We start from the raw sequence: 55,030 nt of genomic DNA on the forward strand, positions 1-55,030 counted from the left end.
GTGCTCATGGGACATCATGTTACGTTTCAAGCTCATCCCTCATGCAGAGTGAACCTGAAACGCTAATGCCGGATCAGCAAAACTTCTCGCGTCCGCATATCTTAAAAATGCCGACGGGACGCAAACAGCCCGCAGTCACTCTGGCCCTTTCTCACCCAATCTCCGCTCGATCGCTTCCCAAATCAACGCTGCCGCATTGATCCCATCAAAGCGCTCCAGCTCTTGAATGCCGGTAGGAGAGGTCACGTTGATTTCGGTCAGCCAGCCATCAATAACGTCGATGCCAGTGAAAATCAGTCCCTTCTCGCGCAGAACCGGACCAATCCGGGTACAAATTTCATGCTCACGTTCCGTTAGTCCGATCTTTTCAGGACGACCGCCCACATGCATGTTTGACCGCGCCTCACCCGCTGCCGGAACGCGATTGATGGCTCCGACCGGCTCTCCGTCGACTAGAATGATACGCTTGTCCCCCTTGACCACGGCGGGCAGATATTTCTGCGCAATGATCGGCTCGCGGCTGTTGGCAAGGAAGGTCTCGACCAGAGAAGAAAGGTTCGGGTCATCCGGGCGCATATGAAAGATGCCGACCCCGCCGTTGCCATAGAGAGGCTTCAGGATGAAGTCCCCATGCCGCTCGCGGAAGGCGCGGATCTGCTCAAGATCGCGGGTAATTAGAGTGGGGGGTGTCAGGTCAGGGAAATCAAGAACGAGCAGCTTTTCAGGGCAGTTGCGTACCCAGAACGGATCGTTGACTACATAGGTATCTGGATGCACACGTTCGAGAAGATGGGTTGTGGTGATATAACCCATATCGAAAGGCGGGTCCTGACGCAGCCAGACCACATCGAATTCCGCTAGATCGACATCGACCCAGTCGCCGAAAGTAACATGGTTCCCTAGCTCACGCCGCAGCGTGATGTGACGGCCGCGGGCCATGATCCGGCCTTCGCTATAGCTCAGCCGATCAGCGGTATATTGAAACAACCGGTGACCACGGACTTCAGCTTCAAGCCCGAGCCGGAAGGTGCTGTCGCCATTAATCGAGACATCCTCGATCGGGTCCATCTGCAGAGCCACATAGAGACTCATCTTATCAACTCCCGCCTGTTACGTGCAGGGTTGTCGCGCGCAAAGCAGAGCTTTGCAAGTCAATGCAGATCAGTTGGCACCAAAGGCGTTCTCGATTATCTCGACACGCCCGAACTGATCGACAAGCGCGGCATCAAACCTCATGGCGGTCAACAGCCCGGCAGGAAGGCGGCCGCAATATTCCAGCGCAGCATTACAGATGCGCGCGATCTGTCTGGCACTAAGCCTGAGCGCCGCCCAATCATGGCTGCGCGACTTCTTGACCTCGACAAAGATGTATTCGTCACCCTTGCTCAGGATCAGGTCGATTTCGCCACTACGCCCGCGCCAGCGTTCAGACATGACCTGATAGCCGCTCTGAGAGTATTCCCGAGCCACCGCCTCTTCTGCAAGCCGGCCAGCGGAGCAGGAAACAGCACCGCGATGGGCATTCCAGCTCATCACCGCGGGGGCGGCCGTTTCAACCTTCTTCCTCATTCCCACTTTCGCCTTCCTTTCTCATTTCCACGGCCAGCGCATAAACCTCGCGCCGGGGCAGACCAAATCGGGTTGCCACCTCTGCAGCGGCCTGCTTGACTGGCAGTTTATCCAGAAGAGCACCCAAGGCGGAACGCAGGCTCGGTTCATCAGCTGCGACCGGCTCTGGCCGCCCGAACAGCACGACGACCTCACCGCGCAGCCCCTCATCAGGGATTCGCGCAAGCAGTTCCGCCGCAGTGCCGTGCATCACCTCTTCGAACTTCTTTGTCAGCTCTCTGCAAATCACCGTAGGACGATTCGCCTCACTCTCGCACAAGTTTTCCAACAATTGCTTAACGCGTCTGGGGCTTTCAAAGACGATCACGGTGGCATCGACCCCTTGCCAGCTTTCGATCCATTTGCGCCGCGCTCCTGCCGCCGCCGGAGGGAACCCGACAAAGAGAAACCTGTCGCTTGGCAGCCCCGACACCGAAAGCGCCGCGAGCGCGGCCGAAGGTCCGGGCAGCGCGCGGACCACAAAACCCGCATCGGCGGCATCCCGCGCAAGGCGGTAGCCGGGATCAGCCACCAGCGGCGTGCCCGCATCCGAGGCATAGGCGACCGACTTTCCCTCGCCCAAGGCGGCAAGAATAGCTGGGCGCTGACGATCAGCGTTGTGATCGTGATAGGCGACAAGCCGGCGCCCGCGCAAAGGAATGCCGTGAATATCCAGCAAATGTCGTAGGTTACGCGTATCTTCTGCGGCAAGAACATCTGCCGCATTCAGCACATCGAGCGCCCTTAGCGTGATGTCCCGCGCCGCCCCGATGGGGGTGGCGACAAGATAAAGCCCGGGCCCGGGGCTTGCCGACGAGACGGTCAGGGACAGCGACCTCGCGCCCGTTCCTGCTGCATTGGCGCTGTATTCCATCGCCGCTTCCTTTCTCATTGCCGGGGCAAGTTGCCATGCCCGGAATATGGCAATAACCTGCCCGCAGCAAACCCCCAGCCTCGATCCAACAGGGAATCACGCCATGACCGTCCTGAAAACGATCCGCGGCGCCTTCGGCCTGCGCCGTCCGCTCGTGCGCATCGGAGCCGTCCTTTCCGCCCTGGTCCTAGCCGCTTGCGAACCGGTCGAGATGGGGGCCTCGGGCCCTCAGACCGGACAAGCCATTGATCCGTCACAACCCGTCCCGGTTGCGCTGCTGGTGCCCGGCGGTACGGGCAGCGCAGATCTGGACTGGCTTGCCCGCTCGCTGACGAATTCGGCGAAAATGGCTGCGGCCGATGCGCGCGGGGCCACCATCGACCTGCGCATCTATAATGCAGGGTCCGAACCCGGAACCGCAGTTGCGCAAGCCAATAAGGCCGTGGCCGAAGGGGCCAAGATCATCCTTGGCCCGTTGTTCGCCGACAGCGCCAATGCGGTTGGCAATGCCATGGCTCCACAGGGCATCAACGTGCTGTCTTTTTCCAACAACACCGACATTGCCGGCGGCAACGTCTTTGTGCTGGGCAATACCTTCGACAACGTCGCCGACCGCTTGGTCAAATACGGCGTTCGCAATGGCAAGCGCCGCATCCTGATGGTGGCCGAGGATGACGCCGCTGGTCAGGTCGGCGCCCGCGCCATCGAGCGCGCGATCCAACGAAACCGCGCGACGCTGGTCGGAACCGCCGTCCACCCGCTGTCAAAGCAGGGTATTGACGGCATCGTGCCGAACGTGGCCCAGGCGGCGCTGTCGGGCAATGTCGATGCGGTCTTTCTGACCGCAAACCAGGGCGCAGTCCTGCCCTATCTGACCGATAAGCTTGCCGATGCCGGCGTGACCTCGGCCAGCGTGCAGATGATGGGGCTGACGCGCTGGGATCAGCCTTCGGCCCGGCTGCAGCTGCGCGGCGTGCAGGGCGGCTGGTTCGCCATCCCCGATACGACGATGAAGGCGCAGTTCGACCAGCGTTACCGTGCCGCCTATGGTGAAACCCCGCATGAGCTGGGCTCGCTGGCCTATGACGGCGTTTCGGCCATCGCCGCGCTGGTACGGGCAGGCAAGCGCAATGCGCTGACCACCTCGGGCCTGACGCAAAACGCAGGTTTTGCCGGGGTTTCGGGCGCATTCCGCCTGCGGCGCGATGGCACCAACGAGCGTGCATTGGCAGTCGCCACCGTCCGCGGCGGGCAGGTCGTCGTGCTGGATCCCGCTCCGCGCAGCTTTGGCGGCTTCGGGTTCTGATCTTGAACGCCAAGGATAGCGAGAATTTGCCGCAAAGCGCCCCGGCTCTGCCCGGGGCGCATTCACTGTTTGCGCCCGAGGTCTTTCTGCCCACGCTGGCCGGGGCGCTGCAGCACCTCTCGGAACCGCGCGAGATCAGGGCACGTACAGTTGCCATTCTGGCCGAGGCCCGCGCTGCGGCTCTGGCCGATATCGCCGCAGGCTTTATGTCCCACCCGCGTGCCGCACGGGAAACCGTGCGCGCCATCGCCAGCCTGACCGACGCCACGGTCACGGCGATCCATCACGTCGCCACCACCATCCTGCACCCTTCGCAGAACCCCACCGATGCCGAGCGGTTGGCGATCCTTGCCATCGGCGGCTACGGCCGTGCCGAAATGGCCCCGCAATCCGATGTCGATCTGCTGTTTCTGACCCCGTGGAAAGTCAGCGGCTGGGCGGAAAGCGTCGTTGAATCGATGCTGTACATGCTGTGGGATCTGAAGCTGAAAATCGGCCAGTCCACGCGGTCGATCGACGATTGCCTGCGGTTGGGTGCAGGCGACATCACCATCCGCACCAGCCTGCTGGAACACCGGCTGATCTGCGGTCACGCCCCCGCCGCCGAGACCCTGCGCGACCGGCTGTGGTCCGAGCTTTTCGACAAGACCGTCCCTCAGTTCATCGAGGCCAAGCTGGCCGAGCGGGCCGAACGCCACCGCCGTCAGGGTGGCCAGCGCTACGTGCTTGAGCCGAACGTCAAAGAAGGCAAAGGCGGCCTGCGCGACCTGCAGACCCTGTACTGGATCGCCAAATACATCCACCGGGTCGACCGTGCGGTCGAACTGGTCGATCTGGGCTTTTTCACCCGTGAAGAGCATCTGACCTTCTGGCAGGCCGAGGATTTCCTTTGGGCCGTGCGCTGCCATCTGCATCTGATCGCCGGGCGTCCTCAGGATCAGCTGACCTTTGACATGCAGGTCGAGATTGCCAGGCGCATGGGCTATCGCGACCTCGGCGGGCGCCGCGCGGTCGAGATCTTTATGCAGGACTATTTCCTGCACGCGACCAGGGTGGGTGAGCTGACACGGGTGTTCCTCGTCGCGCTGGAGGCACGCCACCTCTACAAAGCGCCGATCATGAACATGCTGTTTCAGCGTCGGCGCCGTGTCCGCACGGGCTTTCGCGTTGATCGCGGCCGGCTGACCTATGCCGATGAAAAGCAGTTCCTGTCCGATCCGCTGAATATTCTGCGGCTGTTTGAAGAGGCGTTAAGAACCGGCATCCTGATCCACCCCGACGCCATGCGCGCCGTGACCGCCAACCTGGACCGTATCGACGACAGTATGCGTTCGGACCCCGAGGCGGTGCGCATCTTCCTTGATCTCTTGCTGAAACATGGCAACCCCGAACGCTCGCTCAGGCGGATGAATGAACTGGGCGTACTGGCCGCCTTTATCCCCGAGTTCGCTCCGGTGGTGGCGATGATGCAGTTCAACGTCTATCACCATTACACGGTGGACGAGCACCTGATCCAATGCGTTGCCGCCCTTGCCGCCATCGAGCGCGGCGATGATGCCGAGGACCTGCCCGTGGTCAGCAAGATCATGAAGGGCAAGGTGAACCGGCGGGTAATCTATCTGGCGGTGCTGTTGCATGACATCGGCAAGGGCCGGACCGAGGATCACTCGATCCTTGGCGCACGCCTTGCCCGGCGTGTCTGCACCCGTTTCGGCCTGCCTGCGGATGAGATCGAGACCATCGAATGGCTGATCCGCAACCACTTGCTGATGTCGGATGTGGCGCAGAAACGCGACATTGCCGATCCGCGTACGCTGCGGGACTTTGCCAAGGCGGTCAAGACCACCAAGCGGCTGGATATGCTGCTGGTGCTGACGGTTTGCGATATCCGCGGCGTCGGCCCCGGCACCTGGAATAACTGGAAAGCGATGCTGCTGCGCAAGCTGCATCAGGAAACCGAACGCGGGCTGGAAAACGGCCTCGAAGAGCTGAACCGCGACAAGCGCATCGGCGAGGCCAAACGCTCGCTGCGCCATCTGCTGGCCGCCAAGGGGTGGGAGCCGAAAGAGATCAAGGCAGAGCTGGCCCGCCATTACGACAACTACTGGCCCGGGCTGCCGACCGATACGCATTACGTCTTTGCCGAGATGCTCAAGGATCTGGGCGATGACGAGATCCGCACCGACCTGCATCCCGACACCGACCGCGACGCAACCCGGGCCGCATTTGTGCTGGCCGACCATCCGGGGATCTTTTCGCGTATGGCCGGGGCTCTGGCGCTGGTTGGCGCGAATATTGTCGACGCGCGCACCTATACCACCAAGGACGGTTTTGCGACGGCGGTGTTCTGGCTGCAGGACGCGGACGGCCATCCCTATGCGTCCGACCGCCTGCCCCGCCTGCGCGCCATGATCCAGCGCACGCTGAAGGGCGAGATCGTCGCGCGTGAGGCGCTGGCCGACCGCGACAAGCCGAAAAAGCGCGAATCCGCATTTCGCTTCCCGACCCATATCACCTTCGATAACGAGGCATCGGACGTCTATACGGTGATCGAGGTCGATACCCGCGACCGTCCCGGCCTGCTATACGACCTGACCCGGACGCTGGCCGACAATCACATCCAGATCGCCAGCGCGGTTATCGCGACCTTTGGGGCGCAGGTGGTAGACACCTTCTATGTCAAGGACATGTTCGGACTGAAACTGCATCAGCAGAACCGCCGCGAGGCGCTGGAGAAAAAGCTGCGTCAGGCGATCAAGGACGGGGCCGAGCGCGCCGAACGGGCCGAGCGCCCCCTGGGCCGGACGTTCTAAGGGACAAGGGATGCAACCGATCAGACTTATTCGCGGCTTTCTCTCGGTCGGCGCGTGGACGCTGGCAAGCCGCATCGTCGGCTTTGTCCGCGATGTGATGATCGCCGCCTATCTGGGCACCGGCCCGATAGCGCAGGCCTATATCGTCGCCTTCACCCTGCCCAATATGTTCCGCCGCTTTTTCGCCGAGGGCGCATTTAACACCGCTTTCGTGCCTATGTTCGCCAAGCGGCTGGAAAGCAACGACAACCCGCGCGGCTTTGCCGAAGAGGCGTTCTCGGGGCTCTTTACAGTCGTGCTGGCGGTGTCGCTGATCGCGCATCTGGTGATGCCGTGGCTTGTACTTATGCAGGCAGCAGGCTTTCAGGGGGACGAGCGGTTCGAACTTGCGGTAATCTATGGCCGCATCTGCTTTCCCTATATTCTGTTTATCTCGCTGACGGCGCTGCTGTCGGGGTTGCTGAATGCGGGAGGGCGCTTCATGGCCGCCGCCGCCGCGCCGGTGCTGATGAACCTGATCCTGATTGCGGCGATGCTTCTGGCCGACTGGCGCGGCTGGGATATGGGGCTGGCGATGGCATGGTCAACGCCGGTCTCGGGGCTGGCGCAGCTTTTCACCGTCTGGTGGGCGGCCAGGCACATGGGCTTTCCGCTGCGCCTGCGCAGGCCAAGGCTTTCGCCCGATATGCGCCGCCTGCTGGCTATCGCCGCACCCGCCGTCCTTGCGGGGGGGGTGGTGCAGGTCAACCTGCTTGTCGGGCGGCAGGTGGGTTCATTCTTTGACGGGGCGATTGCCTGGCTGACCAATGCCGACCGGCTGTATCAACTGCCGTTGGGGGTGGTCGGTATCGCTATCGGGATCGTGCTGCTGCCCGATATCTCGCGACGGCTAAAGGCCGGGGACACGGATGGTGGCCGTCATGCCTATAACCGCGCCGCCGAATTCGCGCTGTTTCTGACCGTGCCCGCCGCCGTGGCGCTGGTGGTCGCGGCCGAGCCGCTGATCTCGGTCCTGTTCCAGCGCGGCGCCTTTCTTGCCGCTGATGTCGGGCCGACAGCGCTGGCGCTGGCAATCTATGGGCTGGGTCTGCCTGCGTTTGTCCTGCAAAAAGTGCTGCAGCCGCTGTATTTCGCGCGAGAAGATACGCGCACGCCCTTTCGCTTTGCCATCTGGTCGATGATCGTCAATGCGGTGGCGGCGCTGGGGCTTGCCCCTTTTATCGGCTTTTCTGCAGCCGCGCTTGGCACGACTATCGCTGGCTGGACCATGGCCGCACAGCTTTGGCGCGGGACCAGAGCCTTTGGCGAGGCGACCCAGCTTGACGCGCGCTTTCGCCATCGCCTGCCCCGCATCTGCGCCGCCTCTGTGGTGATGGGCGCGGTGATCTGGGGGCTGATGCTGGTGTTCGAAGAGGCGTTGCATACCCCCGGCACGCGCTATCTGGCGCTGGCCGCGCTGGTCTTTGGCGGAATAGCAACCTATGGCGCTGCGGCGATGGCCCTTGGGGCCTTCCGTCCCTCGGACCTGCGCGCAGGCTTCCGGCGTCAGCGTTGACGGATCTGGCGCATCACGCGCCCGATCCCGCCCGGGATCAGCACAAAGGACAGCAGGAACCCGCAGCCAAAGCCCGCGATCTCGGCGATCCAGGTCATGCTGCCGTCCTGAAACAGGATGGCAAAGACCAGCTGAAAGGCCAGCAGCATCCCGATCAGCGTAAAGGCACGCAACCGGTTCGCGTTCTCTTGCCCAAGCCGGGTCCAAAGCAGAAAGGTGAATGCACCGACAAAGCCATAGACCGCCGGATAGCCCCCGATCAGCGCCTGAAAGCGGAACTGCGGCAAAAGCGCATCCGCCAGCGTATAGACCAGTGCTCCACCAATCGCCGAGCCAAAGAACAGCGCCAGAACCGCCCATGCGCGGAACTGATGCGCGATCAGGTTCCCCAGCGCGAGTGTAAAGACGATCACAAACAGCGCATGCGTCAGTGACAGATGCACAAAGGGATAAGTGACGATGCGCCAGCTTTCATCAAGGAAAAAGGTCCGCAGCTGCCACTGGCGCACCAGCAGGTCGGGAATAAAGGCAACGCGTTCGACTGCCAGCTGGCGCATGGCCAATCCCATGCCTTGCGCGCCCCCTCCGACAAAGCCAAGCTTTGCCAGACCGAACACAGCCTCGCAGGCGATCATCGGCAGGGCAAGTACCCAGACCACGGCGGGCACGGGATTCAGGGGCGATTCATCGTAACCGGGGCGCATCGTGGTTCCTCTGTGGTGGGCGGTTGCGCCCGGACTGGTCAAGGGGTAAGCCAGCGACCGGGAATTTCCAAGCAGGTAGTGCCATGACCACGAGCTTCGCTCCGCGCATCTTTTCCGGCATCCAGCCCTCGGGCGGATTGACGCTGGGCAATTACCTTGGCGCGCTGAAACGCTTTGCCGATTATCAGGGCCAAGGGGCCGAGACGATCTATTGCGTCGTCGACCTGCATGCGATCACCGTCTGGCAAGACCCCGAAAAGCTGCGCCACAACACCCGCGAGGTCGCGGCGGCCTTTATGGCTGCAGGTGTCGATCCTTCGGTGTCGGTCCTGTTCAACCAGAGCCAGGTCAGCCAGCATGCCGAGCTTGCCTGGCTTTTCAACTGCGTCGCGCGCATCGGCTGGATGTACCGGATGACGCAGTTCAAGGACAAAGCCGGCAAGAACAGCGAAAACTCCAGCCTTGGGTTGCTTGCCTATCCTTCGTTGATGGCCGCCGACATTCTGGCCTATCACGCGACCGCCGTCCCGGTGGGCGAGGATCAGAAGCAGCATCTTGAGCTGACCCGCGATATCGCCGCCAAGTTCAACCATGACTATGGCGTGAACTTTTTCCCGATCACCGAACCGCTGATCGAAGGAACCGCGACCCGGGTGATGAGCCTGCGCGACGGCAGCAGGAAAATGTCGAAATCCGATCCTTCGGACGCAAGCCGCATCAACCTGACAGACGATGCCGACGCCATCGCGCAAAAGATCCGCAAGGCGCGGACCGATGCCGACCCCCTGCCCGGCTCGATGGAAGGGCTCAAGGACCGGCCCGAGGCCCGCAACCTCGTCAATATCTATGCCGCACTGACTGGCGAAACCGGCGATCAGGTGCTGGCACGGTTCGAGGGTCAGGGCTTTGGTGCGTTCAAACCGGCGCTCGCCGACGTGGCGGTGACCGCTCTCGCGCCTATCACCAGGCGGATGACCGAGTTCATGGCAGACCCGGCCGAGATCGACCGCATCCTTGGCCGCGGCTCGGAAAAGGCTGCCGCAATCTCCGCCCCGATCATTGAGCGTACCAAGGAAATCATGGGTATGATCCGCTCACGCTGAGCGGGTCCCGGCGCTCGACGAATGGACCAATGACTTCCCGGCAGGATGGGCTATGCTTCCCCAACCTGCCGCAGAATGGGAAAGACCATGCCTGACCAGCTGTCGCGGATGCTTGGTGAACGCTCCTGGCTACTGGCCGACGGGGCGACCGGCACCAATCTCTATAATATGGGGTTGGCACCGGGACAGGCGCCCGATCTCTGGTGCGAAACCCATCCCGACAAGGTGCGTGAACTGCACCGCCAGATGATCGCCTCGGGTGCGGATATCATCCTGACAAACAGCTTCGGCGCCAATGCCAGCCGCCTGCGGCTGGCCCGTGCCGAGTCGCGGGTCACCGAACTGAACCGCGCCGCCGCCCGCCTTGCCCGCGAAGCAGCAGCCGAGGTCGGTCGCGCCGTGATCGTCGCCGGCTCGATCGGCCCGATTGGTGAGATCATGACCCCCATGGGCCGGCTGACCGAGGCAGAGGCGACGACGATGTTCACCGAACAGGCGCAGGCGCTGAAAGAGGGCGGCGCCGATGTGCTGTGGATCGAAACCGTTAGCGCCGCCGAGGAAATGCGCGCCGCAGCAAGGGCCGCGCAGACCGTCAGCATGCCCTGGTGCGGGATGATGAGCTTTGAGCCCGGCGGACGCAGCATGATGGGGGTGACGCCTCCACAGCTTGCCTCGCTGATCGACCGGCTGCCTCATCCACCTCTGGCCTATGGTGCCAATTGCGGCACCGGCCCGGCCGAGCTTTTGCTGGCCGTGGCAGGCTTTGCCGCCTCGGGCAATGAACGGCCGCTGATCGCCAAGCCTAACGCCGGTGTGCCGCGCTATCAGGATGGCGGGCTGATCTATGATGCGACGCCTGAGGTGATGGCCGAATTCGCCATTCTGGCACGCGATCTGGGCGTGCGCATCATCGGCGGCTGCTGTGGCACCACGCCCGGCCACCTGAAGGCGATGCGCGATGCGCTGGTCAGCGCGCCGCGCGGCCCGCGCCCCACCCCAGAACGGATATCGGCCCGCATCGCCGAAGTCATGGGACCGGGCGAGTAATCAAAACAACGAAAGCTGGTCCCCCGCCCGCGGCGGAGGCCCGAACCGGCTGCAATCCAGCATCTCTGCCTCACGCTGCAGGCCCAGCCGTTTGCGCGCCAGGCGAAAGCGTTGGTGCAGCAGATCGGCCCCATGCCCCTCGCCGCGCATACGGCTGCCAAAGCGCGGATCATTGTCGCGCCCACCCCGCATCGCCTGCACCCGCGACATGACATGCGCAGCCTTGCCGGGATGGTGGCGCTGAAGCCAGTCCCGAAAAAGCGGTGCCACCTCAAGCGGCAGACGCAAGGGGATCATGCTGGCAGCGGTCGCCCCGGCATCAAGGGCAGCCTGCATGATATGTTCAAGCTCATGTTCAGTCAGCACAGGGATTACCGGGGCGACCATGACCCGCACCGGCACCCCCGCCTGAGCAAGCTCTCGGATCATGCGCAAACGGGTCTGGGGCGTGGGCGCGCGCGGCTCCATCTGTCGGGCCAGGTCAGGGTCAAGCGTTGTCAGGGATACCCCGACCATAACCTGCTTTCTGGCCGCCATCCCTGAAAGCACGTCCAGATCACGCAGAACCGTGGCCGCGGGTCACAAGGCTGAACGGATGGTTCCAGTCATGCAGAACCTGCAGGCAGCCGCGCATGATGCCAAGCCGTGCCTCGATCGGCTGATAAGGGTCGGTATTGGTGCCAAAACCGATGGGTGCGACAGCGTAGCCCCGCCGCCCGATCTCGGCTTGCAGAAGTTCGGGCGCATTGGGCTTGGCGACGATCTTTGTTTCAAAATCCAACCCCGGAGACAGGCCAAGATAGGCGTGGCTCGGGCGGGCAAAGCAATAGATGCAGCCATGTTCGCAACCGCGGTATGGGTTAACCGAGCGATCAAAGGGAATATCGGGCGAGTTGTTGCGATTGAGGATCGAGCGTGCCCGTTCATGCTCAATCTCGGTGCGCAAAAGGCCCTGCTCTTCGCCGATATCCCAGCCGTCATGCTCGCGCACACGCTGATAGGGCTCGAACCGCGCAGCAGGGCGCGAGTCAGCGCCGCGGGCGCGCAGAATCTCGTCAGGGTTCCGGGGTGGCAGACTCATGCTCCAAGAATGGAACATTTAGAGAACATTTTCCAGAACGAAGCCGTCAGAGATCAAAATTTGTGCAATTGCCCGGGCTTTACCAGCAAGAAAGCCAGCAATGCATGAACTGGGGCTTTTCGCCGGATACCGCGCGGCCCATATTGAAGGGAATGGAGGATATCATGCCCTTGCCGCATTTCCTGATCATGATCCTTGCAGTCATCCTGACCGGAGGGCTGACGATCTGGGCGGCAAGCGCAGCGGGTGTTCCGCTATTTGCACTGGGTCTGCTGGTTTTGCTGGCGGCGGCCATCGCCCATCTTTCAACGCACGATCACCGCAGCTGATCGGCACCGGGTATTTCAGTCCGGCGCATCTCCCCCGCCCTTGCAGCGGATCGGGGGGAGAAGGCAGCGGATGCCGCTGCCCCGATCTCACGTCATGCAGCGGCGCAGCCCTGCTTTTCGGCGCAGTCCTTGACCGAGGCAAGGGCCGCTTCTTCGGTCCAGGCACGTCCACCTGCAGCCGGATCATCCAGCATCGTCCAGACCCAGGCAGCAACGCCGGGCTCTTGCGGATTGTGGCTGATACGTCCCACGGGCACATCATTGCGGCAGATCGTCCAGTCACCAGAAACGGGCTTTCCGTCAACCACGGTTTGAATACGTGTCCACATGCGAGATCCCTCTCTTGTCTTTGGTTGATCGCCCTGCATGGCCGCAAAAAGCGGAAGATCCATGCGCGCGGACGACAGTCGCTGCGCCGCGCATTAGCGAGCGGCGCAAGACAGGTCTGGATGTCATCACGCAAACCTGACGGGCCGTTTTAACCGGCGTAGCCCGGAACTGCAATCTCCAGACCGCTAAAATGCCGGGTAAATAGGGCATCCGGCCCGTGTGACCGCGACAGATGTGCAGATGAAATCCGCATAAAGACAGGGCGTTGCACCGCCCCGCCCTATTCCGAGAGCAGCTCGGTATCCCAGTAAAGAAAATCCATCCAGCTTTCGTGCAGATGGTTCGGCGGGAAGCGTCGGCCGATAGCGTGCATCTCTTCCGGCGTGGGCCGACACGGCGGGCGACGCAGACGCATGCCCGAGTTTTTCAGCGATTTATTCGCCTTTTTCAGATTACAGGGCGAACAGGCAGCGACGACATTTTCCCAGCTGGTGATTCCCCCGCGCGAACGCGGCACCACATGGTCAAAGGTCAGCTCGCCCCGCGCACCGCAGTACTGGCAGCAGAACTCGTCCCTTAAGAAAAGATTAAAGCGCGTGAAGGCCACGCGCTTTTGGGGTTTGATGTAATCTTTCAGTACCACAACCGAGGGAATGCGTATGCTATAGCGTTGGCTTCGCACCACCTCGTCATATTCGGCGATTATCTGGACCCGGTCTAGAAACACCGCCTTGATCGCCTCCTGCCAGGGCCACAGGGACAGCGGGTAGTAGCTGAGTGGCCTGAAGTCCGCGTTAAGCACAAGTGCGGGATGGTGGCGCAAACTGGATGGCTCGCGCACGAATTGGGTTCGAAAGTCGCTGTTATCGTCCAGCATCGGCCCTCGCTTCGCCTTGCCCAGGACGGGTCAGAACATGGCTCCGACTATATATCGCGGCTCCGGGCTGACAAGTCCCTGAATATATGCCCTGCATCAAATAGCCGCGCGGCGTGACAGGGGCATGACAATCATCAGTGCGGCGATGCGATCTTCATCAACACCAGCCCCGCAAGGATCAAGACTGCCGCGACAAGACGCAGCGCATCGGCCGGCTCGCCAAGGACAAGAACCCCCAGCACAAAGGTCCCCACCGCGCCGATTCCGGTCCAGATGACATAAGCGGTGCCAAGCGGCAGCACCTTCATCGACAGCGACAGGAACCAGACGCTCGCGACCATGGCTAGAAGGGTGATTGCCGTGGGCCAAAGCCGGGTAAAGCCCTCGGACTGTTTCATGGCAAGCGCCCAGACGATCTCTTAAAGCCCGGCCACGCCAAGATAGATCCATGCCATCGCTGTCTCCTGTTCAGGCGCGCAGGCTGCGGCAGCAACGGGCCAAGGTCAAGCTGGGCTGGCCCCAGGGTCGGATTGCTGGCAGGATGGGCCCATGTCTATACCGCCCAAACTGATCGGCACGCTGGAATCGGCCCTTTATGCCGAGGACCTGGACGAGGCCGCCCGCTTCTGGACCGGGATCATTGGCTTGCCCGAAATAGCCCGCGTTCCCGGTCGCCATGTGTTCTTTCGCTGCGGCACTCAGGTGCTATTGGTTTTTCGCGCCAGCGCCACGCGCGTCCCGCCCAAAGCCGATGCCCGCCTGCCCGTTCCGCCGCATGGCAGCGAAGGGCCGGGCCATTTCTGCATAGGGGCCGCGCCAGAGACTCTGGACACCTGGCGCACGCATCTGGAGGCAAGCGGTGTCGAGGTTGAGGCAGATTTTATCTGGCCTCAGGGCGGCAGGTCGCTGTATTTCCGCGATCCTGCCGGCAACTCGATCGAGATAGCCGACCCGGCGATCTGGAACTCTGACGCCCAGCCCTGACTTAGCACAGCCCTGACTTAGCGGCGCCTGGCGCGTGCCGCGACAGCCTGCGGCTGCGGCGCCCGGAGACGCAGGGCAACCATGCCAGCCGAAACCATGGCGATAGCGGTCATCCAGATCAGGGTCATGTGGCTTCTCCTCGTCTCTCTCATATCAACGTAGGGAAGGAAGAGGGTTACGCAAGAGCAGAATCGCACCAGATGCTATTCCGTGGCGGCAAACCGCTCTTTCAGGAAGGCCAGCGCCACCGACAGCCCATCGGGCGAGATGCCGTGCCCGGTTCCCTTCATCACATGGCCATACACGGTAAACCCGGCCTTTTGCAGCGCCTCACCGGCGACGCTCATGCTTTCGAACGGAACCACCGGGTCCTGATCGCCATGGACAAGCAGAATCGGGGGCCTGACGCGGGCCGCAACATTCTCGGGGTCAAGCAGACGGCCAGAAAAGCCGACAACGCCGGCAATCTCTTCCTCGCGCTGCGGCGCGACGGCCAGCGCCATCATCGTACCCTGCGAAAAGCCGACCACGGCCAGACGGCTTGCAGGCAGCCCCTCATCCGTCAGAACTTTGTCCAGAAAGGCATTGATGTCATTAAAAGATTGCGTGGCCGAAGAGCGCGCCTGCTCTTCGGATGAGCCATCCATCCACGGGATCGGAAACCACTGATAGCCCATGGGATTGTTGACACAACGCTCGGGCGCGTTCGGGGCGTAGAATGCCGCACCCGGCAGATGCGGCGCCAGAGGATCAGCAAGGCCCAGCAGGTCGGCACCATCAGCGCCATAGCCATGCAGGAACACCACCACTGAATCGGCCTTGGCAGGGCCTTTGCGTTCGGATTTCAACTCGCGCAGCATCTCGTCCCCCTCAGCGGACGCCCTCGCGCCCTTTTGCGACCCGGTAATAGGCCCACAGCGCCCGGGCCGCAACCGCACGCCAGGGCCGCCACGGCTCGGCCAGTTCGGTCAGTATTGCCGGGCCGGGCCGCTCGGGCAGGGCATAGAGCAGCCGCGCCGCTTCGGCGAGCGCCAGATCGCCCGCTGCAAAGGCATCGGCGCGGCCAAGCGCGAATTTCAGATAGATGTCGGCGGTCCAGCGCCCGATACCGGGCAAGGCGGTCAGCCGGGCGATCACCTCATCATCAGGCAGGTCGCGCAGCGCGGCCCAATCGACCCCAGCCGCGACGATACCGCGCAGATAGCGGGCCTTGGGACGGGACAGGCCGACGGCGCGCAAAGCGTCCTCATCAGCAGCGGCGATCCCCACCTCATCAGCCAGCCCCGCCTCGGTCATGCGCGCGGCAATCGCATTCGCCGCATGGGTCGAGATCTGCTGGGCGACCACCGCGTCACGAATGGCGGCAAACCCCTCGGACCAGCGTCGCAAAGGCAGAGGCATCAGCGCCGGCAGTTCGCGTTTCCAGACCGGGCAGACCTGCATCAGATGCGCCGCACCTTCTTCCAGATCGGCGGAGGCGCGGATCTCGCGGGTCATCAGCCCTCGCCTTCCTCAAGGTGGCGGGCCTCTTCCTTAAGGCGGGTCTCAAAGGCCATCGAGATATGATGGCGCAGCGCCTCTTCGGCGCGGGCGCTGTCATGGGCGGCAATGGCATCGACGATGGCCTGATGCTCATCAAGCGTGACCACGTCGCGCCCCTGCGCGGCAAGGCTCGTACGCGCCATCAGCGCCATGCTGCGATGCACAAGGCCCAGCTGCTGAACCAGATAGCGGTTATGCGAGGCCAGATGAATCTGATGATGAAACCGGCGGTTCGCCCGCACCAGAGCCTGCGGGTCGCCAAGGATGGCGCGGTCCTCTTCGACCATACCGGCCAGCACGCGGACCTCTTCGGGTGTGGCGTGACGGGCCGCCAGCCGCGCCGCCAGCGCCTCAAGTTCGGCGCGCACGGTATAAAGCTCGGCCAGCTGATTGTGGTCCAGAGTGGCGACAATCAGGCTGCGTCCGTCGCGTTTGAGCATCGATTGCGTCTCAAGCCGCTGCAACGCCTCGCGGACCGGGGTGCGCGAAACGCCGAAACGCTCGGCCAGTTCGGATTCGACCAGGCGGTCGCCGGGGCGGTAAATGCCATTATCAATGGCAGAGAGGATCAGGGAATAGGCGTCTTTCATGTCAGGCACGATCCGCGCTCGGAACGGCGATTGCAAGCGCCATGCCGCAGGTTTAGGCAGGGAATATGAATTTTGGACATGTAACAACCTGGATCTTTGATCTCGACAACACGCTTTATGCGCCCGAGATCCGCCTTTTCGATCAGATCGAACGGCGCATGACCGCCTATGTCATGCGCGAATTGCGCGTGACCGAGGCCGAGGCCAGCCGTCTGCGCGCCCATTACTGGCGCGAACACGGCACCACTTTGGCCGGGCTGATGGCCGAACATGGCATCGACCCGCTGCCTTATCTGCGCGAGGTCCATGACATCGACTTTTCAGAGCTGCAGCCCGACCCCGAACTGGCCGGGCTGATCACCGCCCTGCCCGGCCGCAAGATCGTCCACACCAACGGCGACAGCACCTATGCTCTGCGGGTACTGGAACGGCGCGGCCTGACAGTTTTCGATGCCATCCATGGAGTTGAGGAAGTGGGCTTTCACCCTAAGCCCGATCCGCGCGCTTATGCCGCAGTTCAGGGCACCGAGGGCTTCGACCCCACCGGTGCCGCCATGTTCGAGGATGATCCAAGGAACCTTTCCGTGCCACATCACCTTGGAATGACAACGATTCTTGTGGGTGAGGGGCGCCACGGCCCCGATGCTCTGGCCCCGGATCACGATCATGGCCCGCACGTCCATTACCATACGCAGGATCTGACCGCTTTCCTGCGCGGACTTGCCGGAACTGCCGCCTTGGGCCAGAACTGAAGCCTTCGCCGACAGGAAAAACCGCAAGCCAAGGAACGCGCCATGTCCGAATCCGTACACCCCGCCAACGCCAAGGCAGATATGCGCACCGCCGCAGCCCTTTTCGTTTTTGCGCTGCTGGTGGTGGTTCTCTCGGTCGTTGCTCTCGTCATCTGGGGGCTGCCCGCGCTGAGTCTGATCGCGCTGGCGGCGACTATCCTGGTATTTGGCATGCTTGTCGCCTACGCGGCAGGCTTTTAGCAGCGCAGGGCGGTGCAGATGGCAATCGACGACACGGATATCCTCGTCTCGGGCGGCGGCATTGCCGGGCTGATCACCGCAGCCGCTTTTGGCAGCGCGGGGCGCAGCGTGATCTGCGTCGATCCCGCCCCGCCCGTGACCGAAGAAAGTGCGCAGGGGTCGGACCTGCGCAGCACCGCCTTTCTGCAACCCTCGATCCCGGTTTTGCAGGCGGCTGGCTTGTGGGAACGGCTCGCCCCCCATGCAACGCCCCTGCAGATCATGCGCATCATCGACGCCGGCGGAAAACTGTCGCAGGCGCGGCTGACGCGGGAATTCGACGCCTCCGAAATCTCGGACCAGCCCTTTGGCTGGAACTTGCCCAACTGGCTATTGAAACGCGAAATCTCGGCCCGGCTTACCGGCCTGCAAAACCTCCGCTTCCTGCCCGGCACCGGCACGGCGGGACTGGTCGTCCGCGACAGCGAGGCGCTGGTCACGCTGACCGATGGCAGCCGTATCCGCGCCCGGCTGGTGATCGGGGCCGATGGCCGCAACTCGCCCGTGCGGCAGGCGCTTGGCATCGGCGTACGCACCTTTCGCTATGGGCAAAAGGCGCTGGCCTTTGCGGTCACCCATGAGCGCCCGCATGGGAATGTCTCGACCGAGATCCATCGCTGGGGCGGTCCCTTTACACTGGTCCCGCTGCCCGACCGCGGGGGCAAGCCATCCTCGGCCGTGGTCTGGCTTGAGCGCGGCGCCGAGATCGGCCGCCTGCGCGCCCTGCCCCGCGAGGAATTCGAGGCCGAGCTGAACCGCCGCTCGGCCGGGGTACTGGGCCATCTGACCCAGGCGACCCGCCTGACCGAATGGCCGATCATCAGCCAGATTGCCGACCGCTTCACCGGCCCACGCACCGCCCTGATCGCCGAGGCCGCCCATGTCGTCCCGCCGATCGGTGCGCAGGGGCTGAACATGAGCCTGGCCGATCTGGCCTCGCTGCTGGACCTCTCGGCGGATGATCCGGGCAGCGCCAGATCGCTTGCCGCTTATGAGCGTCGCCGCCGCCCCGAGGCGATGGCCCGGCTGATCGGCATCGACGCGCTGAACCGGGCAAGCATGATCTCAGCCCGGCCATTGCGCGATCTGCGCGCCGCGACGCTGGGCGGGCTTTATGCCGTGTCGCCGGTACGTCGCATCCTGATGCGCGCCGGGCTGGGCGCCGCCTGACATGCCCGGCTGGCGCGCCCGCGCACAATCTGCCAGATAGGCTGCATGGCCAAACCGATCACTGCCTTTACCTGCACCGCCTGCGGCGCCAGCCATCGCAAATGGGCCGGCCGCTGCGATGCCTGCGGGGCATGGAACACTATCATTGAGGAAGCGCCCTTGTCGCAGGGTCCCGGCCGGGGCCTTGGGACGCTGAAGGGCAAGCAGATCCCCCTGTCGGGCCTCGCGACGCAAGAGGCCCCGCCCCCGCGCGCCATCTCGGGCATAGCCGAGCTTGACCGGGTGCTGGGTGGCGGGCTGGTTCCCGGTTCGGCCCTGCTGGTCGGAGGCGACCCGGGTATCGGCAAATCCACCCTGCTTTTGCAGGCCGCCGCCGCCTTTGCCCGTTCGGGACAGCAGGCAATCTATATCTCGGGCGAGGAGGCCAGTGCTCAGGTCCGGTTGCGCGCACAGCGGCTTGGCCTTGGCGATGCGCCGGTGCGGCTGGGGGCCGAAACAGCCCTTCGCGACATTCTGACGACGCTCGACACCGAGCGGCCAGATGTCGCCATCATCGATTCGATCCAGACACTGTGGTCCGACCGGATCGAGGCGGCGCCCGGCTCGGTCGCGCAGGTACGCGCCAGCGCGCATGAGCTGGTGACATTTGCCAAGCGGCGCGGCACCTCGGTCATCCTTGTCGGCCATGTCACCAAAGAGGGCCAGATCGCCGGCCCCCGCGTGGTCGAGCATATGGTCGATACGGTGCTTTATTTCGAGGGTGAGCGCGGCCACCAGTTCCGCATCCTGCGCGCCCACAAGAATCGTTTCGGCCCTGCTGACGAAATCGGCGTTTTCGAGATGACCGGCGGCGGGTTGGCCGAGGTTGCAAACCCTTCGGCGCTGTTTTTGTCGGAACGTGGTGAACCTAGTGCCGGTTCGGCGGTCTTTGCCGGGATCGAAGGCACGCGTCCCGTACTGACCGAGGTTCAGGCTCTTGTCGCCCCTTCGACATTGGCAAGTCCCCGCCGAACGGTGGTCGGGCTGGACAGCGGACGGGTCTCGACCATCCTTGCCGTGCTGGAGGCCCGTTGCGCCATTCCCTTTGCCGGGCTTGACGTTTTTCTTAATGTTGCCGGGGGGATGCGCGTGAACGAGCCCGCCGCCGATCTTGCGATTGCCGCCGCCCTTCTAAGCGCGCGCGAGGATGTTGCCCTGCCTGCCGAGGCCGTACTTTTCGGTGAAATCAGCCTCTCGGGGGCGCTGCGGCCGGTCGCTCAGGCGGAAAACAGGTTGAAAGAGGCACAGAAACTTGGTTTTTCACGTGCGATCCTGCCCGCGGCCACCAAGGTCGAGGGCATTGCCGGGATGCGGATCGACCGCATTGCGGATCTGACAGGTTTCGTGGGCGAGACATTCGGCGCCGGTTAAAGGCGGCGGATCTGGCCTTCAAACGCGGGAAAGACCGCGAAAGGGCGTGAAAATGGACGGATTCACCATCATCGACGGCGTTGTCGCGGCCGTGATCATCCTCTCGGCGATCCTGGCCTACGCGCGGGGTTTCGTGCGCGAATCGCTGGCGATCCTGGGATGGATCGGCGCGGCGGCGCTGGCCTTTATCTTTGCGCCGACGGTGCGGCCGATGGTGGCGCAGGTGCCGGGGCTGAACAAGTTCCTGGCCGACAGTTGCGAACTGGCCACCATTGCGGGTTTCGCGGTGGTCTTTGCACTGGCGCTGGTGCTGTTTTCGATCATCACGCCGCTATTTTCATCGGTCGTGCAGCGCTCGGCGCTTGGCGGCGTCGATCAGGGGATGGGCTTCCTCTTTGGTGTGGCACGGGGCATCCTGCTCGTCGCGATCGCCTTCATCGTCTATGATCGCGTGATGACCAGCCAGCCTGTCGCCATCGTGGACAACTCGCGCTCGGCGCAGGTATTTGAGCGGATGCGCGGCAAGATGGACCAGCAGATCCCGCAGGACGCCCCGGGCTGGGTCGTCAGCCGTTATGAACAGCTGGTGCGCAGCTGCGGGGCCACCGGCCAGCCGGTCGATACCTCCGCTCCGGCTCCGGCCAGCACGGCAAACTAGGCTCATATGGCTATTTTGTGACATAAAATGCGCCCTGCTGTGACCGCAGGGCGTGACTTCGGCGGTCTGAAAGCCTAGATTGGCGTCAAGCGTCCCCTAATCCTTCCCGGAATAGCCCCAAGAGTCGGTGATGATGCAGCCATTCCTTGCCCATCCTTTTGATTCCGATCGTCTGCACGAGGAGTGCGGCGTCTTCGGTGTCATCGGAGTCGCGGATGCCGCGAATTTCGTTGCCCTGGGGCTGCACGCCCTGCAACACCGGGGTCAGGAGGCGGGCGGCATTGTCGCCCATGATGCCGAACAGGGCTTTAACAGCGCGCATCGCTTTGGCTATGTCCGCGACAACTTTACCAAGCAAAGCCTGATGGAGACCCTGCCGGGTGCCCTTGCCATCGGCCATGTGCGTTATTCGACCGCCGGCACCAAGGCCGCGACAGCAATCCGCGACGTGCAGCCCTTCTTTGGCGAATTTGCCATGGGCGGCTGTGCGGTCGCCCATAACGGCAACATCACCAACGCACTGGCGCTGCGCCGCGAACTGATCGAGCGTGGCTCGATCTTTCAGTCCAGCTCTGATTCGGAATGCATCATCCACCTGATGGCACGCTCGATCCAGCGCAACATCCCCGAGCGGATGAAAGATGCCCTGCGCCGCGTCGAAGGTGCCTTCTCGGTCATCGCGATGACCCGTACCAAGCTGATCGGTGTGCGCGACCCGCTGGGCGTGCGGCCGCTGGTGCTTGGCCGGATCGGCGACGATGGCTTTGTACTGGCCTCGGAAACCTGTGCCCTTGATATCATCGGCGCGGAATTCCTGCGCGAGATCGAACCGGGCGAGATGGTCGTCATCTCGAAGGGCGAAATTGAAAGCTCACGCCCGTTTGGCCCCTCGACCGGCCGGTTCTGTATCTTTGAACATGTCTACTTCTCGCGCCCCGATTCGATTATCGGCGGTCGCTCGGTCTATGAGACCCGGCGTCAGATCGGGGTCGAACTTGCCCGCGAAGCGCCGGTCGAGGCTGATCTGGTCTGCCCCGTTCCCGACAGCGGCACCCCCGCAGCCATCGGCTATGCCCATGAAAGCGGCATCCCCTTTGGCATGGGAATCATCCGCAACCAGTACATGGGCCGGACCTTCATCGAGCCGACCGAGCAGATCCGCAACATGGGCGTGCGGCTGAAGCTCAACGTCAACCGGGCGCTGGTCAAGGGCAAGCGCGTGGTGCTGGTCGATGATTCGGTGGTACGTGGCACGACCAGCCGCAAGATCAAGGACATGATCCTGGACGCCGGCGCGGCCGAGGTGCATTTCCGTATTGCCTCTCCGCCGACTGCCTGGCCCTGTTTCTACGGCGTCGATACGCCCGACCGGGGCAAGCTGCTGGCCGCACAGATGTCCGAAGAAGAAATGCGCGAATGGATCGGCGTTGATTCGCTGGCCTTTGTCACGCTGGACGGGCTTTACCGCGCAGTGGGCGAGGCCAGGGGCCGTAACAATGCCTGCCCGCAATATTGCGACGCCTGCTTCTCGGGTGACTATCCGGTCGCGCCCTTCGACCAGCTTGAGCGCGGCTTCCGCATGAAATCCGACGCAGCACCTAATCCGATCACCGGCCACGCGGCCGAATGACAGGTGCTGGCGCCGCAAAATCATTAAAAAAGGCGGGTACCTGACCCGCCTTTTTTCGTTTCAGATCCGGCCGATGGTTTCGGGCAGAATAACGGTAAAGCGACTGCCCTGCCCCCGCTCGCTTTCGATCCGCAAACGACCGCGATGGCGATTGATGATATGCTTGACGATCGCCAGCCCCAATCCGGTACCGCCCTTTTCGCGCGAACGATGGGTGTCGACGCGGTAGAAACGCTCGGTCAGGCGCGGCAGGTGCTGAGGCTCGATCCCTTCCCCCCGATCCACCACCGAAACTGACCAGGCCGGGCCGCGCAGCACCGGCTCATGCGTCAGATGCTCAAGCGTTACAGTGACGACCCCACCCGAGCTGCCGTATTTCACCGCATTCTCGATCAGATTGTGAAAGACCTGCACCAGCTGATCAGCATCGCCGGGAACCGAGACCTTGCTATCTGCCCCCAGCAGCTCAAGCCGTACCAAGGCCGAGGCGGCAGCGGGGTTCAGCGTGGTCACAACGCTGCGCAAAAGCCCGGCCAGATCCAGGGCCTGCGCGGGGCGACGGCGTTCATCCTGCTCGACCCGGCTAAGTGACAGCAGGTCGGCGACCAGACGGTTCATCCGCCCCGCCTCGCGCTCCATAATGTCCAGAAAGCGGTCGCGGGCGGCGGGATCGTTGCGGGCCGGACCTCGCAGCGTCTCGATAAAGCCCATCAGCGCGGTCAGCGGGGTGCGCAATTCATGGCTGACATTGGCGACGAAATCGCGACGCATCTGCTCGGTTTCCTCGTCGCGGGATCGGTCCTCGATCACCACCGCCGCGCCAGATAGCCCCGGCGCCGCAAGCGCGGTGACTGTCACCTCGCAGAACACCCGCCGGTCGGCAGAGCCCAGCGTGACATTCAGCCGCGCCCGATCCTGCCCGGCAAGAACCGCGTCCAGCGCCGCGTTGACCTCGGGGTGGCGCAGGGCGGTAACAAAGGGCCGGTCGCCCGGCACTGCACCAAGCAAAGCTTCAGCAGCCTCATTGGCACCGATGACGCGCGCCCGCTGGTCTACGACCAGCATCGGCACCGGCACGGCGCGCAGCAATGCGTGCAGCCGCGCCTCGATCATCATCCCTGCCCGGCCTGAGCCAGCCCCTGACGAAAGCGGGCGGCATTGCGATTATAACCCTCGGCCGATTTCAGCAGCCTCGCGCGCGCAGCTTCGTCCAGCTCGCGTACAACCTTGCCCGGCGTCCCCATGACCAACGATCCGGGCGGGATCACCTTATTCTCGGCAATCAACGCCCCGGCCCCGATCAGCGATCCGGCCCCTATCCGGGCCCCGTTCAGGATGATCGCGCCCATGCCGATCAGCACCCCATCCTCAATGGTACAGCCGTGCAGAATGGCGCGGTGGCCGATGGTGCAATCAGCACCAATGGTCAGCGGATAACCGATATCGGTATGGCAGACCGTCAGATCCTGCACGTTCGAGTTCCTGCCGACGCGGATTTCTTCGTTATCACCGCGCAGCACGGCCCCGAACCAGACGCTTGAACCCGGCTCAAGGACCACCTTGCCCATCAGCTGCGCATCAGGCGCGACCCATGCATCATCCGCGATTTGCGGCGCTATGCCGTCCAGCTGCCAGATCATGCGCTCTCTTCCTCCATGAGCTTGCGGACAAAGGGGCCAAGACCCACCTGCCGGGCGCGACGCATCCGCTCGGCGGTCAGGATGGTTTTCAGCGCCTCGGTGCTGCGTTCAACATCGTCGTTGATGATGACATAATCGTATTCGGCCCAATGGCTGATCTCATCCCGGCTTTTGCGCATCCGGGCGGCGATCACCTCCATCGAGTCCTGCTGGCGGCCGATCAGCCGCCGCTCCAGCTCGGCCAGGCTCGGTGGCAGGACAAAGATCGAGATGACATGATTGCCCAGAGCCGAGGCGCGGATCTGCTGTCCGCCCTGCCAATCGACGTCAAACAACGTGTCGCGGCCGGCAAGCATCGCCTCTTCGACCGGTTGGCGCGGGGTGCCGTAGAAATTGCCGAACACCTCGGCATGTTCAAGCATCTGCCCCCCCGCAACCATTGCGCTGAACTCTTCGGGCGTGCGGAAATAGTAATGTTCGCCCTCGACCTCGCCGGGGCGGGGTTTGCGGGTGGTGGCCGAAACCGAAAAGCGCAAAGCCGGATCCCATTCCATCAGCCGCCGCGCCAGCGTCGATTTGCCCGCCCCGGAAGGCGAGGACAGGATCACCAGAAGTCCGCTGCGCCCGATCTCCATGCCCTTATATCCCCTGCCGTTCCAGCGCCGTCTGAATGACCCCCGCCGCCCGCAGGGTCAAGCCCCGCGGCAGGGCGTCCGGGCCGATTTTAACCATTGGTCAAGAATTTGCTCGGCAGCGCGACGACAAGGGTTTAGGCTGCGAAAAAACCGTTTGTGTTACGAGTAGGCAGGCAAGACCAACCCGATGTCGGATGACCCCGGAAAAGAGAATGACCGCACATATGAGGCAGGTCCCTCGCAGAATCGCGGCAAGCTCTTGCGTCTGGCCGATTATGAACAGCCGATCCGGCCTGGCAGTATCCTTGGCGAAATCCGCAGCTATTGGGAAGGATTGCGCCAGGGGCGCGCCATCCCCGACCGCGCCGATATTGATCCGCATGGCATCCGCCGGGTGCTGGATTACACCTTTATCCTTGAGCGCATCGCCCCGGGCGCAGCGCGCTTTCGACTGGCGGGGCGACATCTTATCGACCTGATGGGGATGGAGGTGCGGGGCATGCCGCTATGCGCCCTTTTCAACACCACCTCACGCGGGCGACTGTCGGATGTGTTGGAAAGCGTCTTTCGCGGGCCGCAGATCACCGAAATCACCCTGCAATCCCCGGCCAGCTACGGCAGGCCGGCACTGGAAGGGCGGATGACGCTTTTGCCGCTGCGCTCGGACCTTGGGGACGTGACCCGGGCGCTTGGCTGTCTGGCCGCCGAGGGTCAGATCGGGGCCAATCCGCGTCGCTTTGATCTGTTGGCAGATCGGCAATTCCCGGTTATCCCGGGCGCCAGAGTGCTTGAGCCTTCGCCCTCTTACATAAGCTTTGCCGAACCTCCTGCGCCATGGACCGGTCCCTCGGCCCCGCAGTGCGAGCCGACGACGCCCGAGGCGCGGCGTGCCCGTTTCCGCCTGATCCGAAATCCCCGTACGCCTGCCTGACCCGCCCAAATGAAAAGGGCGGCTAGGCCAAAGCCCCGCCGCCCCGTTCAGAGGGAAATCTTTGCAGATCAGCCCGCCGCGCGGGCACGGCCTGCGCCGCTGACGCGGCGGTTGCGCAGCTCTTCGGCAACCAGAAATGCCAGCTCAAGCGACTGACTGGCGTTCAGGCGCGGGTCGCAGGCGGTGTGATAGCGATCCGACAGATCCTCGTCGGTCACGGCACGCACGCCGCCAGTGCATTCGGTCACATCCTTGCCGGTCATCTCGAAATGGACGCCCCCGGGGATGGTGCCCTCGGCGCGGTGAACGGCAAAGAACTCGCGCACTTCGCGCAGCACCGAATCAAACGGCCGGGTCTTGTAGCCCGAGGCAGATTTGATGGTGTTCCCATGCATCGGGTCACAGGACCAGACGACATTCGCACCCTCTTCCTGAACCGCCTTGATCAGGCGCGGCAGGTGGTCACCGACAGTGCCGGCCCCAAAGCGGGCGATCAGGGTCAGTCGGCCCGGCTCATTCTCGGGGTTCAGCTTGGCGATCAGGGTTTTCAGATCGCTGTCGCTGATCGAGGGGCCGCATTTCAGCCCGATCGGGTTCTGCACACCGCGGCAGAACTCGACATGGGCTCCGTCGATCTGACGGGTGCGGTCGCCAATCCAGATCATATGGCCCGACCCCGCGACCGGCAGGCCCGTCGTCGAATCAATACGCGCCAAGGCCTCTTCGTATTCCAGCAACAGGGCTTCGTGGCTGGTATAGAAATCGACCTTGCCCAAGTCATGGGCGGTTTCCGAAGTCACACCCGCCGCCGCCATAAAGGCCATGGCGTCACTGATGCGGTCGGCGATGTCGCGATAACGCGCCGCCTCTTCTCCACCGGTGAAATCGCTGATCCAGCTCTGGACGCGATGCATGTCGGCATAGCCGCCGGTCGAAAAGGCGCGCAGCAGGTTCAGCGACGCCGCCGCCTGCGTATAGGCCGCAAGCATACGCTGCGGATCAGGCACCCGGGCCTGGGCCGAGAACTCAAAGCCGTTGATGATATCGCCGCGATAGCTCGGCAGTTCCTGCTCACCGATCTTTTCAGTCGCGGCCGAACGCGGCTTGGCGAACTGGCCTGCCATGCGGCCGACCTTGACCACCGGCAGCTGCGCCCCCCAGGTCAAAACGACAGCCATCTGCAACATGACCTTGAAGGTGTCGCGGATATTGTCGGCCGAGAATTCGGCAAAGCTTTCGGCGCAATCGCCCCCCTGCAACAGGAAGGCGCGGCCCGCCGCGACCTGCGCGAGCGAGGCTTTCAGCCGCCGCACCTCGCCCGCAAAAACCAGCGGGGGGTATTTGGCAAGCTGCGTCTCAACAGCCTCAAGCGCGGCCTGATCGGGATAATCGGGCATCTGAGTACGGGGATAGGCGCGCCAGCCGCGCTTGTCCCATGCCGGTGCCGGGGTCGCGGGACTGGAATTCGTCGGGGCCATGATCCTATCCTTCTGCAAGCGGTGCCTGCCATATAGAGACTGCAAGACCAAAGGAAAAGCCTTGCACGCATCGAGTTAGCCTGCTGATCTGCATCTGTTAGTTACGCGCGTCCGACATGCCAGATATCGTCCCAGCTGTTACCCCTGCCCCGGCAGCGATTCCGCCCCCCTCCCAGCCGCGTCCGCAGCGCTATCTGTTCCTGCTGCTGGACCGGTTCACCATGATTTCCTTTGCCGCCGCAATTGAGCCCCTGCGCCTTGCCAACCGTCTGGCAGGGCGCGAGCTTTATGACTGGCGCCTGATCGGAGAGGACGGCAAGGCCGCCACCTGCTCAAACGGTGCGCGGCTGATGCTCGACAGTGGCCTGACCGAGACAGCGCGTGGCGACACGGTGCTGGTCTGCGGCGGGCTGGACGTGCCGCGCGCAGCCAGCCGGCAGGTACTGGCGTGGCTGCGGCGCGAGGCGAGGCGCGGCACCCGCATCGGTGCCTTGTGCACCGGCGCATGGGTGCTGGCCGAGGCTGGCTTGCTCGACGGTCGCCGCTGCACGATTCATTGGGAAAATCAGGACGGGTTTGCCGAGAAGTTCCCCGATGTCACCCTGATCCGCACCGTCTTTGTCGAGGATGGCAACCGCCTGACCGCCGCAGGGGGCACCGCCGCCATCGACATGATACTGCGCCAGATCGCCCGCGACCACGGCCCTGAACTGGCCGGACGGGTGGCCGATCAGATGATCCACACCGCCATCCGCTCGGAAGAGGACCAGCAGCGCCTGTCGATTCCGCCCCGGCTTGGCGCGCGCCACCCAAGGCTTGCGCAGGTCGTCGCGCGGATGGAGGCCAATATCGAGGACCCGATCAGCCCTGCCCGACTGGCGACCGAGGCGGGCCTGTCCCCCCGCCAGCTTGAGCGGCTGTTTGCCCGCTACCTTGGCCGGTCGCCCAAACGCCATTACATGGAGCTGCGGCTTGAACGCGCCCGGAACCTGCTTTTGCAGACCGAAATGAGCGTCATGGAAATCGCGCTGGCCTGCGGCTTTGCCTCGGCGGCGCATTTCTCGAAATGCTACCGCGCAACCTACGGCTGCACGCCCTATCGCGAACGCGGCGCTGCCTCTGGCAGATAGCCGGTTTCCGCCACGGCAAGCCGCCGAATTGCCACATTCTCCGGCCTCCAACATGCTTTTCTTTTTTTTGCCGCCCCTATAACCTGTCTGACAGGACAACGATCCACTCAGGGAGACAACGAATGAAAAAGCTTCTTCTGGCCAGCGCCGCCGGTGCTCTGCTTGCCAGCGCTGCCGGTGCCGAAGAGATCAAGATGGGCATTTCGCTGGGCCTGACCGGGCCGCTGGAATCGATCTCGCCCGCAATGCAAAAAGGCGCGGAACTGGCGATGAAGGAGGTTTCGGACAGTGGCAAGTTGCTGGACGGCTCGACCATCGTGCCGGTTGTAGCCGATAACACCTGCGCCGATGCCGCCGCCTCGGTGGCCGCTGTCGAACGGCTGGTAACTGCCGAAGGCGTCAAGGGCATCATGGGCGGCATGTGCTCGGGTGAAACCATCGCCTCGCTGGAACGCGTGGGCGTGCCGAACGGTGTGGTGATGATCTCGCCCTCTGCAACCTCGCCTGCGCTGTCGACCATCGACGACAAGGGCTTCTTCTTCCGCACCTCGCCTTCGGACGCGCGTCAGGGCGAAGTCATGGCCGATATCGTGCTTGAGCGCGGCATCAAAAGCGTCGCGGTCACCTATACCAACAACGACTACGGCAAGGGCCTGGCCGACAGCTTTGCCGAGGCCTACAAGGCCAAAGGCGGCACTGTGACCGTGGTTTCAGCCCATGACGACGGCAAAGCCGACTATTCGGCCGAGGTCGCCGCACTTGCCGCCGCCGGCGGTGATGCGCTGGTCGTCGCCGGTTATGCCGACCAGGGCGGCTCGGGCGTGATCCAGGGTTCGCTTGACACCGGCGCCTTTGAGACCTTCGTGCTGCCCGACGGCATGGTGAACAATGTGCTCGCCGAGAAGTTCGGCACTCAGCTTGAAACCTCGTTCGGCCAGAACCCCTCGGCTGAAGGCGAGGGGCATGAGAAGTTCGAGGCTCTGGCCAAGGAAGCAGGTTTCGACGGCACCTCGGCCTATGCCGGCGAATCCTATGACGCCTCTGCGCTGATGCTTCTGGCCATGCAGGCCGCCAAATCCTCGGACCCCAAGGTCTATAAGGACAAGGTGATGGAAGTTGCCAACGCGCCGGGTGAAAAGATCCTGCCGGGCGAACTGGCCAAGGCGCTTGAACTTTTGGCCGCGGGTCAGGACATCGACTATGTCGGTGCAACTTCGGTCGAGCTGATCGAGCCGGGCGAAAGCGCGGGTGTCTACCGCGAAGTCGATTTCAAAGGCGGCAAGCTGAACGTGGTCGGCTATCGCTGATATCATGAGATCGCGAAAAGGGTCCGAGAAACCGGACCCTTTTCTGAATTAAAAACAATCCCATAAGGGAAGATCTTCATGCCAACGCATGAAGCTGGGGGGTCTGATGATCCAGGTCCACGACCTGCAAAAGCATTTCGGGGGCTTTCGCGCCGTAGATGGCGCCAGCCTAACCATCGAGACCGGCTCCATCACCGGGCTGATTGGCCCGAACGGCGCCGGAAAGTCTACATTATTCAACGTAATTGCCGGAGTTTTTAAACCAACTTCTGGCCGGGTGATGATGGCCGGTGAGGATATTACCGGCCTGCCCCCGCATGAGCTGTTCCGAAAGGGGCTGCTGCGCACATTCCAGCTGGCGCATGAGTTCTCATCCATGACCGTGCGCGAAAACCTGATGATGGTGCCTGCCGGACAAAGCGGCGAGACGCTGATCAACACCTGGTTTCGCCGTCGCCGCATCCGCGAGGAAGAGCGTGCGCTTCGCAAGAAAGCCGACGAAGTTCTTGAGTTCCTGACCATTTCCCATCTGGCCGAGGAAAAGGCGGGCAACCTCTCGGGCGGACAGAAAAAGCTGCTTGAGCTGGGCCGCACCATGATGGTCGATGCCAAGATCGTCTTTCTGGACGAGGTCGGCGCAGGGGTGAACCGCACGCTTTTGGGCACCATTGGCGATGCCATCGTGCGGCTGAACAAGGAACGCGGCTACACCTTCTGTGTAATCGAACATGACATGGATTTCATTGGCAGGCTTTGCGACCCGGTCATCGTCATGGCGGCGGGCAAGGTGCTGGCCGAAGGCTCGGCCAACAGCATCATGAAGAATGAAGCGGTGATTGAGGCCTATCTGGGCACCGGCCTTAAAAACAAGGTCGCAGCAGAAGTGGCCGAAGAGGCGGCCTTTGCGGAATCGCACGGCGCCCAGCCCGGCCTTGGCTCTGAGGCCGGGCATGGCGGCGACGGCAAGCCGGAAGGAGGGTTGTGATGGCAGAGCCCTATCTTTCCGCCACCGACATGCGCGGCGGCTATGGCAAGGCCGATATCCTGAACGGCTGCACCCTGACGGTCGAGCGCGGTCAGATCGCGGTCATCGTCGGCCCCAACGGGGCAGGTAAATCGACCGCGATGAAGGCGGTGTTTGGCATGCTGAACCTGCGCGAAGGCAGCGTTCGGCTGGCGGGTGAGGATATCACCCAACTGACCCCGCAAGAGCGGGTGCGCAAAGGCATGGGTTTCGTGCCCCAGACCCACAACATCTTTCCGACCATGACGGTCGAAGAAAACCTTGAAATGGGTGCCTTTATCCGCGACGACGATTTTCGCGACACGATGGAGCAGGTCTATACCCTGTTCCCCGCCGTCGCTGAAAAACGCAAGCAGAACGCGGGTGAGCTGTCCGGAGGGCAGCGCCAACAGGTCGCCGTTGGCCGGGCGTTGATGACCCGGCCCAGCCTGCTGATGCTGGACGAACCGACCGCGGGCGTCTCTCCCATCGTCATGGATGAGCTTTTCGACCGTATCATCGAGGTCGCACGCACCGGCATCTCGATCCTGATGGTCGAACAGAACGCCCGTCAGGCACTGGAAATCGCCGATACTGGCTATGTCCTCGTGCAAGGCGCCAACCGCTACACCGACACCGGGCAGGCGTTGCTGGCCGATCCCGAGGTCCGCCGTACCTTCCTTGGGGGCTGAAGATGGATATTCTGAACGCCCTGGTGGCCATCCTGAATTTTGTGGTCATCCCCGCCGCCGCCTATGGCGCACAGCTTGCGCTTGGCGCGCTGGGGGTGACGCTGATCTATGGCATCCTGCGCTTTTCCAACTTCGCCCATGGCGACACCATGGCCTTTGGCACGGCGCTGGTCATTCTGGTGACATGGGGGCTGCAGGCGCTTGGCATCAGCCTTGGCCCACTGCCGACCGCCCTGCTTGCCCTGCCCATTGGCATCGCGCTGACCTCGGTGCTGGTGCTTGGGGTTGATCGCGCAGTCTATCGCTTTTATCGCCGCAAACGCTCGGCGCCGATCATTCTGGTCATGGCCTCGGTCGGGGTCATGTTCATCATGAACGGGCTGACCCGGCTGGTTATCGGCGTGGACGAGATCCGCTTTGATGACGGCGCGCGCTTTCTGATCAGCGTGCAGCAGTTCCGCGCCTGGACGGGCCTGTCAGAGGGGCTGTCCCTGCGCGTGAGTCAGGCGTTGACGCTGGTTGTCACCGCGCTGGCCTGCTGGGCTCTGTTCAGGTTCCTGAACCGCTCGCGTGCCGGCAAGGCGATGCGCGCCTATTCCGACAACGAAGATCTGGCCCTGCTGTCAGGCATCGACCCCGAACGGGTGGTCCGGCTGACCTGGCTTATCGCCGCCGCGCTGGCGGTAACGGCGGGCACGCTGTACGGGCTCGACAAGTCCTTCAAGGTCTTCAACTACTTCCAGATCCTGCTGCCGATCTTTGCCGCCTCTATCGTCGGCGGGCTCGGCAATCCGCTGGGGGCGGTGGCGGGCGGCTTTATCGTCGCCTTTTCCGAGGTGGCCGTCACCTATCCCTGGCGCAAGATCGCGGCCTATCTGGGCTTTGAAACAGACGGCCTGCTGCAACTGCTGTCCACCGAATACAAATTCGCGGTCAGCTTTGTCATCCTGATCGTCGTCCTGCTGTTCCGGCCAACCGGCCTGTTCCGCGGCAAATCCGTCTGAGGGAGGGGCATCCATGTCGAATACACGTCAAGCCGATGCGGTCAGCCCCTGGCGCGCACCGATCCTGTTTCTGATCCTTGTCGCGCTGTTCGTGGCCGAGGGCACCATGCGCAACGCCCTGTTTTCGGGCAGCTGGAACACGGCGCTGGCCATCCTGAACATGGGGCTGATCTCAGCCATCATGGCGCTGGGTGTGAATATGCAATGGGGCTATGCGGGGCTGTTTAACGCAGGCGTCGTCGGTTTTCTGGCACTTGGCGGCCTTGCCCCGGTCCTGATCTCGACCGAGCCGGTGCAGGGCGCATGGGCGGCAGGCGGCGCGCGGGTTCTTGTCGCGCTGGTCGTCGGGCTGGGCACGCTGGTCCTTGCCGCGCAGGTCTGGAGGCGTTTTTCCGGCCCCCTCCGTGTGCCCGCACTGATCGCGGTGCTTATCATCGGCTTTGTTGTCTATCGCGGGCTCTTTGATCCGGCTGTCATGGCGATCGAGGCCAATGATTCGGCCCGCACGGGCAATATCGGCGGGTTGGGCTGGCCTGTGCTGCTGTCCTGGCCGGTAGGTGCACTTTTCGCCGCCGCTGCCGCCTGGGGCGTGGGCAAGGTGGCGCTGGGGCTGCGCTCGGACTATCTGGCCATCGCGACGCTGGGGATTGGGGAAATCATCGTCGCGGTAATGCGCAACGAAGAATGGCTGTCGCGCGGGGTCAAGAACGTCTCGGGCATCCCGCGTCCCGTCCCGTATGAGCTGGATTTGCAGAACAGTCCGGATTTCGTTGCCCGCGCTGCCGATTGGGGGCTTAGCCCGACAGTCGCCTCGGGGATCTGGGTCAAGCTGCTATATGCGGGCCTGTTCGGGCTGGTGCTTCTGGGTCTGATCCTGCTTGCCGAACTGGCGCTGAAATCGCCGTGGGGCCGGATGATGCGCGCGATCCGTGATAATGAGACCGCAGCCGAGGCGATGGGCAAGGATGTCACCCGCCGTCATCTGCAGATCTTTATCATCGGCAGCGCGGTGATCGGCCTTGCAGGTGCGATGATGGTGACGCTGGACGGGCTGTTGTCGCCAACCAGCTTTAACCCGCTGCGCTATACCTTCCTGATCTGGGTGATGGTGATCGTCGGCGGTTCGGGCAATAACTGGGGTGCGGCGCTGGGAGCTATCCTGATCTGGTTCCTGTGGATCAAGGCCGAGGTCTGGGGTCCCGAATTCATGCGCCTGGTCACCGCGCCCATGCCCGAAGGCGTGCTGCGCGATCACCTTCTTGGCAGCGCGCCGCATATGCGTTTTATCGCGCTGGGGCTGGTGCTGCTGGTGGTGCTGCGATTTGCCCCGCGCGGGCTTGTGCCCGAGAAATAATGGCCGCTGCCCCCGCACCCATCAGGGCGCCGGGGGCGCTACCGCCCTACCCCTCAGGCAGCGGTCAGGGTAATCGGCGACAGTTCGCCCCGCGCAAAGCGGCGCAGCACCTTGGGATAAAGCCGGTGCTCCTGCACCAGTACCCGGGCGGCCAAAGACTCGGCCGTGTCCTGGGGTAACACCGGCACGCGAACCTGACCCAGAATTGGCCCAGCATCGAGTTCAGGCGTCACCAGATGAACGGTCGCACCGGCCTCGGCATCGCCCGCCTCGATGGCGCGTTGATGGGTGTGCAGCCCCGGATATTTCGGCAAAAGCGAAGGGTGGATGTTCAGCAGCCGCCCCTCAAACTGCTGGACGAACTCAGAGGTCAGAATACGCATGAATCCGGCAAGGCACAGAATGTCAGGCTGGGCAGCAAGCAAGGGTCCAAGCAGCCCTGCCTCAAAAGCGGCGCGATCGCCCCTGAAATCGCGGTGATCCACGGCAAAGGTCGGCACGCCAAGGGCGCTCGCACGTGCCAGCCCCGCAGCCTGCGGGTCATTCGAGCCGACGATGACCGGACGCGCCGGATGGTCGCCGGTCATCGATTCGACCAGCTTGACCATGTTCGAGCCCCCGCCCGAGATCAGGATCGCGACGCGTTTCACCGCAGGCGGCCGCTATAGCGCACCCCTGCGCCGGGGCGAACGTGGCCAAGGCGGAGGACAGTCTCACCCTCGGCCTGCAACAGCGCCTCAAGCTCGGCTGCACGGTCGGCGGCCACGCTCAGGATCATGCCGATGCCACAGTTGAAAGTCTTGAGCATCTCGGGCTCGGCAATCGAGCCAGCCTCGGCCAGCCAGTCAAAGACCGGCGGCAGGCTGAAGCTGTCAAGGTCGATCTCGGCGCCCAGCCCTTCGGGCAGAACGCGCGGCAGGTTCTCGGTGATGCCGCCACCGGTGATATGGGCTGCGGCATGAACACCGCCGGCACGGATCGCGGCCAGCACCGGGCGGACATAAAGCCGCGTCGGCACCAAAAGCGCCTGACCCAGCGTCCCGCCGCCAAAGGGCGAGGCCGAATTCCAGTCAAGCCCGGCATGTTCGGCCACCTTGCGCACCAGCGAAAAGCCGTTCGAGTGCACTCCGTCCGAGGCAAGACCCAACAGCACATCACCATCGGCAACGCCCGAAGGCAGCGCGGTCCCGCGCTCCATTGCACCGACGGCAAAGCCGGCAAGGTCGAAATCGCCGCGCGCATACATGCCCGGCATCTCGGCCGTCTCGCCACCGATCAGCGCAGTGCCCGACAGGCGGCAACCCTCGGCAATGCCGTTGATGACGCGGGCGGCCTCGGCAACCGACAGCTTCCCGGTCGCAAAGTAGTCCAGAAAGAACAGCGGCTCGGCACCCTGGCACACCAGATCGTTCACGCACATGGCGACAAGGTCGATCCCCAACCCGTCCAGCTCGCCGGTGTCGATACCGATGCGCAGCTTGGTTCCAACGCCATCGGTTGCAGCCACCAGAACCGGGTCCTGATAGCCAGCGGAGCGCGGATCAAAAAGCGCGCCGAAACCGCCCAGCCCTTCCATCACGCCGGGGCGACGGGTGGCAGCGGCGGCGGGCTTGATCCGCTCGACCAGCGCATTGCCAGCATCAATATCCACTCCGGCCTCGGCATAGGACAGGCCGCTTTTGCGCTCGGTCATCTTGGGTCCCCTTTGCTTTGCCGCCCCGATAGCGCAGCCGGGGCGCGCAGGCAATGACCGGCTGCGATTCCGCTGCAAAAGGCTCAGCCGCCGTCAGCCGCAGGGGGCGCGCCAAAGGACAGCTCGCGCGCGGCAGCGATCACCGCCTCGGACATGGCGGCCAACCGCTCGTCCGACATGCGCAAGGTCGGCCCCGAAACCGAGATCCCCGCCGCCGCCTCGCCCGCAAGGTCAAAGATCGGCGCGGCGATACAGCGCATGCCGGGCGTGCGCTCTTCGTTATCAAGCGCATAGCCGCGGGCACGGATGCGGGCCAGATCCTCAAGCAGCGCCTGCGGGTCGGTCAGCGTCATCCCGGTAAAACGCTCAAGCCGCATTTCGCGCAGCATCCGCTTCAGATCCATCATACTGGCATGGGCAAGCAGCGCCTTGCCGATGCCCGAGGCATGCAGGGCCGAGCGGGTACCAGGGGGAAAAAAGGCGCGGATCGTCTCATGCGTCTCGGCCTGACTTAGGAACAGAACCGCATCGCCGTTCAGGATGCCAAGGTTCGCCGTCTCGCCCGTCACCTCCATCAGCCGGCGCAGCAGCGGCCGCGCCCGCTCAACAAGGCCCGAACGGCGCATAAAGGCCGAGCCGTGGCGAAAGGCCGTCGGCCCGACGTGCCACGCCTGTGTCTGGCTGTCACTTTCCGCCACACCGCGCGCCGCCAGAGTCACCAGAACCCGGTGCACGGTGGATGGTGCCATTTCCAGCCTTTGCGCAATTTCGGTCAGCGTCAGCCCGTTCGAGGCGGCGATCAGATCAAGGATATCCAGCGCCCGATCCAGCGCGCGGATGCCGCCCGAATCTTCGGCGCCAAAGCCGCCGGCGCGACCCCTTGGACGACCGCGTTTTCGCACCTGAACCGACATTCAACGAATCCTTTCGATAGCTTGTCAAATTTATTTAAAATCAATTCCCAGCTTTGGAAAAGGCCAACTGTTTGATTCTGCGCCAGTTTAAACCATTTTTCCGCGATTGCGAAATATTTTTCAGAAAAATTGCTTTAATGGACAGCGGGCCGTAGCCTGTTCCACAAGCAGGAGGAATTGCCATGACCAGTCAGAACCCGATCTTTATTCCCGGCCCGACCAACATCCCCGAGGAGATGCGCAAGGCCGTGGACATGCCGACCATCGACCACCGCTCGCCGGTGTTCGGCCGGATGCTGCACCCGGCACTGGAGGGCGTGAAGAAAGTCCTTAAGTCCACGCAGGCCGAAGTGTTCCTGTTCCCCTCGACCGGCACCGGCGGCTGGGAAACGGCGATCACCAACACGCTGTCGCCCGGCGACAAGGTGCTGGCTGCGCGTAACGGCATGTTCAGCCATCGCTGGATCGACATGTGCCAGCGCCACGGGCTGGACGTCACCTTTGTCGAAACGCCCTGGGGTGAAGGCATCCCCGCCGACCGTTTCGAAGAGATCCTGACCGCCGACAAAGGGCATGAGATCCGCGTGGTTCTGGCCACGCATAACGAGACCGCGACCGGCGTGAAATCCGACATCGCCGCTGTCCGCCGCGCGCTCGACAATGCGAAACACCCTGCGCTGCTATTCGTCGATGGCGTCAGCTCGATCGGCTCGATGGATTTCCGCATGGACGAATGGGGTGTCGATATCGCCGTCACCGGCAGCCAAAAGGGCTTTATGCTGCCCCCGGGTCTGGCCATCGTCGGCTTTTCACCCAAGGCCATGGCTGCGGTCGAGACCGCGCGCCTGCCCCGCACCTTCTTTGACATCCGCGACATGGCTCAGGGCTATGCGCGCAACGGCTACCCCTATACGCCGCCGGTCGGCCTGATCAACGGGCTGAACGCCAGCTGCGAACGGCTGCTGTCCGAAGGGCTTGAGAACGTCTTTGCCCGTCACCACCGCATCGCTGGCGGCGTGCGCGCCGCCGTCGAGGCCTGGGGCCTGAAGCTTTGCGCCGTCCGGCCCGAGCTTTATTCGGACAGCGTCAGCGCCATCCGCGTGCCCGAGGGGTTTGATGCCAACCTGATCGTCAGCCATGCACTGGAGACCTATGACATGGCCTTCGGCACCGGCCTTGGCCAGGTTGCGGGCAAGGTGTTCCGCATCGGCCACCTTGGCAGCCTGACCGACGCCATGGCCCTGTCCGGCATCGCCGTGGCAGAAATGGTGATGGCTGATCTGGGCCTGCCGATCAAGCTGGGCTCGGGCGTTGCCGCCGCACAGGAACATTACCGCCAGACCACTGCCACCGCTTTGAAGAAGGCCGCCTGAGATGAAGGATGTGATGTATATCCCGACACTTGGCGACATGCTGGCCGCGCGTGAACGCATCGCCCCGCATGTCCACCGCACGCCGGTGCTGACCTCGCGCATGCTGAACGAACTGACCGGGGCCGAGCTGTTCTTCAAATGCGAGAACCTGCAAAAGGCCGGTGCCTTCAAGGCGCGCGGGGCCTCGAACGCAGTCTTTGGACTGTCGGATGAGCAGGCGAAAAAGGGCGTTGCGACCCATTCCAGCGGCAACCACGGCACCTGCCTCAGCTATGCTGCCGGTCGTCGTGGCATCCCCTGCACCGTGGTCATGCCGCGCACCGCGCCGCAGGCCAAAAAGGACGCTGTGCGCGGCTATGGCGGGCGCGTGGTGGAATGCGAACCCTCGACCAGCTCGCGCGAGGCAGTCTTTGCCGAGGTCGTGGCTGAAACCGGCGCCGAATTCGTCCATCCTTATAACGACTGGCGCGTGATCGCCGGTCAGGCCACCTGCTCGGCCGAACTGATCGAGCAGGTCGAGGGGCTGGATGCCGTGGTCGCCCCGATCGGTGGCGGCGGCATGGTCTCGGGCACCTGCCTGACGCTGTCGAACCTTGCGCCGCAGGTGAAAATCTACGCCGCCGAGCCAGAACAGGCCGATGACGCCGCCCGCAGCTTCCGCGCCGGCCATATCATCGCCGATGACGCGCCCAACACCGTCGCCGACGGTCTGAAAGTGCCGCTGAAGGAACTGACCTGGCATTTCGTCCGCAACCACGTCACCGACATCCTGACGGCCTCGGAGCAAGAGATCGTCGACGCGATGAAGCTGATCTGGAAGCGACTGAAAATCGTGATGGAACCCTCCAGCGCCGTGCCGCTGGCGACCATCCTGAAAAACCCCGAAGCATTCGCCGGCAAGCGCGTCGGCGTCATCGTCACCGGCGGCAATGTCGATCTCGACAAGCTGCCCTGGAACTGAGGAGAGCCCCATGAACGCGAAAACGGATTTCTCCGGCTACGAAGTCGGTTACGACATTCCCGCCCTGCCCGGCATGGATGAAAACGATATCCAGACGCCGTGCCTGATCCTCGACCTGGACGCGCTTGAGCGTAACATCAAGAAGATGGGTGATTACGCCAAGGCCCATGGGATGCGTCACCGCAGCCATGGCAAGATGCACAAATCCGTCGATGTGCAAAAGCTGCAGGAATCGCTGGGCGGCGCTGTCGGCGTCTGCTGTCAGAAAGTCAGCGAGGCCGAAGTCTTTGCACGCGGCGGCATCAAGGACATCCTTGTCACCAACGAGGTGCGCAACCCCGCCAAGATCGACCGCCTTGCCCGTATGCCCAAGCTGGGCGCGACGGTCACGGTCTGTGTCGATGAGGTGGCCAATATCGCCGATCTGTCGGCCGCCGCGCAGCGCCACGGCACCGAACTGGGCATCTTTGTCGAGATCGACTGCGGCGCAGGCCGTTGCGGCGTCACGACCAAAGAAGCCGTGGTCGAGATCGCCAAGGCTGCCGCTGCCGCCCCGAACCTGACCTTCAAGGGCATTCAGGCCTATCAGGGCGCCATGCAGCACATGGACAGCTATGAGGATCGCAAGGCCAAGCTGGACGCCGCCATCGCACAGGTCGAAGAGGCCGTCGAGGCGCTGAAGGCCGAGGGTCTGAACCCCGAATTCGTCTCGGGTGGTGGCACCGGCTCGTATTACTTCGAAAGCAACTCGGGCGTTTATAACGAGCTTCAATGCGGCTCTTACGCCTTCATGGACGCCGATTACGGCCGTATCCATGACAAGGACGGCAACCGTATCGACCAGGGTGAATGGGAAAACGCCCTGTTCATCCTGACCTCGGTCATGTCGCATGCCAAGCCGCATCTGGCGGTAGTGGACGCAGGCCTCAAGGCTCAGTCCGTCGATAGCGGCCTGCCCTTCGTCTATGGCCGCAATGATGTGAAATACATCAAGTGCAGCGACGAACATGGCGTGGTCGAGGACAAGGACGGCGTGCTCAAGGTCAATGAAAAGCTGCGGCTGGTGCCCGGCCATTGCGACCCGACCTGCAACGTCCACGACTGGTATGTCGGCGTGCGCGGCGGCAAGGTCGAGGTGGTCTGGCCGGTCTCGGCGCGCGGAAAGGCCTACTGATGTATGTCGTCGCCGAAAAGGAAATCGCGGGTCTGATGAACCCCGAGGCGGCCTTTGAGGCCATCGAGGCGGTCTTCGCCGCGATGGCCCGGCGCAAGGCCTATAACTTTCCCGTGGTGCGCGAGGCCATCGGGTATGAGGACGCGCTTTATGGCTTTAAGGGCGGCTTTGACGCCTCGGGGCTGGCGCTGGGGCTGAAGGCCGGGGGCTATTGGCCGAACAACCAAAAGCACGGGCTGATCAACCATCAGTCCACCGTCTTTCTGTTCGACCCGGATACCGGCCGGGTCTCGGCGGCGGTGGGTGGCAACCTGCTGACCGCGCTGCGCACGGCGGCGGCCTCGGCTGTGTCGATCAAGTATCTCGCGCCCATAGGTGCAAAGGTGCTTGGCATGATCGGCGCCGGCCATCAGTCGGCCTTCCAGATGCGCGCCGCGGCCAATGTGCACGGCTTTGAAAAGGTCATCGGCTGGAACCCGCATCCCGAGATGCTGTCACGCCTTGCCGATACCGCTGCCGAGCTGGGTCTGCCCTTCGAGGCGGTCGATCTGCCGCAACTCGGCGAAGAGGCGGATGTGATCATCTCGATCACCTCGTCCTTCTCGCCGCTGCTTCTGAACGAGCATGTGAAGGGGCCGACGCATATCGCCGCCATGGGCACCGACACCAAGGGCAAGCAAGAGCTGGATCCGGCGCTGGTCACGCGCGCCCGGATCTTTACCGATGAGGTCGCACAGTCGATCAGCATCGGCGAATGCCAGCACGCCATCGCCGCAGGGCTGATCAAGGAGGAACAGATCAGCGAACTGGGCGCGGTGGTGACCGGGGACAACCCCGGCCGTGCTGATGCCGAAGTCACGCTGTTCGACGGCACTGGCGTCGGCCTGCAGGATCTGGCTGTCGCGCAAAAGGTCCTTGAGATCGCAAAAGAAAAAGGGATCGCGCAACAAGTCGAAATCTAAGCGGTAACGTCCTGAAAATAGGGAGGTATGGGACGAATGCAAAATCTGGACACCAGCCCCGGCTTTGATCCGGTCGAGGAGCGCATTGCCGCTCCTCGGCTGTTTGCCCTGGGCTTCCAGCATGTTCTGGTCATGTATGCCGGCGCTATCGCAGTGCCGCTGATTGTGGGCCGCGCTCTGCAGCTTTCGCCGCAGGACGTGGCCTTTCTGATTTCTGCCGACCTGTTCGTCTGCGGCATTGTCACCATCATCCAGTCCTTTGGCGCCACTCAGTGGTTTGGTATCCGTCTGCCCGTGATGATGGGCGTCACCTTTGCCGCTGTCGGTCCCATGGTTGCCATCGCCTCGGCCAACCCGGGACAGGAGGGCGCGCGGATGATGTTCGGTGCGATCATGGCCGCGGGGGTCATCTCGATCTTTTTCGCCCCGATCGTCAGCCGGCTGTTGCGGTTCTTTCCCAGTGTCGTCACCGGCACGGTGATCCTGGTGATCGGGGTCAGCCTGATGCCGGTCGGGATCAACTGGATCTTTGGCCTGCCGGTCGGCCCGACCGCGCCGCAGCTTGTCGATCCCGCCGCGCAAGCCTGGCTTGAGGCCGCCCGCGCCGCAGGAGAGGTTCCGGCAAGCGTCAAGCTGATGCCGACGATGCCGAATCCGGAATATGCCTCGGTCGAGCGTATCATCATCGGCATCACCGTTCTGGCCGCGATCCTGCTGATCGCACGCTATGCACGCGGCTTTGTCGCCAATATCGCAGTGCTGCTTGGCATCGTCATCGGTGGGGCTCTTGCCGCCGTCATGGGCATGATGCATTTCGACGGCATCGCCGAAGCCGCATGGTTCGCCCCGATCAAGCCGCTGCATTTCGGCACGCCGATCTTTGATCCGGTGATGATCGTGACCATGCTGCTGGTCATGTTTGTGACCATGATCGAATCGACGGGCATGTTCCTTGCGCTCAGTGACATTTGCGGCCGCCGCATGACCCCGCAGGCGCTTAGCGCCGGGCTGCGCGTGGACGGGCTGGGCACCGCTATCGGCGGTCTGTTCAACACTTTCCCCTATACCTCATTCAGCCAGAACGTCGGGCTGGTGGGTGTGACCGGGGTGCGCTCGCGCTTTGTCTGCGTGGCGGGCGGCGCAATCATGATCGTCCTTGGCCTGATCCCCAAGATGGGCGCGCTGGTCGAATCGCTGCCGACCACGGTGCTGGGCGGCGCAGGGCTGGTCATGTTCGGCATGGTCGCCGCGACCGGGATCCGCATCCTTTCGACCGTCGACTTCAAGGGCAACCGGCACAACCTGTTCATCGTTGCCGTATCGCTGGGGCTGGGAATGGTCCCGATGATTGCCCCTGACTTCAACCAGTGGCTGCCGCATTCGCTGCACACTCTGATCCATTCCGGCATCCTGCTTGCCGCCGTGGCCGCAGTAGGGTTGAACTGGTTCTTCAACGGCGCGCCGCATGCAAGCGAAGAAGAACTTGCCGCAGCCGCACACGCAAGCGAGGCACATTGATGACGAAACGCCTGCTCATCAGGGGCGCAGAAGTGGTGGTCACCATGGACAGCGCCCGGAGCGAGATCGCAGGCGGCGACATCCTGATCGACGGCGGAGTGATCTCTGCCGTCGGCACCGGGCTGGTCGCCGAAGACGCCGAGGTGATCGAGGCTCGGGGCTGTGTTGTCACCCCGGGCTTTGTGAACACCCATCATCACCTGTTCCAGACACTGACCCGAGCCGTCCCCGCCGCACAGGATGCGGCGCTGTTTGGCTGGCTGCGCACCCTTTATCCGATCTGGGGCCGCATGGGTCCCGAGGACATCCGCCTGTCCACCCGTATCGGCCTGGCCGAACTGGCGCTGTCAGGCTGCACCTGTTCGTCGGATCACCTCTATCTCTTTCCGAACGGCGCCCGGCTTGACGACAGTATCGAGGCCGCGACCGAGATCGGCATCCGTTTCACCGCCACCCGCGGCGCCATGTCGATCGGCGAATCCAAAGGCGGGCTGCCCCCCGACGCGCTGGTCGAGGATGAGACCGCGATCCTGAAAGACAGTGAACGGCTGGTCGCCGCCTTTCACGACCCCAATCCCGGCGCCATGGTGCAGGTGGGTCTGGCGCCCTGCTCTCCTTTCTCGGTCAGCCGTGAGTTGATGCGCGACGCCGCGATCCTGGCGCGCGAAAAGGGCGTGCGGCTGCATACCCATCTGGCCGAAAATGACGAGGATATCACCTATTCGCTGGTGAATTTCGGCATGTTGCCCGGTGATTACGCCGAAAGCCTGGGCTGGACCGGCGATGATGTCTGGCATGCCCATTGCGTGAAACTGTCCGACAAAGAGATCGACCTGTTTGCCCGCACCGGCACCGGGGTCGCACATTGCCCCTGCTCGAACGCTCGGCTTGCCTCGGGCATCGCGCCGGTCCGGCAGATGCGCGACGCGGGCGTGCCGGTCGGTCTTGGGGTCGACGGTTCGGCCAGCAACGATTGCAGCCATCTGGGGCTTGAAGCCCGGCAGGCGATGCTGGTCGCGCGGCTCAAGGATGGCCCGGCCGCCATGGGCGCACGTGAGGCGCTTGAAATCGCCACGCTGGGCGGCGCACGGGTTCTGGGCCGCAGTGATATCGGTTCACTCGAACCCGGAAAACGCGCCGATCTGGTGCTTTGGGATGTCGCAGAGCTGCCCGCCGCCGGTCAATGGGACCCGGTCGCGGCGCTGGTCTTTTGCGCACCGATCCGGCCGCGCGCGGTTTATGTCGAAGGCCGCGCCGTGGTGCAGGATCACGACCTGCTGACCGCAGACACGAATCGCCTGAACGAACAGGCCCGCGCCGCCATCGCCCGGCTCGCGGATTGACAAGGAAAGGAAGAAAATGCCCGGCTATCTTACCACCCATGTGCTCGACACCGCGAACGGCACCCCCGCGCAGGGCATGCGGATCGAGCTTTACCGCCTTGACCCCGAGCGCCGGCTGATCGCCGAAACCGTCACCAACCATGATGGCCGCACCGACAGTCCGATCCTGCCCGAAGCCCAGTTCGACACCGGCGAATACGAGCTGATCTTTCATGTCGGCGCGTGGCTGGACGCACAGGGACATCAGGCCGCAAAGCCGCGCTTCCTTGATCAGGTGCCGCTACGGTTCGGCATGGCGGATCAGGACCACTATCATGTGCCGCTGCTGATCTCGCCTTACGGGTTTTCGACCTATCGTGGCAGCTGAGCCGCGCGCCCGTTTCCGGGGCCACTTACGCAGCAACAAGGTGCGGCCCGGCGCGGGTCCGAGGGGGCAATGCCCCCTTTTTTCATTCCCCCCGGTCCGGATTAAGGATTTTCAACACATCGTTAAGACAGCAAGGGGAAATGTGTGAATACTCGCAACCCTTAGAAGCCGTTAGTCTTTCGCCAGCTAGACAGGAGACAGAGTATGTCCGATTTCGCCGTCATCTGGGATTGGCTCGCCTTTGCCATCCGCTGGACGCATGTCGTCACCGCCATCTGCTGGATCGGCTCTTCGTTCTATTTCGTCGCCCTTGACCTTGGGCTGCGCAAGGTGCCCGGCCTGCCCCCGGGTGCTCATGGCGAGGAATGGCAGGTTCACGGCGGCGGCTTTTATCACATCCAGAAATACCTCGTCGCACCCGAACGGATGCCCGAGCATCTGATCTGGTTCAAATGGGAAAGCTATATGACCTGGATCTCGGGGGCCGCGCTCCTGATGGTCACATATTGGGTCGGCTCCGAGCTGTTCCTGATAGATCCCGCCAAGATGGAGCTGGCGCCCTGGCAGGCAATCCTGATCTCGGGCGGGTCGCTGTCGATCGGCTGGCTGATCTATACCAACCTGTGCAAATCGCGGCTGGGTGAAACCCCGACCCTGCTGATGCTGATCCTGTTTGCACTGCTGGTGGTCATGGGCTGGGCCTATAATCAGGTGTTTACCGGCCGCGCGGTCATGCTGCATCTGGGTGCGTTTACCGCCACTATCATGACGGCGAACGTGTTCTTTATCATCATGCCGAACCAACGCATCGTCGTTGCCGATCTTAAGGCCGGACGCCCTGCCGATCCAAAATACGGCAAGATCGCCAAGCTGCGCTCGACCCATAACAACTATCTGACGTTGCCGGTGGTGTTCCTGATGCTGTCGAACCACTATCCGCTGGCCTTTGCCACCGAATACAACTGGGTCATCGCGGGGCTGATCTTCCTGATGGGTGTGACGATCCGCCACTTCTTCAACACCATGCACGCCGGTGGCGGCATGCGCTGGTGGACCTGGGCGGTAACCACGATCCTGTTCATCATCGTCATGTGGCTGTCGACCGCACCGATGTTCCGCCAGACGCTGGAAGAGGCCGAGGCCCGCGTCCTGACCCCCACCCAGCAGGCCATGGTTGACGTGGCCGGATGGGAGGACGCCTATAACGCGGTGATGGGTCGCTGCTCGATGTGCCACGCAAGGGAGCCCTCGTATGAGGGCATCCACACCGCACCCAAGGGCGTGCTGCTGGAAACCCCCGACGACATCACCCGCGCGGCGCGCGAGATCTATATCCAGGCTGGCGTGACCAATGCCATGCCGCCCGCCAACGTCAGCTTCATGGAGCCCGAAGAGCGTCAGGCGATCGTGGACTGGTATCGCAGCCTGCCCAAGACCTTTGCATTGAACTGAAATTACGCGCAGGGGAAAAAACACCCCCATCCGATGCCAGCCGCTGCCGTTCCCGGTCAGCGGCTGCGGCATTTTCAGGGGGCTTTATCCGAACAGCCCCCGCACCTCGCGGGCGATGAAATCGGCAAACAGCCGTACCTTGGGATCTTGCAAGCGGCGGTGCGGGGTCAGCACGCCGAATTGCGAGGGGATGGGCGGAAACTGCGGCAGCACCTCGACCAGCCGCCCGGCGGCAAGATGTTCGGCGACCTCATAACGCGGACGGTTGACGATCCCCCTGCCGGCCATGGCCCAGCCGCTGAGCACATCGCCGTCATCGGCATCGAACTTGCCGTTCACCAGCAGCTTTTGCGGCCCCTCGGGCGTTTGCAGCACCCAATAATATTCCGGGCTGCGCGGGTAACGCAGCAACAGGCAGTTATGCGAGGTCAGATCCTCGGGCCGCTCGGGGTGCCCGTGCTTTTCCAGATACTCGGGCGTCGCCACCAGCGCCCGGCGACATTCTGCAATCCGCCGCCATTTCAGTGCCGAATCCTGCGGCTCGCCCAGAAAAAAGGCGAGGTCGATTCCGTCAGCGATAATATCGACGTTGCGGTCCGACAGCCGCAGCCGCAGTTCGACCCCCGGATATTCGTCGCAGAACTTTGGCACCAAAGGCGCGATCAGCCTTCGCCCCAGACCCAAAGGCGCGGTCACCCGCAAGGCGCCATGGGGGTTGCCCGAAAAGCCCGAGACCACCGCCTCGGCCTCGTCCAGCGTCTCGATCACCCTGCGGGCGTTGTCGTAAAAGGCGCGCCCCACCTCGGTCGGCACCAGTTTGCGTGTGGTGCGATTAAGCAGGCGCACGCCAAAACGCGTCTCCAGATCCTTGATACGGTTCGAGGCCACCGCAGGTGACATGCGTAGGTCGCGCCCGCCCGCCGTGATTGAACCCAGCTCGACGACGCGCACGAAGACCCGCAGACTTTCAAGATATGGCATGGTCTCGCCCCCACTCTTTCAAGGAATCGCTGAAAGTCTTATGCTCAATCTGTGATTTCGCAAAGAGCAATTCACGCTTAGGCTTTCCCTATCCCCAGCCATTCCCAGCGAGGACCGAATGGGCCAAGAATTGCGCTTTCTTCTGAACGACAGCGAGGTGCGCCTGACCGAGGTCGGATCACGCGACACGCTTCTGGACTTTTTGCGGCTGAACCGCCGCCTGACCGGCACCAAAGAAGGCTGCGCCGAAGGCGATTGCGGCGCCTGCACCGTTCTGGTCGGCCGGCTTTATCAGGGCCGGTTGCATTACGAACCGATCAACGCCTGCATCCGCTTTCTTGCCTCGTGCCACGGCTGCCATATCGTGACGGTCGAGCATCTGCGCGGACCACAGGGCGGGCTGCATCCGGTTCAGGCCGCAATGGTCGAACATCACGGCAGCCAATGTGGCTTTTGCACGCCGGGCTTTGTCATGGCGCTTTACGGTCTGTGGATGCAGAACCCGCGCCCCGACATGCTGGCGATTGAAACCGCGCTGCAGGGCAACCTGTGCCGCTGCACGGGTTATGAGCCGATCGTGAAAGCCGCCTTTGCCGCCTCGGAGGCCGGAGGGCAGCATATGGATGCGCTGAGCGTCGAACGTGAGCACGTCATTGCCGCATTGAACGCCATCCCGCGCGAGCGGGTCGAGGTTGCGCGCGGCGATGACCGCGCCATCCTGCCCGCCGATGCCGCCGATCTGGCACAGGTGCTGGCCGTCTATCCCAAAGCGACCATCGTCGCCGGGGCCACGGATGTCGGGCTGTGGGTGACGAAATTCCTGCGCAACATCTCTCCGGCCGTGTTCATCGGCCATTTGCAGGACCTCAAGCGGATTGAGCTTGCCGAGGGTCGGATCACCATCGGCGCTGGCGTCACCTATAGCGAGTTTGAGCCGTTCTTGCGCGAACACTTCCCCGAGGCGGTTGATTACTGGCTGCGCATCGGCGGCTGGCAGGTCCGCAACGCCGGGACTATCGGCGGCAATATCGCCAACGGCTCTCCTATCGGCGAAACGCCGCCCCTGCTGATCGCGCTTGGTGCTACCCTGCGGCTGCGCAGCGCCGAGGGTACGCGCGAACTGCCGGTCGAGGATTACTTTATCGAATACGGCAAGCAGGACCGCCGCCCCGGCGAATTCGTCGAGGCGATCGCCGTGCCGCTTAAAGGTAATGCCCGTATCGCCGCCTATAAGGTCAGCAAGCGCCACCACGCCGATATCACCGCCTCTGCCGCCGCCTTCCGGGTGGAAACCGACGGGACGACGATCATCGACGCACGCGTGGCCTTTGGCGGCATGGCCGGCACGCCCAAACGTGCGACCGGGGCCGAGGCCGCACTGAAGGGCCAGCCCTTCACCGCCGAGACCTTCGAGGCTGCGGCGCGCGCAGTCGCCAATGACTTTCAGCCGCTCACCGACTGGCGTGCCACCAAGGAATATCGCCAGACGCTTGCCGCCAATTTTTTCCGCCGCTTCTGGCTTGAACAGCAGGGTGAGGACCACCGCCTGAGGAGGGTCGAATGAAACAGGACGTTTTCGTCAAGGGCGCTGCCCATACGCCGATCATCCATGACTCGGCGGTCAAACATGTCACCGGCCAGGCCGATTACACCGACGACCTGCTGGAACCGGTGGGAACGCTGCACGCCTATCTGGGCCTTTCGACGGTCGCGCATGGCCGCATCCGTTCGCTGGATCTGTCCAAAGTGCGCGAGGCGCCCGGGGTGCATCTGGTCCTGACAGCCGAGGATATTCCCGGCGTGAACGACATCTCTCCCTCGGGGCTGCATGACGAACCGCTGCTGGCCACCGATGAGGTGCAGTTCCACGGCCAGCCGATCTTTGCCGTGGTGGCCGAGACCCGCGATCAGGCACGCCGCGCCTGTCAGCTGGCACAGATCGAATACGAAGAGCTGCCCTTTGCCATCGACGCCATCGGTGCCCGCGACGCCGGTATGGGCTATGTGACCAAGCCGCTGAAGCTTCAGCGTGGCGACATGGCCGGGCTTGAGCGCGCGCCCCGCCGCATCTCGGGGCGGCTGACCGTCGGCGGGCAGGAGCATTTCTATCTTGAAAGCCAGATCGCCATGGCGATCCCGGGCGAGGATGATGAGGTGGTCGTCAACACCTCTACCCAACACCCCAGCGAAGTGCAGCATATGGTCGCCCATGTGCTGGGCGTGCCCTCGAATGCGGTGGTGGTAAACGTCCGGCGGATGGGCGGCGGGTTCGGCGGCAAGGAATCGCAGATGAACCCCTTTGCCTGCATCTCGGCGCTGGCAGCGAAAAAGCTGAACCGGGCCGTCAAGTTGCGGCCCGACCGCGACGACGATTTCGCCATCACCGGCAAGCGCCACGATTTCGTCATCGACTATGAGGTCGGCTATGACGAGACGGGTAAGATTCATGCAGTCGAGGCCGATTTCTACGCCCGCTGCGGCTTTTCGGCCGATCTGTCGGGTCCGGTGACCGACCGGGCACTGTTTCATGCCGACAACGCCTATTTTTACCCGGCGGTCGAGCTGCGCAGCCATCCGATGAAGACCAACACCTGCTCAAACACCGCCTTCCGCGGCTTTGGCGGGCCGCAGGGCGTCATCATGGCCGAGCGCGTGATCGAAGATATTGCCTATACGCTGGGCCGCGATCCGCTGGAGATCCGCAAGCTGAACCTCTATCAGAACGGCCAGCTGACCCCCTATCATCAGGAGGTCGAGGACCAGATCCTGCCGCGCATCTTTGATGAGCTTGAGGCAAGCAGCGACTACCACGCCCGCAGGCAGGCCGTGCTGGACTGGAACGCCAAGGGTGGCGTCATCCGCAAGGGTATCGCACTGACCCCGGTCAAGTTCGGCATCAGCTTTACCGCAACCTGGTACAACCAGGCCGGCGCGCTGATCCACATCTATTCCGACGGCTCGGTCCACCTGAACCATGGCGGGACCGAGATGGGTCAGGGCCTGAACACCAAGGTCGCTCAGGTCGTGGCCGAGGCGCTGGGGATCGACATCGACCGCATCCGCATCACCAGGACCACGACCGAGAAAGTGCCGAACACCTCGGCCACCGCCGCATCGTCAGGGTCGGACCTGAACGGGATGGCGGCGCTTGATGCCTGTCAGCAGCTTATCGCCCGCCTGACTGCATTTGCGGCCGAGACCAAGGGCGTTGCCCCCGAACTGGTCAGCATCGGCGAGACGGTGCAGATCGGCAATGAAACCATGCCCTTCGACGCCTTTATCAAAAGCGCCTATATGGCGCGGATCCAGCTGTCGGCGGCGGGCTTTTACAAGACGCCAAAAATCCATTGGGACCGCGAAACCGGCCGGGGTCGCCCGTTCTACTATTTCGCCTATGGGGCGGCCTGCTCCGAAGTCTCGGTCGATACGCTGACCGGCGAATACGTCATCGAGCGCGCCGATGTCCTGCATGACGTTGGCCGCAGTCTGAACCCTGCGCTGGACAAGGGGCAGGTCGAGGGCGCTTTTGTGCAAGGAACCGGCTGGCTGACCAGCGAGGAACTGTGGTGGGACGACAAGGGGCGACTGCGCACGCACGCGCCTTCGACCTACAAGATCCCGCTGGCCTCGGACCGACCCAAGGTCTTTAACGTCAATCTCGCCGACTGGTCAGTGAACCGCGAGGCGACGATCAAACGCTCAAAGGCCGTGGGCGAGCCGCCCTTTATGCTGGGGATCAGCGTCTTTCAGGCGCTGAACATGGCGGTCGCCTCTTTCAACGGCTATGCCGAGAACCCGCGCATCGACGCCCCCGCAACGCCCGAGCGGGTGCTGATGGCGATCGAGCGGGTGCGGCGATGATCCGGGTCGAGGTTACGCGCACGCGCGGTTCAGCCCCGCGCGAAAAGGGGGCGGTGATGCATGTCACCGAACAGGGCCTCAGCGGCACGATCGGGGGTGGCCAGCTTGAATATATGGCCATCGACCGCGCCCGGCAGATGCTGGCGCGCGGCGAAGAGGCGGCTTGCATGGACGTGCCGCTGGGACCGCAGATCGGCCAATGCTGCGGTGGCCGGGTCGAGCTTGTGCTGACCCGCGTCGCCGAAGCGCCGCCCCAGCCCGAACATCCCCGGGTGCTGATTTTTGGCGCAGGCCATGTCGGGCGGGCGCTTTCGCGCGCGCTGGCGCTTTTGCCGCTGCGGCCGATCCTGATCGACCAGCGCGCAGGCGAGCTCGCGCAGGCAGAGGGCGAAACCCGCCTGACCCCCCTGCCCGAAGCCGAGATCCGCCACGCCCCGTTTGGCACCAGCTTTGTCGTCGTTACCCATGATCACGCGCTGGATTTCCTGCTGGCGGCCGAGGCGCTGCGCCGTATGGACGCGCCTTATATCGGCATGATCGGCAGCCGGACCAAGCTGGCGCAGTTTCGCCGCTTTGCCCGGGCGCAGGGGCTCGACACCGACCGGCTGACCTGCCCCATCGGCGCAGGCTGGTCGCGTGACAAGCGCCCCGAGATCATCGCCGCCTTCACCGCCGCCGAGATTATCGGCCGTCTGACCGAAACCGTTTCTTCACCGAAAAGACACCCATGCGAAAGCTGATCCGGGGGCGCACGCTCTCATTCCATGCCGACCCGGTCGAGGTCGAAAACGCGTTTACCTATCACGAGGATGGCGCCGTCATCGTCGAGGATGGCAAGATCGCCGCCGTCGGCGATTACGCCGATCTGCGCCAGCCCGACCTGCCGGAAACCGATCACCGCCCGCATCTGATCCTGCCGGGCTTTATCGACACCCATATCCATTTCCCGCAAGTGCAGGTGATCGCCAGCTGGGGCGCGCAGCTTCTTGATTGGCTGAACACCTATACCTTTCCCGAGGAATCGCGCTTTGCCCAGCAGGGACACGCCCCGGCCATGGCCGAGCGGTTCCTCGACCTGCTGCTGGCCCATGGCACCACCACCGCCGTCGCCTTTTGTTCGGTCCATCCGCAATCGGCCGAGGCGCTGTTTTCAGCAGCCGAGGCACGCAGTATGGCGATGATCGCCGGCAAGGTGATGATGGACCGCAATGCGCCCGAGGCGGTGCTGGACACCCCCCAACAGGGCTATGACGACAGCAAGGCGCTGATCGCCAAATGGCACGGCCGCGGCAGGCTGCGCTATGCGATCACACCGCGCTTTGCCATCACCTCGACGCCCGAGCAGATGCAGATGGCGGGCCAGCTTGTCCGCGAACATCCCGACTGTCATGTGCAAACCCACCTGAGCGAGAACCGCGACGAGATCGCATTTACGCTAAGCCTATACCCGCAGGCGCGCGACTATCTGGACATCTATGAGACCTACGGCCTGCTTTCGGATAAGCTGCTGCTGGGCCACTCGATCCACCTTGAACCGCGCGAGATTGCCCGCATGGCCGAGACCGGCTCACGCGCGGTGTTCTGTCCGACCTCGAACCTGTTCCTCGGCTCGGGCCTGTTTGACGAGGCGGGCTTGCGCGCTGCGGGCGTGGTCAGCGGCATCGCCACCGATGTCGGCGGCGGCACCAGCTATTCGATGCTGCAAACCCTGAACGAGGGTTACAAGATCCTGCAAATGCGCGGGCAAAAGCTGCATCCCTTTGCCGCCTTCCATTGGGTCACGCGTGGCAATGCGCTGGCGCTTGGCATGGCCGACCGCATCGGCACACTGGACACCGGCAGCGACGCCGATCTGGTGGTGCTCGACAGCCGCGCCACCCCGGCGATGGCACTGCGTATGGATCGGGCCGGGACGCTGGCCGAAGAGCTGTTCATCCTGCAAATCCTGGGCGATGACCGCTCGATCGCGCAGACCTATGTCGCCGGAGAACCGATGCTTGGCTAAGGGCCAGACCAGCTGACGGGTTCAGTCCCGCCAGCCCCGGTCTGCCTCGTGAATACGTTCCGCAAAGCGGACCAGATCGGCAAGCGACTGTGCCCCGATCTTGCGCATCACCCGGCCGCGCCGGACCTTGACGGTGATTTCACTGACATCCAGCATCCCGGCGATCTGTTTGTTCAACAGCCCCTTTATGACCAGATCCATCACTGCGCGTTCGCCTTGGTTCAGGCTGGCATAGCGGCGGCGCAGATCCTGCCTGACCGCCTCTTCCTGCCGGCGGATGCGGTCCCGGGCGATACCCTGCTGAATGGCATCAAGCAGGTCCTGATCCCGAAAGGGCTTGGTCAGAAACTCGATGGCGCCGCCCTTCATCGCACGGACGGACATGGGGATATCGCCATGGGCAGTGATAAAGACGATGGGGATATGCAGCCCCTGCCGCGCCAGCTCGTCCTGAAAATCAAGGCCGCTCAGCCCGGGCATACGCACATCAAGCACCAGACAGGCCGGGGCATCGGGCCGCTCAGCCTGTAAAAACTCCTGGCTTGAGGCAAATAGCATGCTGCCCAGTCCGACCGAGGCCAGCAGATCCTCAAGCGCGTCCCGGACCGATCTGTCGTCATCGACGACAAAGACCACAGGCTGATCCTGCTGACTGTCTTTAGGCATATTGTCCCGGTTCATAGGCATCATCACCCCCGTGTCTGGCGCGCGCGCAGGGTAAAATGAAATACCGCCCCGCCCTCGGGTTGCGGCTCGACCCAGATCCGTCCGCCATGCGCCTCGACGATCGAGCGGCTGACGGCAAGCCCAATCCCCATTCCCTGAGGTTTGGTGGTGTAGAAGGCATCGAATATGCCTGCAACCGCCTCGGGCGGGACACCTGTGCCATGGTCGCGGATCGAGAAGCGCACGAAGCCCGGCACTTCGCACGCCAGATCAATCGCCAGCTCGCGTCGCTCGGCCGGGGTGGCGGCCATGGCGTCGATGGCGTTCAGGACGATGTTCAACAGGACCTGCTGGACCTGCACGCTATCGGCCAACACAAGGGGCAGGCCATCGGCCGGTCTGACACGCACCCGGACCCCGTTCCGGTCCAGCTCACCGCGGCTTAGCGCGACGACCCCGGCGACCAGTACCGGGGCCTCTTGCCAATCTGCCCGCGGATCGGCGCGTTTGGACAGGTTGCGCACCTGCGCGACGATATCGCTGGCCCGGTTCGCATCGCCGATGATCCGCTCAAGCGCCTGTCGCGCCTTGCCAAGATTGGGCGGACCCGCCGCCAGCCAGCGCAACCCCGCATTGGCGCTAGTTACCACCGCCGTCAGAGGCTGGTTCACCTCATGCGCGATTGATGCGGTCATCTCGCCCAGCGTATTGACCCGGGCAAGCCGGACAAGCTGAGCCCGCGCCTCATGTTCGGCCAGAATGACCGAAGATCGGGTCAGGGCCAGATATGTGGTGATGGCAATGGCGCAAAGGCTCAGCGCGCAATTGATCACGCCAGCTTCGTAAGCCCCGGCGTGAGTAAAGAAGAAACTGGCCAGCGTCAGCACGATGCAGCTTGCCGCCACTACCAGCACACCGCGCCGGCGCAGGAACCCATCGGCGATCAGCACCACGGCGACGTAAAAGACCGCCACCGCGATTTCCAGCGCAGTGATGGTATCGGCGACGAATATCACCACCATCAGCCCAAGCATGAATGCCCAGCGCAGGGTGACGGCGATTTCTGCAAGACCCGGACGATTTTCGATCACCCCATCATCCTTTTCGGCTGTACCGACTGCTGTCGGGCGCGGTTCTACACCTTCGACGCGGGCGGAACGACGCATTAATCCCGCCCCGTCCCGGCCGCGTCCAGACGCCATCGGGCGGCAGTGACCATCGGCTCAAGGCTCAGCCGGCCGACGATCTGCTCAAGCAGCCGGTCCTGCCGGTTGTCGGCGCGCACGAAGGCCAGGACCTCGACCCGGTTGCTGTCCTCGATATTGCTGCTTTCCAGCTCGTGGATATGCAGGGCTGTGCCCAGATCGCGCAGCAGCAGCGCGCGGATCTGGGCCTCGACCTCGCCATGACAAACGATCGAGATGTGGTAATCCGCCCCGGCCTCGCTGGAGGCGACGGGGCGGCGTCCGATGACCCGCACCAGTGGTCGCAGTACCAGATTGACACCGATCACGAAACAGGCGGCAATGGTGGCGTGGGGATAAAAACCGGCGCCACACAGCACCCCCACCGCCGCCGAGCACCAAAGCGTCGCTGCCGTGTTCAGGCCGGTGACGTTAAGGCCTTCCTTGAAGATGATGCCGGCGCCCAGAAAGCCGATCCCCGAAACGACCTGCGCCGCCATCCGGGTCGGGCTCATCTCGCCCGAGACAAGGCTTGCAAACAGCACGAAACTCGCCGCACCCAGCGCCACCAGCGTGTTGGTGCGCAGACCGGCGAGCCTTTGGCGCCATTGCCGCTCAAACCCGATCAGGCCGCCGAGCAACACCGCTGCGCTGAGGCCGAAAAAAGTCTGCGGAAGATGGTCAGTATTCAACATCGCACTCTCTCCTTCTGCCTGGGTCAAAGGGTCCGCGCCGGAGCGGGTAGCGGGGCCACCCCCTC

The 55,030-nt window shown here is 63.3% G+C and carries 54 protein-coding genes and 1 pseudogene (1 of these 55 running past the window's edge); 32 read left to right on the plus strand and 23 right to left on the minus strand.

All coding sequences use genetic code 11. The features are described from left to right. Window positions 1-135: 135 nt before the first annotated feature. The 3 genes from gshB to rsmI form a co-directional block, all read right to left on the minus strand. Window positions 136-1,092 carry a glutathione synthase gene (gshB, locus tag PARACOCCUSGL_RS0108340; RefSeq protein ID WP_010395202.1) on the minus strand — a complete coding sequence of 319 codons (957 nt, stop codon included), beginning with the start codon at window positions 1,090-1,092 and terminating at the stop codon, window positions 136-138. A 69-nt stretch (window positions 1,093-1,161) separates the two neighbouring features. Then, complete coding sequence (locus tag PARACOCCUSGL_RS0108345; protein ID WP_010395203.1) at window positions 1,162-1,569, minus strand: YraN family protein; 408 nt, start codon at window positions 1,567-1,569, stop codon at window positions 1,162-1,164. Beyond that, window positions 1,553-2,482, minus strand: a complete 930-nt coding sequence (rsmI, locus tag PARACOCCUSGL_RS0108350; protein WP_010395205.1) for a 16S rRNA (cytidine(1402)-2'-O)-methyltransferase — start codon at window positions 2,480-2,482, stop codon at window positions 1,553-1,555. The genes PARACOCCUSGL_RS0108345 and rsmI overlap by 17 nt, the downstream gene beginning before the upstream one ends. A gap of 103 nt (window positions 2,483-2,585) precedes the next feature. Here rsmI and PARACOCCUSGL_RS0108355 point away from each other — a divergent pair, with 103 nt between their 5' ends. From PARACOCCUSGL_RS0108355 to murJ, 3 genes are all read left to right on the plus strand, one after another. Continuing rightward, entirely contained in the window at window positions 2,586-3,788 is a 1,203-nt protein-coding gene (locus PARACOCCUSGL_RS0108355) for a penicillin-binding protein activator (RefSeq protein ID WP_010395207.1), read from the plus strand. Between the two features lie 65 nt (window positions 3,789-3,853). Continuing rightward, a complete protein-coding gene (locus PARACOCCUSGL_RS0108360; protein WP_369750410.1) occupies window positions 3,854-6,601 on the plus strand; it encodes a [protein-PII] uridylyltransferase in 2,748 nt (915 codons plus the stop codon). A 10-nt stretch (window positions 6,602-6,611) separates the two neighbouring features. After that, window positions 6,612-8,156 carry a murein biosynthesis integral membrane protein MurJ gene (gene murJ, locus PARACOCCUSGL_RS0108365; RefSeq protein ID WP_010395211.1) on the plus strand — a complete coding sequence of 515 codons (1,545 nt, stop codon included), beginning with the start codon at window positions 6,612-6,614 and terminating at the stop codon, window positions 8,154-8,156. Here murJ and PARACOCCUSGL_RS0108370 read toward each other — a convergent pair. Further along, a complete protein-coding gene (locus tag PARACOCCUSGL_RS0108370) occupies window positions 8,147-8,860 on the minus strand; it encodes a rhomboid family intramembrane serine protease (protein WP_010395214.1) in 714 nt (237 codons plus the stop codon). The genes murJ and PARACOCCUSGL_RS0108370 overlap by 10 nt on opposite strands. 83 nt (window positions 8,861-8,943) lie before the next feature. Here PARACOCCUSGL_RS0108370 and trpS point away from each other — a divergent pair, with 83 nt between their 5' ends. After that, window positions 8,944-9,963, plus strand: a complete 1,020-nt coding sequence (trpS, locus tag PARACOCCUSGL_RS0108375) for a tryptophan--tRNA ligase (RefSeq protein ID WP_010395218.1) — start codon at window positions 8,944-8,946, stop codon at window positions 9,961-9,963. 87 nt (window positions 9,964-10,050) lie between these two features. Continuing rightward, window positions 10,051-11,010, plus strand: coding sequence for a betaine--homocysteine S-methyltransferase (gene bmt / locus PARACOCCUSGL_RS0108380; protein ID WP_010395220.1), 960 nt, complete (start codon window positions 10,051-10,053; stop codon window positions 11,008-11,010). On the opposite strand, the pseudogene PARACOCCUSGL_RS20425 reads toward bmt, so the two are convergent. Then, window positions 11,011-12,091, minus strand: a pseudogene (locus PARACOCCUSGL_RS20425) (PA0069 family radical SAM protein). A gap of 164 nt (window positions 12,092-12,255) precedes the next feature. On the opposite strand from PARACOCCUSGL_RS20425, the gene PARACOCCUSGL_RS22145 reads away from it, so the two are divergent. Continuing rightward, complete coding sequence (locus PARACOCCUSGL_RS22145) at window positions 12,256-12,420, plus strand: hypothetical protein (RefSeq protein WP_192826986.1); 165 nt, start codon at window positions 12,256-12,258, stop codon at window positions 12,418-12,420. 92 nt (window positions 12,421-12,512) lie between these two features. On the opposite strand, the gene PARACOCCUSGL_RS0108395 is transcribed toward PARACOCCUSGL_RS22145, so the two are convergent. The 3 genes from PARACOCCUSGL_RS0108395 to PARACOCCUSGL_RS20430 form a co-directional block, all read right to left on the minus strand. Next, window positions 12,513-12,749, minus strand: a complete 237-nt coding sequence (locus tag PARACOCCUSGL_RS0108395) for a hypothetical protein (protein WP_010395224.1) — start codon at window positions 12,747-12,749, stop codon at window positions 12,513-12,515. Between the two features lie 281 nt (window positions 12,750-13,030). Next, a complete protein-coding gene (locus PARACOCCUSGL_RS0108400; RefSeq protein ID WP_010395226.1) occupies window positions 13,031-13,627 on the minus strand; it encodes an HNH endonuclease in 597 nt (198 codons plus the stop codon). A 134-nt stretch (window positions 13,628-13,761) separates the two neighbouring features. Further along, entirely contained in the window at window positions 13,762-14,043 is a 282-nt protein-coding gene (locus PARACOCCUSGL_RS20430) for a multidrug efflux SMR transporter (protein ID WP_255348778.1), read from the minus strand. 133 nt (window positions 14,044-14,176) lie between these two features. Between PARACOCCUSGL_RS20430 and PARACOCCUSGL_RS0108410 the strand changes: the two genes are divergently transcribed. Continuing rightward, a complete protein-coding gene (locus PARACOCCUSGL_RS0108410; RefSeq protein ID WP_010395231.1) occupies window positions 14,177-14,611 on the plus strand; it encodes a VOC family protein in 435 nt (144 codons plus the stop codon). A gap of 203 nt (window positions 14,612-14,814) precedes the next feature. On the opposite strand, the gene PARACOCCUSGL_RS0108420 is transcribed toward PARACOCCUSGL_RS0108410, so the two are convergent. The 3 genes from PARACOCCUSGL_RS0108420 to PARACOCCUSGL_RS0108430 are packed head-to-tail and all read right to left on the minus strand — an operon-like array spanning window position 14,815 to window position 16,743. After that, window positions 14,815-15,471: an alpha/beta hydrolase gene (locus PARACOCCUSGL_RS0108420; protein WP_010395238.1), complete on the minus strand. Its 657-nt coding sequence runs from the start codon at window positions 15,469-15,471 to the stop codon at window positions 14,815-14,817. 10 nt (window positions 15,472-15,481) lie between these two features. After that, on the minus strand, window positions 15,482-16,108 hold the full coding sequence (locus PARACOCCUSGL_RS0108425) for a DNA-3-methyladenine glycosylase (protein WP_010395240.1): 627 nt from the start codon (window positions 16,106-16,108) through the stop codon (window positions 15,482-15,484). Beyond that, window positions 16,108-16,743: a GntR family transcriptional regulator gene (locus PARACOCCUSGL_RS0108430; protein WP_010395242.1), complete on the minus strand. Its 636-nt coding sequence runs from the start codon at window positions 16,741-16,743 to the stop codon at window positions 16,108-16,110. The genes PARACOCCUSGL_RS0108425 and PARACOCCUSGL_RS0108430 overlap by 1 nt, the downstream gene beginning before the upstream one ends. Window positions 16,744-16,808: 65 nt before the next feature. On the opposite strand from PARACOCCUSGL_RS0108430, the gene PARACOCCUSGL_RS0108435 reads away from it, so the two are divergent. The 6 genes from PARACOCCUSGL_RS0108435 to purF all read left to right on the plus strand — a co-directional run bounded on the left by PARACOCCUSGL_RS0108435 (window position 16,809) and on the right by purF (window position 22,642). Beyond that, window positions 16,809-17,495 (plus strand): pyrimidine 5'-nucleotidase, encoded by a 687-nt coding sequence (locus PARACOCCUSGL_RS0108435; protein WP_010395245.1) that lies wholly within the window; start codon window positions 16,809-16,811, stop codon window positions 17,493-17,495. A 42-nt stretch (window positions 17,496-17,537) separates the two neighbouring features. Then, entirely contained in the window at window positions 17,538-17,735 is a 198-nt protein-coding gene (locus PARACOCCUSGL_RS0108440; protein ID WP_010395247.1) for a hypothetical protein, read from the plus strand. A gap of 18 nt (window positions 17,736-17,753) precedes the next feature. Continuing rightward, on the plus strand, window positions 17,754-18,944 hold the full coding sequence (locus PARACOCCUSGL_RS0108445) for a UbiH/UbiF family hydroxylase (protein ID WP_010395249.1): 1,191 nt from the start codon (window positions 17,754-17,756) through the stop codon (window positions 18,942-18,944). 45 nt (window positions 18,945-18,989) lie between these two features. Further along, window positions 18,990-20,354, plus strand: coding sequence for a DNA repair protein RadA (radA, locus tag PARACOCCUSGL_RS0108450; protein WP_010395251.1), 1,365 nt, complete (start codon window positions 18,990-18,992; stop codon window positions 20,352-20,354). A gap of 52 nt (window positions 20,355-20,406) precedes the next feature. Next, the gene (locus PARACOCCUSGL_RS0108455; protein WP_010395254.1) at window positions 20,407-21,012 is read left to right on the plus strand and encodes a CvpA family protein; all 606 of its coding nucleotides are present in this window, start codon (window positions 20,407-20,409) and stop codon (window positions 21,010-21,012) included. A 133-nt stretch (window positions 21,013-21,145) separates the two neighbouring features. Beyond that, a complete protein-coding gene (gene purF / locus PARACOCCUSGL_RS0108460; RefSeq protein ID WP_138918315.1) occupies window positions 21,146-22,642 on the plus strand; it encodes an amidophosphoribosyltransferase in 1,497 nt (498 codons plus the stop codon). Between the two features lie 60 nt (window positions 22,643-22,702). Here the strand turns inward: purF and PARACOCCUSGL_RS0108465 are convergent, their stop codons facing one another. The 3 genes from PARACOCCUSGL_RS0108465 to gmk are packed head-to-tail and all read right to left on the minus strand — an operon-like array spanning window position 22,703 to window position 24,911. Then, the gene (locus PARACOCCUSGL_RS0108465) at window positions 22,703-23,755 is read right to left on the minus strand and encodes an ATP-binding protein (RefSeq protein ID WP_029371853.1); all 1,053 of its coding nucleotides are present in this window, start codon (window positions 23,753-23,755) and stop codon (window positions 22,703-22,705) included. Then, the gene (locus PARACOCCUSGL_RS0108470) at window positions 23,755-24,282 is read right to left on the minus strand and encodes a gamma carbonic anhydrase family protein (RefSeq protein WP_010395261.1); all 528 of its coding nucleotides are present in this window, start codon (window positions 24,280-24,282) and stop codon (window positions 23,755-23,757) included. Before PARACOCCUSGL_RS0108470 ends, PARACOCCUSGL_RS0108465 begins: the two co-directional genes overlap by 1 nt. Continuing rightward, a complete protein-coding gene (gmk, locus tag PARACOCCUSGL_RS0108475; protein ID WP_029371855.1) occupies window positions 24,279-24,911 on the minus strand; it encodes a guanylate kinase in 633 nt (210 codons plus the stop codon). The genes PARACOCCUSGL_RS0108470 and gmk overlap by 4 nt, the downstream gene beginning before the upstream one ends. A 193-nt stretch (window positions 24,912-25,104) precedes the next feature. Between gmk and PARACOCCUSGL_RS0108480 the strand changes: the two genes are divergently transcribed. After that, a complete protein-coding gene (locus PARACOCCUSGL_RS0108480; protein ID WP_010395268.1) occupies window positions 25,105-25,848 on the plus strand; it encodes a PAS domain-containing protein in 744 nt (247 codons plus the stop codon). A gap of 68 nt (window positions 25,849-25,916) precedes the next feature. Here PARACOCCUSGL_RS0108480 and PARACOCCUSGL_RS0108485 read toward each other — a convergent pair whose 3' ends face one another. After that, window positions 25,917-27,326, minus strand: a complete 1,410-nt coding sequence (locus PARACOCCUSGL_RS0108485) for a class II 3-deoxy-7-phosphoheptulonate synthase (protein WP_010395270.1) — start codon at window positions 27,324-27,326, stop codon at window positions 25,917-25,919. 116 nt (window positions 27,327-27,442) lie between these two features. Between PARACOCCUSGL_RS0108485 and PARACOCCUSGL_RS0108490 the strand changes: the two genes are divergently transcribed. From PARACOCCUSGL_RS0108490 to PARACOCCUSGL_RS0108515, 6 genes are all read left to right on the plus strand, one after another. Continuing rightward, window positions 27,443-28,456: a GlxA family transcriptional regulator gene (locus PARACOCCUSGL_RS0108490; RefSeq protein WP_010395272.1), complete on the plus strand. Its 1,014-nt coding sequence runs from the start codon at window positions 27,443-27,445 to the stop codon at window positions 28,454-28,456. 122 nt (window positions 28,457-28,578) lie between these two features. Next, a complete protein-coding gene (locus tag PARACOCCUSGL_RS0108495) occupies window positions 28,579-29,763 on the plus strand; it encodes an ABC transporter substrate-binding protein (protein WP_010395274.1) in 1,185 nt (394 codons plus the stop codon). Window positions 29,764-29,869: 106 nt separating this feature from the next. After that, complete coding sequence (locus PARACOCCUSGL_RS0108500) at window positions 29,870-30,748, plus strand: ABC transporter ATP-binding protein (RefSeq protein WP_029371857.1); 879 nt, start codon at window positions 29,870-29,872, stop codon at window positions 30,746-30,748. Further along, window positions 30,748-31,458, plus strand: coding sequence for an ABC transporter ATP-binding protein (locus tag PARACOCCUSGL_RS0108505; RefSeq protein ID WP_010395280.1), 711 nt, complete (start codon window positions 30,748-30,750; stop codon window positions 31,456-31,458). The genes PARACOCCUSGL_RS0108500 and PARACOCCUSGL_RS0108505 overlap by 1 nt, the downstream gene beginning before the upstream one ends. Window positions 31,459-31,460: 2 nt before the next feature. After that, window positions 31,461-32,462 carry a branched-chain amino acid ABC transporter permease gene (locus PARACOCCUSGL_RS0108510; RefSeq protein WP_010395281.1) on the plus strand — a complete coding sequence of 334 codons (1,002 nt, stop codon included), beginning with the start codon at window positions 31,461-31,463 and terminating at the stop codon, window positions 32,460-32,462. A gap of 13 nt (window positions 32,463-32,475) precedes the next feature. Further along, window positions 32,476-33,816: a branched-chain amino acid ABC transporter permease gene (locus PARACOCCUSGL_RS0108515; RefSeq protein ID WP_010395284.1), complete on the plus strand. Its 1,341-nt coding sequence runs from the start codon at window positions 32,476-32,478 to the stop codon at window positions 33,814-33,816. A gap of 53 nt (window positions 33,817-33,869) precedes the next feature. On the opposite strand, the gene purN is transcribed toward PARACOCCUSGL_RS0108515, so the two are convergent. The 3 genes from purN to bhcR form a co-directional block, all read right to left on the minus strand. Further along, the gene (gene purN / locus PARACOCCUSGL_RS0108520) at window positions 33,870-34,466 is read right to left on the minus strand and encodes a phosphoribosylglycinamide formyltransferase (protein WP_010395286.1); all 597 of its coding nucleotides are present in this window, start codon (window positions 34,464-34,466) and stop codon (window positions 33,870-33,872) included. Continuing rightward, window positions 34,463-35,509 carry a phosphoribosylformylglycinamidine cyclo-ligase gene (purM, locus tag PARACOCCUSGL_RS0108525; protein WP_010395289.1) on the minus strand — a complete coding sequence of 349 codons (1,047 nt, stop codon included), beginning with the start codon at window positions 35,507-35,509 and terminating at the stop codon, window positions 34,463-34,465. Before purM ends, purN begins: the two co-directional genes overlap by 4 nt. Window positions 35,510-35,592: 83 nt before the next feature. Further along, window positions 35,593-36,423: an HTH-type transcriptional regulator BhcR gene (bhcR, locus tag PARACOCCUSGL_RS0108530; RefSeq protein WP_010395292.1), complete on the minus strand. Its 831-nt coding sequence runs from the start codon at window positions 36,421-36,423 to the stop codon at window positions 35,593-35,595. Between the two features lie 182 nt (window positions 36,424-36,605). Here bhcR and bhcA point away from each other — a divergent pair, with 182 nt between their 5' ends. The 8 genes from bhcA to PARACOCCUSGL_RS0108570 all read left to right on the plus strand — a co-directional run bounded on the left by bhcA (window position 36,606) and on the right by PARACOCCUSGL_RS0108570 (window position 45,573). Further along, on the plus strand, window positions 36,606-37,796 hold the full coding sequence (gene bhcA, locus PARACOCCUSGL_RS0108535; protein ID WP_010395294.1) for an L-aspartate--glyoxylate aminotransferase BhcA: 1,191 nt from the start codon (window positions 36,606-36,608) through the stop codon (window positions 37,794-37,796). Window position 37,797: 1 nt separating this feature from the next. Next, window positions 37,798-38,757 (plus strand): beta-hydroxyaspartate dehydratase BhcB, encoded by a 960-nt coding sequence (gene bhcB / locus PARACOCCUSGL_RS0108540; RefSeq protein ID WP_010395296.1) that lies wholly within the window; start codon window positions 37,798-37,800, stop codon window positions 38,755-38,757. A gap of 10 nt (window positions 38,758-38,767) precedes the next feature. Next, window positions 38,768-39,931 carry a 3-hydroxy-D-aspartate aldolase BhcC gene (bhcC, locus tag PARACOCCUSGL_RS0108545; protein WP_010395298.1) on the plus strand — a complete coding sequence of 388 codons (1,164 nt, stop codon included), beginning with the start codon at window positions 38,768-38,770 and terminating at the stop codon, window positions 39,929-39,931. Next, window positions 39,931-40,893 (plus strand): iminosuccinate reductase BhcD, encoded by a 963-nt coding sequence (gene bhcD / locus PARACOCCUSGL_RS0108550; RefSeq protein WP_010395300.1) that lies wholly within the window; start codon window positions 39,931-39,933, stop codon window positions 40,891-40,893. Before bhcC ends, bhcD begins: the two co-directional genes overlap by 1 nt. Window positions 40,894-40,929: 36 nt before the next feature. After that, window positions 40,930-42,411, plus strand: coding sequence for a nucleobase:cation symporter-2 family protein (locus PARACOCCUSGL_RS0108555; RefSeq protein WP_010395302.1), 1,482 nt, complete (start codon window positions 40,930-40,932; stop codon window positions 42,409-42,411). Next, window positions 42,411-43,754 carry an 8-oxoguanine deaminase gene (locus PARACOCCUSGL_RS0108560; RefSeq protein ID WP_010395303.1) on the plus strand — a complete coding sequence of 448 codons (1,344 nt, stop codon included), beginning with the start codon at window positions 42,411-42,413 and terminating at the stop codon, window positions 43,752-43,754. Before PARACOCCUSGL_RS0108555 ends, PARACOCCUSGL_RS0108560 begins: the two co-directional genes overlap by 1 nt. Before the next feature lie 16 nt (window positions 43,755-43,770). Continuing rightward, window positions 43,771-44,121 (plus strand): hydroxyisourate hydrolase, encoded by a 351-nt coding sequence (gene uraH, locus PARACOCCUSGL_RS0108565; protein WP_010395305.1) that lies wholly within the window; start codon window positions 43,771-43,773, stop codon window positions 44,119-44,121. 204 nt (window positions 44,122-44,325) lie between these two features. Continuing rightward, window positions 44,326-45,573 (plus strand): urate hydroxylase PuuD, encoded by a 1,248-nt coding sequence (locus tag PARACOCCUSGL_RS0108570; RefSeq protein ID WP_010395308.1) that lies wholly within the window; start codon window positions 44,326-44,328, stop codon window positions 45,571-45,573. A gap of 84 nt (window positions 45,574-45,657) precedes the next feature. Here the strand turns inward: PARACOCCUSGL_RS0108570 and PARACOCCUSGL_RS0108575 are convergent, their stop codons facing one another. Next, window positions 45,658-46,554, minus strand: a complete 897-nt coding sequence (locus tag PARACOCCUSGL_RS0108575) for a LysR family transcriptional regulator (RefSeq protein WP_010395310.1) — start codon at window positions 46,552-46,554, stop codon at window positions 45,658-45,660. 118 nt (window positions 46,555-46,672) lie between these two features. Between PARACOCCUSGL_RS0108575 and xdhA the strand changes: the two genes are divergently transcribed. The 4 genes from xdhA to guaD are packed head-to-tail and all read left to right on the plus strand — an operon-like array spanning window position 46,673 to window position 52,420. Further along, window positions 46,673-48,118, plus strand: coding sequence for a xanthine dehydrogenase small subunit (gene xdhA, locus PARACOCCUSGL_RS0108580; RefSeq protein ID WP_010395315.1), 1,446 nt, complete (start codon window positions 46,673-46,675; stop codon window positions 48,116-48,118). After that, the gene (gene xdhB / locus PARACOCCUSGL_RS0108585; protein ID WP_010395317.1) at window positions 48,115-50,415 is read left to right on the plus strand and encodes a xanthine dehydrogenase molybdopterin binding subunit; all 2,301 of its coding nucleotides are present in this window, start codon (window positions 48,115-48,117) and stop codon (window positions 50,413-50,415) included. Before xdhA ends, xdhB begins: the two co-directional genes overlap by 4 nt. Continuing rightward, window positions 50,412-51,155 carry a xanthine dehydrogenase accessory protein XdhC gene (gene xdhC / locus PARACOCCUSGL_RS0108590; protein ID WP_010395319.1) on the plus strand — a complete coding sequence of 248 codons (744 nt, stop codon included), beginning with the start codon at window positions 50,412-50,414 and terminating at the stop codon, window positions 51,153-51,155. Before xdhB ends, xdhC begins: the two co-directional genes overlap by 4 nt. Then, window positions 51,143-52,420 carry a guanine deaminase gene (gene guaD, locus PARACOCCUSGL_RS0108595; protein WP_010395321.1) on the plus strand — a complete coding sequence of 426 codons (1,278 nt, stop codon included), beginning with the start codon at window positions 51,143-51,145 and terminating at the stop codon, window positions 52,418-52,420. Before xdhC ends, guaD begins: the two co-directional genes overlap by 13 nt. Window positions 52,421-52,441: 21 nt before the next feature. Here the strand turns inward: guaD and PARACOCCUSGL_RS0108600 are convergent, their stop codons facing one another. The 4 genes in view from PARACOCCUSGL_RS0108600 to PARACOCCUSGL_RS0108615 are tightly spaced (at most 23 nt apart) and all read right to left on the minus strand, a layout consistent with a single transcriptional unit that may run on beyond the window. Next, complete coding sequence (locus tag PARACOCCUSGL_RS0108600) at window positions 52,442-53,101, minus strand: response regulator transcription factor (protein WP_010395323.1); 660 nt, start codon at window positions 53,099-53,101, stop codon at window positions 52,442-52,444. 8 nt (window positions 53,102-53,109) lie between these two features. Continuing rightward, complete coding sequence (locus tag PARACOCCUSGL_RS0108605; protein WP_010395324.1) at window positions 53,110-54,252, minus strand: sensor histidine kinase; 1,143 nt, start codon at window positions 54,250-54,252, stop codon at window positions 53,110-53,112. Continuing rightward, a complete protein-coding gene (locus tag PARACOCCUSGL_RS0108610; RefSeq protein ID WP_010395326.1) occupies window positions 54,252-54,965 on the minus strand; it encodes an MgtC/SapB family protein in 714 nt (237 codons plus the stop codon). The genes PARACOCCUSGL_RS0108605 and PARACOCCUSGL_RS0108610 overlap by 1 nt, the downstream gene beginning before the upstream one ends. A gap of 23 nt (window positions 54,966-54,988) precedes the next feature. Beyond that, window positions 54,989-55,030, minus strand: the final stretch of a protein-coding gene (locus tag PARACOCCUSGL_RS0108615; RefSeq protein ID WP_010395327.1) for a hypothetical protein. It continues 150 nt past the right edge of the window; only the last 42 of its 192 coding nucleotides appear in the window; its start codon lies off the right edge, out of view; its stop codon occupies window positions 54,989-54,991.

Origin of the sequence: Paracoccus sp. TRP, assembly GCF_000185925.1 — a bacterium.
GTDB lineage: Bacteria > Pseudomonadota > Alphaproteobacteria > Rhodobacterales > Rhodobacteraceae > Paracoccus > Paracoccus kondratievae.

Bases quoted from the DNA above. Each gene is read 5' to 3' on its own strand.
- PARACOCCUSGL_RS0108560 (WP_010395303.1), top strand. From the start codon at position 42,411: ATGACGAAACGCCTGCTCATCAGGGGCGCAGAAGTGGTGGTCACCATG.
- rsmI (WP_010395205.1), bottom strand. From the start codon at position 2,482: ATGGAATACAGCGCCAATGCAGCAGGAACGGGCGCGAGGTCGCTGTCC.
- PARACOCCUSGL_RS0108410 (WP_010395231.1), top strand. From the start codon at position 14,177: ATGTCTATACCGCCCAAACTGATCGGCACGCTGGAATCGGCCCTTTAT.
- purF (WP_138918315.1), top strand. From the start codon at position 21,146: ATGCAGCCATTCCTTGCCCATCCTTTTGATTCCGATCGTCTGCACGAG.
- PARACOCCUSGL_RS0108505 (WP_010395280.1), top strand. From the start codon at position 30,748: ATGGCAGAGCCCTATCTTTCCGCCACCGACATGCGCGGCGGCTATGGC.
- PARACOCCUSGL_RS0108610 (WP_010395326.1), bottom strand. From the start codon at position 54,965: ATGTTGAATACTGACCATCTTCCGCAGACTTTTTTCGGCCTCAGCGCA.
- PARACOCCUSGL_RS0108430 (WP_010395242.1), bottom strand. From the start codon at position 16,743: ATGAAAGACGCCTATTCCCTGATCCTCTCTGCCATTGATAATGGCATT.
- PARACOCCUSGL_RS0108515 (WP_010395284.1), top strand. From the start codon at position 32,476: ATGTCGAATACACGTCAAGCCGATGCGGTCAGCCCCTGGCGCGCACCG.
- bhcA (WP_010395294.1), top strand. From the start codon at position 36,606: ATGACCAGTCAGAACCCGATCTTTATTCCCGGCCCGACCAACATCCCC.
- xdhA (WP_010395315.1), top strand. From the start codon at position 46,673: ATGGGCCAAGAATTGCGCTTTCTTCTGAACGACAGCGAGGTGCGCCTG.
- xdhC (WP_010395319.1), top strand. From the start codon at position 50,412: ATGATCCGGGTCGAGGTTACGCGCACGCGCGGTTCAGCCCCGCGCGAA.
- murJ (WP_010395211.1), top strand. From the start codon at position 6,612: ATGCAACCGATCAGACTTATTCGCGGCTTTCTCTCGGTCGGCGCGTGG.
- PARACOCCUSGL_RS0108495 (WP_010395274.1), top strand. From the start codon at position 28,579: ATGAAAAAGCTTCTTCTGGCCAGCGCCGCCGGTGCTCTGCTTGCCAGC.
- bhcR (WP_010395292.1), bottom strand. From the start codon at position 36,423: ATGTCGGTTCAGGTGCGAAAACGCGGTCGTCCAAGGGGTCGCGCCGGC.
- bhcD (WP_010395300.1), top strand. From the start codon at position 39,931: ATGTATGTCGTCGCCGAAAAGGAAATCGCGGGTCTGATGAACCCCGAG.
- PARACOCCUSGL_RS22145 (WP_192826986.1), top strand. From the start codon at position 12,256: ATGCCCTTGCCGCATTTCCTGATCATGATCCTTGCAGTCATCCTGACC.
- PARACOCCUSGL_RS0108570 (WP_010395308.1), top strand. From the start codon at position 44,326: ATGTCCGATTTCGCCGTCATCTGGGATTGGCTCGCCTTTGCCATCCGC.
- radA (WP_010395251.1), top strand. From the start codon at position 18,990: ATGGCCAAACCGATCACTGCCTTTACCTGCACCGCCTGCGGCGCCAGC.
- PARACOCCUSGL_RS0108480 (WP_010395268.1), top strand. From the start codon at position 25,105: ATGTCGGATGACCCCGGAAAAGAGAATGACCGCACATATGAGGCAGGT.
- PARACOCCUSGL_RS0108600 (WP_010395323.1), bottom strand. From the start codon at position 53,101: ATGAACCGGGACAATATGCCTAAAGACAGTCAGCAGGATCAGCCTGTG.
- PARACOCCUSGL_RS0108445 (WP_010395249.1), top strand. From the start codon at position 17,754: ATGGCAATCGACGACACGGATATCCTCGTCTCGGGCGGCGGCATTGCC.
- bmt (WP_010395220.1), top strand. From the start codon at position 10,051: ATGCCTGACCAGCTGTCGCGGATGCTTGGTGAACGCTCCTGGCTACTG.
- purM (WP_010395289.1), bottom strand. From the start codon at position 35,509: ATGACCGAGCGCAAAAGCGGCCTGTCCTATGCCGAGGCCGGAGTGGAT.
- PARACOCCUSGL_RS0108465 (WP_029371853.1), bottom strand. From the start codon at position 23,755: ATGATCGAGGCGCGGCTGCACGCATTGCTGCGCGCCGTGCCGGTGCCG.
- trpS (WP_010395218.1), top strand. From the start codon at position 8,944: ATGACCACGAGCTTCGCTCCGCGCATCTTTTCCGGCATCCAGCCCTCG.
- bhcC (WP_010395298.1), top strand. From the start codon at position 38,768: ATGAACGCGAAAACGGATTTCTCCGGCTACGAAGTCGGTTACGACATT.
- bhcB (WP_010395296.1), top strand. From the start codon at position 37,798: ATGAAGGATGTGATGTATATCCCGACACTTGGCGACATGCTGGCCGCG.
- PARACOCCUSGL_RS0108395 (WP_010395224.1), bottom strand. From the start codon at position 12,749: ATGTGGACACGTATTCAAACCGTGGTTGACGGAAAGCCCGTTTCTGGT.
- PARACOCCUSGL_RS0108510 (WP_010395281.1), top strand. From the start codon at position 31,461: ATGGATATTCTGAACGCCCTGGTGGCCATCCTGAATTTTGTGGTCATC.
- PARACOCCUSGL_RS0108425 (WP_010395240.1), bottom strand. From the start codon at position 16,108: ATGACCCGCGAGATCCGCGCCTCCGCCGATCTGGAAGAAGGTGCGGCG.
- PARACOCCUSGL_RS0108420 (WP_010395238.1), bottom strand. From the start codon at position 15,471: ATGCTGCGCGAGTTGAAATCCGAACGCAAAGGCCCTGCCAAGGCCGAT.
- xdhB (WP_010395317.1), top strand. From the start codon at position 48,115: ATGAAACAGGACGTTTTCGTCAAGGGCGCTGCCCATACGCCGATCATC.
- PARACOCCUSGL_RS0108440 (WP_010395247.1), top strand. From the start codon at position 17,538: ATGTCCGAATCCGTACACCCCGCCAACGCCAAGGCAGATATGCGCACC.
- PARACOCCUSGL_RS0108435 (WP_010395245.1), top strand. From the start codon at position 16,809: ATGAATTTTGGACATGTAACAACCTGGATCTTTGATCTCGACAACACG.
- PARACOCCUSGL_RS0108345 (WP_010395203.1), bottom strand. From the start codon at position 1,569: ATGAGGAAGAAGGTTGAAACGGCCGCCCCCGCGGTGATGAGCTGGAAT.
- PARACOCCUSGL_RS0108355 (WP_010395207.1), top strand. From the start codon at position 2,586: ATGACCGTCCTGAAAACGATCCGCGGCGCCTTCGGCCTGCGCCGTCCG.
- PARACOCCUSGL_RS0108605 (WP_010395324.1), bottom strand. From the start codon at position 54,252: ATGCGTCGTTCCGCCCGCGTCGAAGGTGTAGAACCGCGCCCGACAGCA.
- PARACOCCUSGL_RS0108575 (WP_010395310.1), bottom strand. From the start codon at position 46,554: ATGCCATATCTTGAAAGTCTGCGGGTCTTCGTGCGCGTCGTCGAGCTG.
- uraH (WP_010395305.1), top strand. From the start codon at position 43,771: ATGCCCGGCTATCTTACCACCCATGTGCTCGACACCGCGAACGGCACC.
- guaD (WP_010395321.1), top strand. From the start codon at position 51,143: ATGCGAAAGCTGATCCGGGGGCGCACGCTCTCATTCCATGCCGACCCG.
- gshB (WP_010395202.1), bottom strand. From the start codon at position 1,092: ATGAGTCTCTATGTGGCTCTGCAGATGGACCCGATCGAGGATGTCTCG.
- PARACOCCUSGL_RS0108400 (WP_010395226.1), bottom strand. From the start codon at position 13,627: ATGCTGGACGATAACAGCGACTTTCGAACCCAATTCGTGCGCGAGCCA.
- PARACOCCUSGL_RS0108370 (WP_010395214.1), bottom strand. From the start codon at position 8,860: ATGCGCCCCGGTTACGATGAATCGCCCCTGAATCCCGTGCCCGCCGTG.
- PARACOCCUSGL_RS0108485 (WP_010395270.1), bottom strand. From the start codon at position 27,326: ATGGCCCCGACGAATTCCAGTCCCGCGACCCCGGCACCGGCATGGGAC.
- PARACOCCUSGL_RS0108490 (WP_010395272.1), top strand. From the start codon at position 27,443: ATGCCAGATATCGTCCCAGCTGTTACCCCTGCCCCGGCAGCGATTCCG.
- PARACOCCUSGL_RS0108455 (WP_010395254.1), top strand. From the start codon at position 20,407: ATGGACGGATTCACCATCATCGACGGCGTTGTCGCGGCCGTGATCATC.
- PARACOCCUSGL_RS0108470 (WP_010395261.1), bottom strand. From the start codon at position 24,282: ATGATCTGGCAGCTGGACGGCATAGCGCCGCAAATCGCGGATGATGCA.
- PARACOCCUSGL_RS0108555 (WP_010395302.1), top strand. From the start codon at position 40,930: ATGCAAAATCTGGACACCAGCCCCGGCTTTGATCCGGTCGAGGAGCGC.
- PARACOCCUSGL_RS0108500 (WP_029371857.1), top strand. From the start codon at position 29,870: ATGATCCAGGTCCACGACCTGCAAAAGCATTTCGGGGGCTTTCGCGCC.